The 57,671-nt window shown below is 56.6% G+C and carries 52 protein-coding genes and 1 pseudogene (1 of these 53 running past the window's edge); 26 read left to right on the forward strand and 27 right to left on the reverse strand.

All coding sequences use genetic code 11. The features are described from left to right. Positions 1–136 precede the first annotated feature (136 nt). The 4 genes and pseudogenes from J4D97_RS10455 to lipB all read right to left on the reverse strand — a co-directional run. The gene (locus J4D97_RS10455; protein ID WP_208307541.1) at positions 137–1,336 is read right to left on the reverse strand and encodes a DUF4271 domain-containing protein; all 1,200 of its coding nucleotides are present in this window, start codon (positions 1,334–1,336) and stop codon (positions 137–139) included. Positions 1,337–1,365: 29 nt separating this feature from the next. After that, positions 1,366–2,442 (reverse strand): MraY family glycosyltransferase, encoded by a 1,077-nt coding sequence (locus J4D97_RS10460; protein WP_243900257.1) that lies wholly within the window; start codon positions 2,440–2,442, stop codon positions 1,366–1,368. Positions 2,443–2,489: 47 nt separating this feature from the next. Further along, complete coding sequence (locus tag J4D97_RS10465) at positions 2,490–2,906, reverse strand: hypothetical protein (protein ID WP_208307542.1); 417 nt, start codon at positions 2,904–2,906, stop codon at positions 2,490–2,492. A gap of 36 nt (positions 2,907–2,942) precedes the next feature. Beyond that, a pseudogene (lipB, locus tag J4D97_RS10470) lies at positions 2,943–3,659 on the reverse strand (lipoyl(octanoyl) transferase LipB); the annotation flags it as partial. Between the two features lie 260 nt (positions 3,660–3,919). Between lipB and J4D97_RS10475 the strand changes: the two are divergent. Then, on the forward strand, positions 3,920–4,279 hold the full coding sequence (locus tag J4D97_RS10475) for a YraN family protein (protein ID WP_243900258.1): 360 nt from the start codon (positions 3,920–3,922) through the stop codon (positions 4,277–4,279). A 145-nt stretch (positions 4,280–4,424) separates the two neighbouring features. On the opposite strand, the gene J4D97_RS10480 is transcribed toward J4D97_RS10475, so the two are convergent. Next, the gene (locus J4D97_RS10480; RefSeq protein WP_208307544.1) at positions 4,425–5,414 is read right to left on the reverse strand and encodes a toxin-antitoxin system YwqK family antitoxin; all 990 of its coding nucleotides are present in this window, start codon (positions 5,412–5,414) and stop codon (positions 4,425–4,427) included. A 232-nt stretch (positions 5,415–5,646) separates the two neighbouring features. Then, positions 5,647–7,491 carry a molecular chaperone HtpG gene (gene htpG, locus J4D97_RS10485; RefSeq protein WP_208307545.1) on the reverse strand — a complete coding sequence of 615 codons (1,845 nt, stop codon included), beginning with the start codon at positions 7,489–7,491 and terminating at the stop codon, positions 5,647–5,649. Positions 7,492–7,741: 250 nt separating this feature from the next. On the opposite strand from htpG, the gene J4D97_RS10490 reads away from it, so the two are divergent. Then, positions 7,742–7,906 (forward strand): hypothetical protein, encoded by a 165-nt coding sequence (locus tag J4D97_RS10490; RefSeq protein ID WP_208307546.1) that lies wholly within the window; start codon positions 7,742–7,744, stop codon positions 7,904–7,906. A gap of 192 nt (positions 7,907–8,098) precedes the next feature. Here J4D97_RS10490 and J4D97_RS10495 read toward each other — a convergent pair whose 3' ends face one another. Then, on the reverse strand, positions 8,099–8,401 hold the full coding sequence (locus J4D97_RS10495; RefSeq protein ID WP_185282223.1) for a hypothetical protein: 303 nt from the start codon (positions 8,399–8,401) through the stop codon (positions 8,099–8,101). Between the two features lie 587 nt (positions 8,402–8,988). On the opposite strand from J4D97_RS10495, the gene J4D97_RS10500 reads away from it, so the two are divergent. The 7 genes from J4D97_RS10500 (at position 8,989) to J4D97_RS10530 (ending at position 15,510) form a co-directional block, all read left to right on the forward strand. After that, positions 8,989–11,445, forward strand: coding sequence for a TonB-dependent receptor (locus J4D97_RS10500; RefSeq protein WP_208307547.1), 2,457 nt, complete (start codon positions 8,989–8,991; stop codon positions 11,443–11,445). A gap of 180 nt (positions 11,446–11,625) precedes the next feature. Beyond that, positions 11,626–12,603 carry a cation diffusion facilitator family transporter gene (locus tag J4D97_RS10505; protein WP_208307548.1) on the forward strand — a complete coding sequence of 326 codons (978 nt, stop codon included), beginning with the start codon at positions 11,626–11,628 and terminating at the stop codon, positions 12,601–12,603. Between the two features lie 55 nt (positions 12,604–12,658). Next, a complete protein-coding gene (locus tag J4D97_RS10510; protein ID WP_208307549.1) occupies positions 12,659–13,897 on the forward strand; it encodes an MFS transporter in 1,239 nt (412 codons plus the stop codon). 68 nt (positions 13,898–13,965) lie between these two features. Beyond that, a complete protein-coding gene (locus J4D97_RS10515) occupies positions 13,966–14,334 on the forward strand; it encodes a hypothetical protein (RefSeq protein ID WP_208307550.1) in 369 nt (122 codons plus the stop codon). Positions 14,335–14,432: 98 nt separating this feature from the next. Continuing rightward, a complete protein-coding gene (locus J4D97_RS10520) occupies positions 14,433–14,882 on the forward strand; it encodes a DUF6526 family protein (protein WP_208307551.1) in 450 nt (149 codons plus the stop codon). A gap of 17 nt (positions 14,883–14,899) precedes the next feature. Next, complete coding sequence (locus tag J4D97_RS10525) at positions 14,900–15,190, forward strand: YciI family protein (RefSeq protein ID WP_208307552.1); 291 nt, start codon at positions 14,900–14,902, stop codon at positions 15,188–15,190. 17 nt (positions 15,191–15,207) lie between these two features. Then, complete coding sequence (locus tag J4D97_RS10530) at positions 15,208–15,510, forward strand: DUF4286 family protein (RefSeq protein WP_208307553.1); 303 nt, start codon at positions 15,208–15,210, stop codon at positions 15,508–15,510. A 194-nt stretch (positions 15,511–15,704) separates the two neighbouring features. On the opposite strand, the gene J4D97_RS10535 is transcribed toward J4D97_RS10530, so the two are convergent. From J4D97_RS10535 to J4D97_RS10590, 12 genes are all read right to left on the reverse strand, one after another. After that, positions 15,705–16,190, reverse strand: coding sequence for a GNAT family N-acetyltransferase (locus tag J4D97_RS10535; RefSeq protein WP_185282215.1), 486 nt, complete (start codon positions 16,188–16,190; stop codon positions 15,705–15,707). 90 nt (positions 16,191–16,280) lie between these two features. Further along, entirely contained in the window at positions 16,281–16,514 is a 234-nt protein-coding gene (locus J4D97_RS10540) for a hypothetical protein (protein ID WP_185282214.1), read from the reverse strand. Between the two features lie 235 nt (positions 16,515–16,749). Beyond that, positions 16,750–18,939 carry a prolyl oligopeptidase family serine peptidase gene (locus J4D97_RS10545; protein ID WP_208307554.1) on the reverse strand — a complete coding sequence of 730 codons (2,190 nt, stop codon included), beginning with the start codon at positions 18,937–18,939 and terminating at the stop codon, positions 16,750–16,752. Between the two features lie 103 nt (positions 18,940–19,042). Continuing rightward, positions 19,043–19,720, reverse strand: coding sequence for a hypothetical protein (locus J4D97_RS10550; protein ID WP_208307555.1), 678 nt, complete (start codon positions 19,718–19,720; stop codon positions 19,043–19,045). 155 nt (positions 19,721–19,875) lie between these two features. Then, on the reverse strand, positions 19,876–21,336 hold the full coding sequence (locus J4D97_RS10555) for a hypothetical protein (RefSeq protein WP_208307556.1): 1,461 nt from the start codon (positions 21,334–21,336) through the stop codon (positions 19,876–19,878). A gap of 175 nt (positions 21,337–21,511) precedes the next feature. Next, positions 21,512–23,101: a hypothetical protein gene (locus J4D97_RS10560; protein ID WP_208307557.1), complete on the reverse strand. Its 1,590-nt coding sequence runs from the start codon at positions 23,099–23,101 to the stop codon at positions 21,512–21,514. A gap of 52 nt (positions 23,102–23,153) precedes the next feature. Beyond that, positions 23,154–23,588: a hypothetical protein gene (locus J4D97_RS10565; RefSeq protein ID WP_208307558.1), complete on the reverse strand. Its 435-nt coding sequence runs from the start codon at positions 23,586–23,588 to the stop codon at positions 23,154–23,156. A gap of 62 nt (positions 23,589–23,650) precedes the next feature. Beyond that, on the reverse strand, positions 23,651–27,121 hold the full coding sequence (locus tag J4D97_RS10570) for a hypothetical protein (RefSeq protein WP_208307559.1): 3,471 nt from the start codon (positions 27,119–27,121) through the stop codon (positions 23,651–23,653). Between the two features lie 391 nt (positions 27,122–27,512). Then, on the reverse strand, positions 27,513–28,958 hold the full coding sequence (locus J4D97_RS10575) for a hypothetical protein (protein WP_208307560.1): 1,446 nt from the start codon (positions 28,956–28,958) through the stop codon (positions 27,513–27,515). A 294-nt stretch (positions 28,959–29,252) separates the two neighbouring features. Continuing rightward, on the reverse strand, positions 29,253–29,645 hold the full coding sequence (locus J4D97_RS10580) for a hypothetical protein (protein ID WP_208307561.1): 393 nt from the start codon (positions 29,643–29,645) through the stop codon (positions 29,253–29,255). Positions 29,646–29,740: 95 nt separating this feature from the next. Continuing rightward, positions 29,741–31,108, reverse strand: a complete 1,368-nt coding sequence (locus J4D97_RS10585; RefSeq protein ID WP_208307562.1) for a hypothetical protein — start codon at positions 31,106–31,108, stop codon at positions 29,741–29,743. A gap of 121 nt (positions 31,109–31,229) precedes the next feature. Next, positions 31,230–32,231, reverse strand: coding sequence for a sugar phosphate nucleotidyltransferase (locus J4D97_RS10590; protein WP_208307563.1), 1,002 nt, complete (start codon positions 32,229–32,231; stop codon positions 31,230–31,232). Positions 32,232–32,415: 184 nt separating this feature from the next. Here J4D97_RS10590 and J4D97_RS10595 point away from each other — a divergent pair, with 184 nt between their 5' ends. The 3 genes from J4D97_RS10595 (at position 32,416) to J4D97_RS10605 (ending at position 34,354) form a co-directional block, all read left to right on the forward strand. Next, complete coding sequence (locus J4D97_RS10595; RefSeq protein WP_185282201.1) at positions 32,416–32,994, forward strand: LemA family protein; 579 nt, start codon at positions 32,416–32,418, stop codon at positions 32,992–32,994. Positions 32,995–33,077: 83 nt separating this feature from the next. Further along, a complete protein-coding gene (locus J4D97_RS10600; protein ID WP_185282200.1) occupies positions 33,078–33,536 on the forward strand; it encodes a TPM domain-containing protein in 459 nt (152 codons plus the stop codon). 32 nt (positions 33,537–33,568) lie between these two features. After that, positions 33,569–34,354, forward strand: a complete 786-nt coding sequence (locus tag J4D97_RS10605; protein WP_243900259.1) for a TPM domain-containing protein — start codon at positions 33,569–33,571, stop codon at positions 34,352–34,354. A 180-nt stretch (positions 34,355–34,534) separates the two neighbouring features. On the opposite strand, the gene J4D97_RS10610 is transcribed toward J4D97_RS10605, so the two are convergent. After that, positions 34,535–35,110, reverse strand: a complete 576-nt coding sequence (locus tag J4D97_RS10610; RefSeq protein WP_208307565.1) for a hypothetical protein — start codon at positions 35,108–35,110, stop codon at positions 34,535–34,537. A 41-nt stretch (positions 35,111–35,151) separates the two neighbouring features. Next, a complete protein-coding gene (locus J4D97_RS10615; protein ID WP_243900260.1) occupies positions 35,152–35,775 on the reverse strand; it encodes a DUF1684 domain-containing protein in 624 nt (207 codons plus the stop codon). A gap of 129 nt (positions 35,776–35,904) precedes the next feature. On the opposite strand from J4D97_RS10615, the gene polA reads away from it, so the two are divergent. Further along, entirely contained in the window at positions 35,905–38,763 is a 2,859-nt protein-coding gene (gene polA, locus J4D97_RS10620) for a DNA polymerase I (RefSeq protein WP_208307566.1), read from the forward strand. A 134-nt stretch (positions 38,764–38,897) separates the two neighbouring features. After that, positions 38,898–39,920 (forward strand): YpdA family putative bacillithiol disulfide reductase, encoded by a 1,023-nt coding sequence (locus tag J4D97_RS10625; protein ID WP_208307567.1) that lies wholly within the window; start codon positions 38,898–38,900, stop codon positions 39,918–39,920. A 71-nt stretch (positions 39,921–39,991) separates the two neighbouring features. Here J4D97_RS10625 and J4D97_RS10630 read toward each other — a convergent pair whose 3' ends face one another. From J4D97_RS10630 to J4D97_RS10640, 3 genes are all read right to left on the reverse strand, one after another. Then, on the reverse strand, positions 39,992–41,425 hold the full coding sequence (locus tag J4D97_RS10630) for an SGNH/GDSL hydrolase family protein (protein WP_208307568.1): 1,434 nt from the start codon (positions 41,423–41,425) through the stop codon (positions 39,992–39,994). A gap of 24 nt (positions 41,426–41,449) precedes the next feature. Then, a complete protein-coding gene (locus J4D97_RS10635; RefSeq protein WP_208307569.1) occupies positions 41,450–42,703 on the reverse strand; it encodes an OmpP1/FadL family transporter in 1,254 nt (417 codons plus the stop codon). Positions 42,704–42,859: 156 nt separating this feature from the next. Beyond that, on the reverse strand, positions 42,860–43,672 hold the full coding sequence (locus J4D97_RS10640; RefSeq protein WP_208307570.1) for a cyanophycinase: 813 nt from the start codon (positions 43,670–43,672) through the stop codon (positions 42,860–42,862). Between the two features lie 272 nt (positions 43,673–43,944). Here J4D97_RS10640 and mgtE point away from each other — a divergent pair, with 272 nt between their 5' ends. From mgtE to J4D97_RS10690, 10 genes are all read left to right on the forward strand, one after another. Continuing rightward, complete coding sequence (gene mgtE, locus J4D97_RS10645; RefSeq protein ID WP_185282191.1) at positions 43,945–45,327, forward strand: magnesium transporter; 1,383 nt, start codon at positions 43,945–43,947, stop codon at positions 45,325–45,327. Positions 45,328–45,459: 132 nt separating this feature from the next. After that, complete coding sequence (locus J4D97_RS10650; protein ID WP_208307571.1) at positions 45,460–46,134, forward strand: hypothetical protein; 675 nt, start codon at positions 45,460–45,462, stop codon at positions 46,132–46,134. Positions 46,135–46,370: 236 nt separating this feature from the next. Next, the gene (locus J4D97_RS10655; protein WP_208307572.1) at positions 46,371–46,946 is read left to right on the forward strand and encodes an RNA polymerase sigma factor; all 576 of its coding nucleotides are present in this window, start codon (positions 46,371–46,373) and stop codon (positions 46,944–46,946) included. Next, complete coding sequence (locus J4D97_RS10660; protein ID WP_208307573.1) at positions 46,915–48,357, forward strand: hypothetical protein; 1,443 nt, start codon at positions 46,915–46,917, stop codon at positions 48,355–48,357. Before J4D97_RS10655 ends, J4D97_RS10660 begins: the two co-directional genes overlap by 32 nt. Before the next feature lie 141 nt (positions 48,358–48,498). Next, positions 48,499–49,356, forward strand: coding sequence for a hypothetical protein (locus tag J4D97_RS10665; protein ID WP_208307574.1), 858 nt, complete (start codon positions 48,499–48,501; stop codon positions 49,354–49,356). Positions 49,357–49,383: 27 nt separating this feature from the next. Next, positions 49,384–49,749, forward strand: coding sequence for a c-type cytochrome (locus J4D97_RS10670; protein WP_208307575.1), 366 nt, complete (start codon positions 49,384–49,386; stop codon positions 49,747–49,749). A gap of 25 nt (positions 49,750–49,774) precedes the next feature. Beyond that, positions 49,775–50,320 carry a YceI family protein gene (locus J4D97_RS10675; protein ID WP_208307755.1) on the forward strand — a complete coding sequence of 182 codons (546 nt, stop codon included), beginning with the start codon at positions 49,775–49,777 and terminating at the stop codon, positions 50,318–50,320. 145 nt (positions 50,321–50,465) lie between these two features. Beyond that, entirely contained in the window at positions 50,466–51,359 is an 894-nt protein-coding gene (locus J4D97_RS10680) for a DUF5777 family beta-barrel protein (RefSeq protein WP_208307576.1), read from the forward strand. 66 nt (positions 51,360–51,425) lie between these two features. After that, positions 51,426–52,151, forward strand: a complete 726-nt coding sequence (locus J4D97_RS10685) for a hypothetical protein (protein ID WP_208307577.1) — start codon at positions 51,426–51,428, stop codon at positions 52,149–52,151. Positions 52,152–52,246: 95 nt separating this feature from the next. Further along, positions 52,247–52,609, forward strand: coding sequence for a hypothetical protein (locus tag J4D97_RS10690; RefSeq protein WP_185282188.1), 363 nt, complete (start codon positions 52,247–52,249; stop codon positions 52,607–52,609). 39 nt (positions 52,610–52,648) lie between these two features. On the opposite strand, the gene arfB is transcribed toward J4D97_RS10690, so the two are convergent. Next, complete coding sequence (gene arfB, locus J4D97_RS10695) at positions 52,649–53,056, reverse strand: alternative ribosome rescue aminoacyl-tRNA hydrolase ArfB (protein WP_185282187.1); 408 nt, start codon at positions 53,054–53,056, stop codon at positions 52,649–52,651. Positions 53,057–53,178: 122 nt separating this feature from the next. Further along, entirely contained in the window at positions 53,179–53,946 is a 768-nt protein-coding gene (locus J4D97_RS10700) for a septal ring lytic transglycosylase RlpA family protein (RefSeq protein ID WP_208307578.1), read from the reverse strand. 416 nt (positions 53,947–54,362) lie between these two features. On the opposite strand from J4D97_RS10700, the gene J4D97_RS10705 reads away from it, so the two are divergent. After that, positions 54,363–55,274 carry a DUF72 domain-containing protein gene (locus tag J4D97_RS10705; protein WP_208307579.1) on the forward strand — a complete coding sequence of 304 codons (912 nt, stop codon included), beginning with the start codon at positions 54,363–54,365 and terminating at the stop codon, positions 55,272–55,274. A gap of 66 nt (positions 55,275–55,340) precedes the next feature. Here the strand turns inward: J4D97_RS10705 and J4D97_RS10710 are convergent, their stop codons facing one another. Further along, positions 55,341–56,030: a hypothetical protein gene (locus J4D97_RS10710; protein WP_208307580.1), complete on the reverse strand. Its 690-nt coding sequence runs from the start codon at positions 56,028–56,030 to the stop codon at positions 55,341–55,343. A 148-nt stretch (positions 56,031–56,178) separates the two neighbouring features. Between J4D97_RS10710 and J4D97_RS10715 the strand changes: the two genes are divergently transcribed. Continuing rightward, a protein-coding gene (locus tag J4D97_RS10715) for a T9SS type A sorting domain-containing protein (RefSeq protein ID WP_208307581.1) crosses the window boundary here: on the forward strand, positions 56,179–57,671 show its 5' portion. The gene runs 625 nt beyond the window's last position; the window shows 1,493 of its 2,118 coding nt (coding positions 1–1,493); its start codon is at positions 56,179–56,181; its stop codon lies off the right edge, out of view.

Raw genomic sequence — 57,671 nt, forward strand, 5'->3', positions numbered from 1 at the left:
GCATTTACCAGTTCCAAGGCCTCGGGGGTAGCAGTGCCGTTGTTTTTGCGCATCAACGCTTCGGCCATAGGTAATCGAGTAAATCTAGCGCAAAAGGAGGGTTATGAATATGCTTCACACCCGCAACAGCGCGGTATTAGTAAGTAAAAACGATTATTTTAAGCAGAATGATGAGTGGAATCACTTCCGTGGCGCAAAGGTACGAAAACAAATGCAGATTCAGTAATGACGCCCGCCGATGTAACGTGCGGGCTATACGAAATACAGAGCCTAGTAACAGTAAGGAAACCACACCATTAGACACCCATAGTACTGTCTCGGGCAGGGTCTGATTGAGGCCTAAATAGAGTAGCATAACAAGGGGCAGGAATAATCCCGTAAAGAGAATTGTGCGGATAAATTCCCGATACTGGACTATTACCAAGGACGTGACATCAAAGATGTAGCCCATCAACTCAAGAAAAAGGTACTTTCCTAATACGAAGGCCGCAATGAGGCTGGTGTAGAACAACACCCGCAGTACAATAGCTGACTCAGGCACGGCAAATAAGCGCCGTAGAATGACGATGCTCTGGATGTTGGTATGGATGGCAACAAGCAGCAGCGCAAAGGAGAGCGAGAAAATCAGAACGAGTAGGATATTGAGCCAGGTGATGGTAGGCTTCACCAAAAAGTCGGGCTCGTTGTTACCGCGGCGCCATAGCTGCTCAAACTGATAGATACGAGCAAAACCTGGTTGGTAGGAAGCTCGCAGGCCACCGTACAGCAGCCCGATCAGCAGCAAAAAGCCGATAAACACGGTCTGCCCCTGATGGCCACGAGGACGCGGAAGCGCCCTAGCTACAGTAGAGGCCGGCTTGCCAGAAGCCGCTGCTACCTCCGGAATAGCATTCGCAAACGATGATAGATTGGGCACCGCATCGGCGTGCCAGACACAGAGTAGATGTTGACCAGCCGGCGCAGAAGCTGGTAGGAAGGTAGCCAGATCCAGCGTGTAGGAGGCGGCGGCCGGTGAGGTGAAAATTAACTGGTTGTCCAGAAATAAGCACTCATTCTGACGAGCCACAAACGTGATGGGTAGGGGTCGGCTAGGACGCAGATTCACCCACTGATAATACGCATGCGCCGGCGCGTGGTAGCCGGGTAGGTACAGCGTCAGCCGGTTGCGAGACGCATTGTAAATCAGCCAATCGTTTGACAAGCCGCTTTTGGCAGATGGGGGCAATGGCCGATACTCAGCTGCACGGACGCCGCTGGGTAGGGTCAGCCAGCAGAGCAGCCATACCAACACCCAGCGCCAGTGGTGGCGTGTAGCAATTGAGTGGTTGGTCATCATAATCTCTGGCGAACTTGCTTGCTGTACTACTACGACGCTACTCGACGCTGTACACCCCGCCGGCTGTGGTATACGCCCAGAAAAACGCTCAACAATACCGAGAAAGCCACTAATGCCAGTATTAATAGAGTATTGCCTAGAGCGGAGAAGTTGATGACAAACAGAATCACTACTAGATTAAGCAGCCCTAGCAGTAGCACTGTACTTATCTGCTGAAAGCCCATAGCCAGAATACGGTGATGCACGTGGTTCTTATCGGGTGAGAAGGGTGAACGGCCCGCCAGCATCCGAATAATAAAGACGCGCAGAGTATCGAACAACGGTACAAACAAAATTCCTACCGCTACCGATGGCGACGAAGCGCCAAATGGCTGTCCCGTGGTAGCGCCCATCTCAACAAACTGAATGGTGAGTACCGACACGATAAATCCACACACCAAGGAACCAGTATCGCCCATGAAAATACTGGCGCGGTGGAAGTTATAACGTAGGAAACCGATAATACCACCTATCAGGCAGATAGCAACATAAGCGTAGTTTCCGTAAGAAGGGCCACCATAGCGTAGAAAGTAGTAACCAAACGTAGCGGAGATGATGCTTACAATGGTACCCGCCAGGCCATCGAGTCCATCAATCAGGTTGATGGCATTGGTGATGCCTACAATGGCCACGAATGTGATGGCATAGCTGACACCCATAGGTAGCTCGTGAATACCAAAGATGCCCTGGAAGCTGGTAATGCGGATTTCTATATCAGGCATCACCATAATGATACCAGTGGCCAATAGCTGCCCGATAAATTTTTTAGTGACAGAAATCGTCACCAAGTCATCCTTCAGTCCTACAAAAAACAGCACGATGCAACCCGCTAGCAGTTGTTGAATACCATTTTCCAGAGGCGCAAAAATGGTAAGCGCCGACATAAAGCCTGCGAAGATGGCTACCCCGCCCAAACGGGGGGTAAGTGACTCATGCACGGTACGCACGTTGGGCGTGTCGAGCATGTTTTTTAGGTGGGCGATGTAGATAATGGACGGCACGGCAAACAGCGCCACCAAAAACGACCACAGAGCCGACAGGACCAGTTTTACTCCGAGAACGGGCATCGTAACGTCAAGATCAAAGGGGGTGGGTGGAATCGGGCAGGATCGGATTAACTGTGCAGCACGCCTTCCTGCTCGAGCAGCGCAATGTGCGTCAGGTTGGCGGGCACAATAGAATCGGGAACGAAAATGAACTTCTTGTCGAAAATCTGTGCCCCGCGGTAGTAGCTGAGCCAGTATTGATTGTTGAGGTGAAACAGGGCCGGGTCGATGGGTTCGATGGGAACGGCGCTGCGGGGCTCTACCTCTGGCAAGGCATGACGCAGGGTGGAGGTGCGCACTGGCTCGCCCTGCGCATCAGTACCGTAGCCATTAGAACTTACGATAACGTTGCTGAGCGGAAAGGAATTGTAGTTCAACAAGTAGACCAGCCAACCGGGTTTGCCGTCTTCCACAACCGCGTCTTGGCTGGGCACTATGGCAATAGAAACGCCTTCTACCGGATCAAAGGAAATATCTTCTTTCATAGGTAATCAGTGGATAAAATGGACGCTCTATCGCAGCTATTCTTGCGTCAGCGTAGCTCCCAACAAGGTTGCCAAATGTGGTACCAAGCGGTCCGCAACCTCAGCCAAAGGCACAGCATGGCCCAACTCCTGCTCCATCGAGGTTACAGCTTTGTCGTCGATGCCGCAGGGGATGATATGACCAAAATAATCAAGGTCAGTATTGACGTTGAGCGCGAAGCCATGCATCGTTACCCAACGGCTGCACTTGACGCCCATTGCACAAATCTTGCGCGGGTTGGGGGCGCCTTCCTCCCAGTCGAGCCAGACGCCGGTGAGGCCGGCAATGCGCCCGGCGGAGATGTCAAAGTCGGCTAGGGTGAGGATAACGGCTTCTTCCAGCACGCGCAGGTAGCGGTGAATGTCGGTGAAGAAATTATCGAGGTCGAGGATGGGGTAGCCTACCAGCTGGCCGGGGCCGTGGTAGGTGATATCGCCGCCGCGGTTGATGCGGTGAAACGTGGCACCGTGGTGCGCTAGGCCTACTTCATCCAGTAACAGGTGCTCAGGTTTGCCGCTCTTACCCAGCGTATACACGTGCGGATGCTCGCAGAGCAACAGGTAGTTGGGGGTAGGCGCAGGGGCTTCCCCTCGCTCGACGGCGTCGCGGTTCTGCTTTTTGCGCTCCAAGGTATCGGCTAGTAGGCTTTCCTGATAGGCCCAAGCCTCTTCATAGGGTTGCACGCCCAAATGACGCACATGTAGCGCACGATTTTGGTGGGGCGTAGCAGTAGGCGTAGCACTGAATACCGAACTAGTCGGAGCCGATGTACTGCAAGAAGTAAGCAATGTGTCCATCCTAATTGAAAACTGCGGTGTACAAAAAGTAAGCCGCGCTGGCTAGTAATTACATCCTCTCGGCCTGCCAATAATGGCTACCTACAATCCCGGTGACGGGTCGGTGCACAAACCACTTCAAAGGTACTAGATTTAGCACCAACCCCATTCGTGCTGCTCCCCTACCCTACCCCCGTATGATGACTCCCGCGCACCAACTCGGCCAAGCCGGCGAAGATGCCGCCGCCGCGCACCTCACGGCGCAAGGGTATACCGTTGTGCAACGCAACTACCGTTACCGCCGTGCCGAAATCGACTTAATTGCCACGCTGGACGACGAGTTGCTGGTATTCGTGGAGGTGAAGGCGCGCTCTACCTCACAGTTCGGCTACCCCGAGGCGTTCGTGACGGAGCGCAAACGGCAATTGTTTCGCCTGGCCGCCGAGCAGGTACAGGAAGAACTGAACTGGCACGGCGACATTCGCTTCGACGTTTTGGCCGTAACGCCCGTAGCTGCTGGCTTCCGGGTAGAGCACTTTGAGGATGCGTTTTATTGAGACCAGGGACTTCACAATAGTGTGTCATCCTGAGCTTGCGAAGGACCTTATGTCTATTGAACGAGTCGTTATGACGTCATTCGTTTTGGCATCATAAGATCCTTCGCAGGCTCAGGATGACAGAAAAATTCACTCACCCCTACCCCTACTTCCGGCGGGTGTTGCCCGGCCGACGGCGGTCTACAGGGTCTGCGTCAGCAGTGCCGCGCTTGTCGTAGCCTTTCTCTTTGTCGAAGACCAGCACGCCGTTGCGGTTATATTCCATCACCAGTTCGGGTGTGGCTACCTCTGGCTCGTAGCCCGATTCGCCGTAGGCGTATACATAGTGGCGGCGGTCTTTCAGATTACGGAAACCCCAGTAGTTGATCCACTGTCCTACCTTCTTGCCATTCTCAAACTGGCCATCCCACTCGCGCTGGCCGTTTTCGTTGTAGCGCACATAGTCGCCTTCCAGCTCGCCATTCACGTAGGGAATCACTTCTTTTAGCTGCTTGTGTTCAGCGTCGTAATAGGAAATGACGGCGTCGCGGGGGAAGCCCATTTCATAATGCACTTTGTCTTGCAGGATGTTGTCGGGCGTGGTTACCTCCCAACGGAGGTGACGAGTGCCCACGGCGTAGAAGCCGGTTTCTACTACTTTGCCACCTTTTAAGCGCTTATAAGGGCCATGCAGTACGAGGCTTTTGGGATCTAACTCACCAGGCCCAGCTTTATACACACGATGCTTACCAGCATCGTAGATGTAGCGCCCAGGTGCGTAAAGGTTAGGCTGCTGAAAGTTTTTGAGGTAGTAGAATATCTCAACCTGCTGATTCTTTCCCTTTGGCCCAGACTTAGCATAGCCCTTCTTTATAGGCTGGCCCATGAAGATATTTTTCTTCTTTTTAGGTTTGCGCTGCTCTGCTTTGGCCTTTGCTTTCGCTGCTTTTTCCTGCTCTTTGGTCAGGGTCACGCGCTTGTTGGTGAGCGAGGGCGCCTTGGCCGTGTCGCTGGCGGTGGTCAGAGAATCGATGGTAGCCAGCAGGGTAGCCGCGTCGGGCTGACTGCTGAACGACACGGTTTTGCGGGTACAGGCCTCCGTCAGCGGCAGCAACAGGGCCAAAAGTCCGACAAGGGGTAAACGGGTACTACGCATGCAAACAGAGTAGGGAAGGCAGACAAATGGTATTCCAGCCAAACGTAAAGATACACCGCTTTGGTGCCCAATAGTAAGTGGTGAGATAGTGAAATGGCGAGGTACTACCTGCTACAATTTCAACGCAAACCACTTTTCTTCAACAAACAAAAAGCCCGCCGACCTCATTATAGGCCGCGGGCTTTTGTACTGTTTAAGACTTCTCAGACTTTCTTGTACTGAGCAGTCAGCCTTATTCGGCCGTTAGGAGGTCAGCACTGCGTTTTACGAAAGCTGTTAGTGCCTCACCCTTCAGCATGCCCTGGCTGAGCAAGGCCAAGTCGAAGGCTTGCTTAGCTAGCTTCTGGCCAGCTTCACCTTCTTGAGCCAGCACGCGCTGGGCTACCGGGTGGTTGGCATTCACGCTCACGGTGTAGCTGTCGGGTAGAGAGCCGAACATTTGCATGCCGCCACCGCCGCCCACGCGCTGCATATCCTTCATGCGGCGCATAAACTCAGGTACCGTCACAATCACCGGCGCATCCTGCGGCGACAGGGCTTCTACCTGCACCTGCATATGCTCGTTGTTGATGGCGGCTTTGTAGACCTCCGTCAGCTTAGTTTTGTCGTCGTCGCTGAGTACGCTTTCGGTGGTTTCGTCCTTCTCAATGAGCTTGCCCACCGTGTCGGCATCCACGCGCTTGAAGGTCACTTTCTCCAGCTTCTGCTCCAGCTGCCCAATGAAGTGCGGGTCGAGCACAGCGTTCAGCTTCAGCACCGAGTAGCCCCGATCCAAAGCAGCTTGCACGTAGCCGTGCTGGGCCTCTGGGTCGGTGGTATATAGGATAACCGTCTGCTCGTTCTTGTCCTTCTGGTTGGCCTGAATATGCTCCTGATATTCGTTCAGGGTGTAGTACTTATCGGTGGTGTCTTGCACCAACACGATGTCCTTGGCGCGGTCGTAGAACTTGTCGTCCGACAGCATGCCGTACTTCACAAACAAACCGATATCCGACCACTTCTGCTCGTAGCCTTCGCGGTCTTTGCGGAACAGCTCGGCCAGCTTGTCGGCTACCTTTTTGGTGATGTAGGTGTTGATCTTCTTCACCGCCGCATCGGCTTGCAGGAAGGAGCGCGACACGTTCAGCGGAATATCCGGCGAGTCGATTACGCCGTGCAGCAGCATCAGGAACTCGGGCACTACGTCCTTCACCTCGTCGGTAATGAACACCTGGCGCGAGTAGAGCTGAATTTTGTTGCGCTGCAATTGCAGCTCGTCCTTGATTTTGGGGAAGTACAGGATACCCGTCAGGTTGAAGGGGTAGTCCACGTTCAGGTGAATCCAGAACAGCGGCGGCTCCGAGAACGGGTACAGCTCCTGGTAGAACTTGGTGTAGTCCTCGTCCGTTAGCTCCGAAGGCTGCTTGGTCCAGATGGGCGCCGTCTGGTTGATGACCTCACCCTCAAACTCAATCGGGATGGGTAGGAACTTGCAGTACTTGCTGAGGATGCTTTTCAGCCGCGCTTCTTCCAGAAATTCATCCGAGTCGTCGGCCACGTGCAGCACTACATCGGTGCCGCGCTCGGCTTTCTCATGCTCTCCGGCGGGCTCGTCCAGGGTAAACTCGGTGCTGCCGTCGCAGGTCCAGTGGGCCGTCAGGGTATCGTCTTTATACGACTTCGACCAGATTTCCACCTCCTTGGCTACCATGAAAGCCGAGTAGAAGCCCAGGCCGAACTGCCCAATGATCTGGTCTTTGGTAGCGGCGTCCTTCTCCTTGTATTGCTCCACAAACTCGGTGGCGCCGGAGAAGGCAATCTGGTTGATATATTTCTTAATCTCCTCGGCCGTCATGCCAATGCCGCGGTCGGAGATGGTGATTTTGCGGGCTTCCTTGTCCACCGTCACGCGTACTTTCAGCTCGCCCAACTCGCCCTTGAACTCGCCCAATTGGGCCAGGCTCTTGAGCTTCTGAGTGGCGTCCACGGCGTTGCTCACCAGCTCACGCAGGAAGATTTCGTGGTCGGAGTACAGGAACTTCTTAATGATGGGGAAGATATTCTCGGTGTGAATCGAGATGCTACCTTTCTCTTGCATAACAGGAATATTAGGGTGAACAGACAATTTCAGGCGCCAGCCGGCGCAGTGCGTTGTTCCCTTCAAAAGATATTCCATGCAGCCCGGAGCTGCCAGTTTGACAGCGCATTAGCCTGCCCTACCCTCGAAACCGGCTTATACGTCGGCCAAGCACTGCCGCTGCAACTGCGCCGCGCAGTCTTCATCCATGAGCGACAGCCAGTCTAACGCCGACAGCATCTCAGAGAAATACTGCATATCGCAACGGACAGTGGGTAGTACCGACTACCACATTTTCCAGCACCAACTGATTGTGCACCGTGGAAGGGAGCAGTATGGCCAACGCCTGAATATGCAACTGCTGGTAGCGGGGCAACTAGCTTTCACTCAGCCAGGCTGGTGCACGGGGCTCACGGCTAGCAGGCTACTCACCTAGCCAATAAGCCATTATAGCCGTTGGCGCCTATAAGTACTATACGAATAGCATTTCCGGCGTATCGCTGGCAGCAGTAGGAAGCGGACTCGCTGGGCGCAGTATTCCTGATAGTAAGCGCAGCATCTTTTTCATAGCAGTAAAACGTAAACAGGTTGACTACTACAAAATTGCGGCGCTACTACTACCTTATTATTATGAGTAGGTTACGCTTACATAATGTTTGTCGGGCGCTGCCGAGGGTAACGCACTGGAGCAGTGCCATTCCTGCTGTAGCACCGAGGGCAGTGGCGAGTCTCCGGTAATCCATTCGAGTGCATCTTCTACCTCGGAAAAAAACTGAATGTCAAAATGAATAAGCGCCTGCCCCATCCATAGGATACTCTCCACTACCATCTGGTTGTAGAGGCTGCGGGGCGGCATCACCAATGCCACTTGCTGTAGCGGCTGACCGGCCATTTTCGGAAACCACGTCAGGCTGATCCACGCCTGCTCCATTATACAAATATCCGGCAAGTCGTGCAGATCCAGCACTACACGTGTAACTACGTGTTGTTCTGTTAGTTCTAGTACACGTGATAAGCCCTGTTTGAAATGCTGTATGGAGTGTCCAGCTCTCCATTGAGTGCGCAGCAGCTGTTGCTCATCAGCACACTGAATAATCATATAATCTAAGTTATATAGCATGATGAATGCAAAGGTATATTATTTTGTATTTATATGTGAATTATGCAAAAAATATTTACTCCATTCTATCATATAGATTTATAGTCTCTATGATAGAATGGCTATAAAAACTTGTATAACCCTCTAAATCAATGAAAATACGCTTATACTCGATATGTCATATGTACTATAATCACCCGCACCTTTGATTATATCCCGAAATTAGGAATAAGCTTTTCTGTAAATAGTTCAATTATGATAGTTAATTTATTAAATTGAATTATTTTTATACAACACGATTCAATGGCAGCCTACGAGCCATTGTACGACTTTCTATTACTTTTGAAACGACAAGACGCTGCTATACGGAGGCCGACTGCAATGGTTACCACTTGGCGCCTTATCTCATGCAGCCGCTTATGACTCGTTATCTGATTTTTGTTGGTCTGCTCGCTCAGAGTGCCTTCGCCCAAACGACTACTCCAGCGGCGTCTGTAGCACGCGCCACAGCGTCTCCGCCCGTTACGGGCCGCGTGACAGATGCCGATACACACGAGGCGCTGCCGGGAGTTACCGTCTTATTTCAGGATTTGCGCCAAGCCACTGCTACTGGTTCTGATGGGAGGTTTAGCTTCTCCAATTTGCCGCGCGGGCGGTTTTTGGTGCAGGTACGCTCCTTGGGTTATACTACCTTGGTGCGCACCGTAGACACGGGCAGCGGGCAGCCGTTGGAACTGGCTCTCATGCCGGCCACCACCGAAATCGGACAGGTAGTGGTAACGGGGGTGTCGGCGGCTACGGAAATGCGCCGCTCGCCTATCCCTACCACCATCATCAGTAACAAGGAGCTGAGCCAACGGGCCAGCACCAACGCGGTGGATGCGCTGGCCCACACGCCCGGCGTGGCTCAGATTACCACCGGACCGGCCATCAGCAAACCCATCATCCGGGGGCTGGGGGCTAACCGCGTCATCACTTTGAACAATGGCGCCAAGCAGGAAGGCCAGCAGTGGGGCGACGAGCACGGCATCGAAATCGACCAATACTCTGTGGACCGGGTAGAGATTATCAAAGGTCCCGGCTCGCTGCTCTACGGTTCCGATGGCATGGCCGGCGTCATCAACTTCCTACCCGCCGACCCGGTGGAAGAGGGCAAGGTAATGGGGTCGATATCGGCCAACTATCAGACGAATAACCATTTGCAAGGCTACTCGCTGATGAATGCTGGCAACCGCAATGGGCTGAATTGGCTGGTACGTGGCACTGGCAAAGTGGCCGGCCCCTACCGTAACCCCTACGACGGCCGCGTCTTCAACTCGGGCTTTCGGGAGTTGGATGCCAACGGCTACGTGGGACTGAATAAAAGCTGGGGGTTTTCGCACCTCACGTTCAACTCCTTCAACCAAGAGCTGGGCCTAACTGAAGGTGACCGGGACGAGGAAACTGGCCGCTTCCTAAAAGACGTGGGGGTAGGCAGCGACGCCGTGGCGGCCGTGCCCGTTAGCAGCAGCGACTTGCGCGGCTATGGTCTGTCGGTGCCGCGCCAGCAAGTGAACCACCTGCGCATTGGCACCGACAACAACTTCATTTTGGGCCAGAGCCGCCTGACGCTGAACGTGGGCTGGCAGCAAAACCTGCGCCGCGAGTTTGGCGACGTGCTGGCGCCCAACGAGCCCGAACTGTACTTTCAACTGCATACCGTAGACTACGCCGCCCGCTACTTCCTGCCCGAAACGAACGGCTGGAACACCACCTTGGGGGTGAGTGGGCAAGTACAGCAAAACCGCAACAAAGGCGTGGAATTCTTGATTCCAGCCTACCGTCTGTTTGATGGGGGTGTATTTGGCGTCACCAAGAAAACCATTGGCAAGCTCGACCTAAGCGGTGGTTTGCGCTACGACATTCGGCGCATCAAGGCCGAGGCGCTCTACCTGGGCGCCGATGAACAGCCCGTACCCGCCGATACGCCTGGTGCCGAGACTAAGTTTGGGAGCTTCACCAGCACCTTCCGCAACGTGTCGGGTAGTGCAGGCGGGGCCTTCAACGCCACCGACGACCTAACGCTGAAGGCCAACGTGTCACGCGGATTCCGGGCGCCCAATATTGCTGAGTTAGGTTCCAATGGGCAGCACGAGGGCACTATTCGCTACGAGATAGGAGAGCCGAATTTGCGGGCCGAGGTGAGCACGCAGCTGGATGCCGGCGTGAGCTACACCACGCAGCACATCAGCCTGAACGTGGATGCGTTTCACAACCGCATCAATCACTACATCTTCCCCAGCCGCCTAGCCACCGCCTCGGGCGCCGATTCTATTGCCGCCACCGGCGACCCAGTGTTTCGGTACGGGCAGGGCGATGCCCGGCTGGTGGGCGGCGAGGTCAGCCTCGATATTCACCCGCACCCGCTGGACTGGCTGCACTTTGAAAACACCTTCTCGATGGTGCGGGCCACCCAGCTCAACCAGCCCGATAGCACCCACTACCTGCCTTTTATTCCAGCCAATCGGTTTCAGTCGGAGCTGCGGGTGAACTTCCGCAAGGTAGGGCAGAGCCAGCATTTGGCTAATCTGTATGCCAGCTTTCTGGTAGAGCACACCTTTGCGCAAGACCGGTTTTACTCGGCCTACTCCACCGAAACCCGCACGCCGGGCTACACCCTCTGCAACGCTGGCTTGGGCGCCGATGTGCGCAACGCCAAAGCACAACCGCTATTTAGCCTCTACCTGGCCGCCAACAATCTATTCGATGTGGGCTACCAAAGCCACCTGAGCCGCCTGAAATACGCCGACGTAAACAACGTGACCGGCCGGCGCGGCGTATTCAACATGGGCCGCAACGTGAGCGTGAAGCTGGTAGTACCGCTGGCGTTCAATTGAGTGGCTGCGTAATTCCTACCTAGTCTGTCATCCCTCATCTGGCGTCCGCTTACGAAGGACCTTGTGTCAGTTGAACGAACATTGTACTAACGACTCGTTCCAGCGTGAGAAGGTCTTTCGACACTGGCTTGATGCGCTATATGTTCGGGATGACAGACGGTTTCCCCTCCCTCCTCCCGCATGGCACACCACCACAACCACTCGCACGACCACAACCATAGTCATGGCGGCCACAGCCACGGCATACCGGCTGACGGAAATTTTGGGAAGGCCTTTGGGTGGGGCATTGGACTAAACCTGGTGTTTGTAGTGGCGGAGGCGGCTAGCGGCTTCTGGGGCAACTCGGCGGCCCTACTTTCTGATGCCGGCCACAACCTCTCCGATGTGCTCAGCCTGGCCCTAGCCTGGGGCGCGGCGCTGCTGGCCAAACGGCAGGCCTCGGCTCGTTATACCTATGGGTACAAGAGTGCTACCATTCAGGCGGCGCTGGTGAATGCTGCTTTGCTGTATGCGGCGCTAGGCTTCATCTTATGGGAAACCATTGACCACCTGCGCCACCCCGAGCCGGTGAATGGCAAGCTGGTGATGCTGATGGCCGGCGCGGGCATTGCCGTTAATGGCTTCACGGCCTGGCTGTTCAGCAGCGGGCAAAAAGGCGACGTGAACGTGCGCGGCGCTTACCTACACATGCTCACCGATGCGCTGGTATCGGTAGGGGTAGTGGTGGGCGGAGCACTGGTGTACTTCACCAACTGGTTGTGGCTCGACCCGGTTATCAGCTTCCTGATTCTAAGCATCATTGCTTACGGTTCGTGGGGGCTGCTGCGCGAAACCGTGCAGCTCAGCCTGCAAGCCGTGCCCGACGGCATTGAGCTACCCGAGGTGCGCCAGTTTTTGCTGGATCAGCCCGGCGTGACGCAGGTGCACGATCTGCACGTGTGGCCCCTCAGCACCCAGGAAACCGCCCTAACGGTGCACCTAGTGCGCCCGGCCACCAGCGAGGACAATCAGTTTCTGAATCATTTGCAGGTGGAAATGCGGGAGCATTTCAACATTGGCCACATCACGGTACAGCTGGAAGATACCACGTCCGTGCCGCACGAAGACGGCTGCCACGGCTGCGAGGCAGCGCAGCAATCGGTAGCGGCGGCTAGCTAAGTTGCGGCGGGTAGGAGGAACTGCTTACATTGTTGCGGTCAACCTTTTCCTACCCATGCGCTCCCCTACCCCCTCTCCTAAAACAGCCTCCTTGCTCAGCGCCGTTGTGATTGTGGCCTCGCTGGGCTACTTCGTAGACATCTACGACTTGGTGCTTTTCAGCATTATTCGAGTGCAAAGCCTGAACGGCATCGGCATTACCGATGCCAACGCCGTGACGGAGCAAGGCCAGTACCTGCTGAGTATGCAGATGGGCGGCATGCTGCTGGGCGGCATTTTGTGGGGTGTGCTGGGCGATAAACGGGGGCGGCTGTCGGTGCTGTTTGGCTCCATCCTTCTGTATTCACTGGCCAACATTGCCAACGGCTTCGTGCAGACTATTGACCAATATGCCTGGCTGCGCCTGATTGCGGGGGTAGGGCTGGCCGGAGAACTAGGCGCCGGCATCACGCTGGTAGCTGAAAGCCTACCCAAAGAGAAACGCGGCTACGGCACCATGATTGTGGCCTCGGTGGGCGTATCGGGGGCTATGGTGGCGTATTGGATAGGCGCGGCGTTTGGCTGGCGCAACGCCTATTTTATTGGCGGCGGACTAGGGCTGGCGTTGCTGGCCTTGCGGGTAGGCGTGTTTGAGTCGGGTATGTTTGAGCAGGCCAAGCGCGAGGGCGTGGAGCGCGGCAACTTCCTGGCGTTGTTCAGCAACGGGGAGCGGTTTGGACGTTACTTGCGCTGCCTATTTTTGGGTGTACCCTTCTGGTTTCTGGTGGGCATTCTTATCACGCTGGCGCCGGAGTTTGGGCGAGAGTTTGGGCTGACTGGCCCCGTCACGGGTGGCCTGAGCATATTCTGGTGCTACTTCGGCCTCACGCTGGGCGATTTCACCAGCGGTGGCCTCAGCCAATTGCTGCGGAGCCGCAACCGTACCTTGCTGGCCTTCATTGTGGCTAGCGCCGTGATGGTGGGCGTGTATTTGTTTGGCCTGCGTGGTGCTTCGCCTACCCTCTTCTATGGAGTGTGCTTTCTGATTGGCTTTGCGGGCGGTTTTTGGGCGCTATTTGTGACGGTGGCAGCCGAGCAGTTCGGCACCAACCTGCGCTCCACGGTAGCCACCACGGCTCCCAACTTTGCGCGCGGTGCCATTGTGCTCATCAATCCGGCCTTTCTAGCCTTACGACCAAGTTTGGGCATGGTGGGCGCGGCCTTGGTTATCGGCGTCGTTACGCTAGCGTTGGCATTTTTTGGGGCTGCTACCCTTCCCGAGAGCTATGGTAAAGACCTCGACTATGTGGAATAAATAACTTGCGCCCCGTTCAACTGGGCACCGCCAATACCGTATACGGCAGTATCAACATCCCTCTGACAATGAAAAAGATACTGGGCCTTTTGGCCGTTGCTGGTGCCGCGTTTTTCGCCGCCCCCGCACAAGCGCAGACTACCACTACCGATATGCAAAGCCAGCAGCAACGCTCGGCCGATGCCAAAGCAGCGCTACGTGAGCAGAAGCAACAATCAGCCGCTAGCCGCGATGCCGTGCGTGAGAGCAAACGCGAGGTGAAAGATCAGCGCAATGCCATGAAAGCGCAAAAAGCGCAAATGAAAGAACAGAAGATGGTGGCCAAGCAAGCCAAGCAGCAAGAGAAAATGGCCCGTCAGCAAGCACAAGCTGAAAAACAAGCCTTGAGCGCGCAGAAAAAAGCAGCCCGCGCCGAAAAGAAAGCGGCAAGTATGTAGTTGGTGCCACGGAGGCGACTTTTTCCCTACTTCTTCGTAAAGACAGCTCCGGCCTCATGGTCGGAGCTTTTTTTGTACCTCTACCTCTGCCTGCTCCCATGGCCTCTTCCCCGACTAAAAACACCGTCATGTACTACCCCTGGCACCACTTCGTGCTGTTTCCGGCGGCTTTCATTTTGGCTGCTTATGGCGTACGGCGCTACGTGGATGTAGCTGGCAACGACTCGGAGGACTCGCGGTTGTGGTTTACGGTGGCGGCGTTGGCCGTGGTAGGGCTAGGCGTATTATTGATGCTCCGGCAGCACTATGCCCTCACGTTGCAGGACCGCATCATCCGGCTAGAATTGCGCCAGCAGTATTTTGAAGCCACAGGCCAGAGCCTGCGCCCCTTGGAAGGTCAGCTTACCCTACCCCAGATCCTCAGCCTGCGTTTTGCTGGCGACGCCGAGTTGCCCGCACTCGTGCAAGCAGCTATTCGGGAGAAACTGTCGGCCAAAGACATTCAGGCCCGTATTCAGGATTTCCACTTCGACCACATGCGGGTTTGAGTGGTAGCTTTGCCACTATGTTTTTGCTTTCCCTTACCTATCTGGTCCCCCTTGAGGAGATAGAGCCGCTGATGGCGCCGCACATGACGTGGGTAGACACGCACTACCAAACGGGCACCTTGCTGCTCTCGGGCCGCAAAGTACCGCGTACCGGAGGCGTACTCCTGGCCCGCGCCGAGAGCCGGGAAGCCATAGAGGCCATCGTAGCCGCCGACCCATTTACGCAGGCCGGTGCCGTGCGCTACGATATCATCGAATTTACGCCTACCCGCATAGCGCCCGGCGCTGGCGAGGCCTGGCTTGATTAATCTTTTACTTTTCCCGAATGATTTTATACAACGTAACCAGCAGTATTGACCCAGAAGTAGCTGAAGCATGGATGGAATACGTCCGCGACGTGCACATGCCGGAAGTAATGGCCACGGGCTTCTTTGTGAAACACCAGCTCTGCCGCCTGCTCAACGAAGAAAACGACGGCTATACCTACGCTGCCCAGTACTACGCCCTCGGCCTAGAACAACTCGAAACCTTTCAAAACGCCTTCGAACCTGGCCTCAACGCCACGCTGGAAACCCGGTTTCCCGGCCAGTTTATCTCCTTCCGCACGGTACTGGAGATTATTGAGTAAAAGGTGAAATTGTGAGGTGGTGAAGTGGTGAATAACAGAGTGCCTGTCTTCCTGAGCGCAGCGAAGGACCTTTTCACGTGTGAACGATTGTTGAAACAACGACTTGTTCTCGCGTAAAAAGGTCCTTCGCTGCGCTCAGGATGACAGGCACTTTGTTATTCACAACTTCACCACCTCACACCCTCACAACTTCACTATTTCCACTCCCGCAGTTGATCGGCTGACAGGTTGCCGTTGAGCCATTCGGGGTCGAGTTGGGCGCCTAGCTTTTGGTAGAAGCCGATGGCGGGCTCGTTCCAGTTGAGTACCTGCCACTTCATACGCTGAGCACCGGTGTCGCGGGCTTCGGCTACTACTGCCCCAAACAGCGCCCGGCCCAGACCGGTACCGCGGGCGGCTTCTGTTACCACTAAATCTTCCAGGAAAAGCATCTTACCCTTCCAGGTGGAGTAGGCAGTGTAATAAAGCGCAATGCCGATAATCTCGTGGGCGGTGTTTTCGGCCACAAAGAATTTGAAAATTGGCTCCGGACCAAAGCCGTCGCGCTGCATATCGGCCAGGGTATTGGTGACTTCCTGCGGGGCGCGCTCGTACTCGGCCAACTCCTGAATCAGGGCCAATACTTGCGGCAAATCGGCTTCCACGCCCCGCCGGACGGTGATAGAGGACGGAATAGACATCAGCAAAAAAGTAAACAGGTGGAAAACAATGACGCCCGGTTGCGGCGAAAGGGCCGTAACCGGGCGTTGGCACAGGCCAAATGGCCCATATTACATCTGCGGCTGCATCTTTTTGATGTCTTCCGTCGCATTCACCGCGTTGATTTCGCGGGTTGCAGGGTTTTCGGGGGCCGTTTTGCCGCCAGTAGTGTCGGGCTCGGGTGGCAGCGGGGGTAGGGGCTCCACAGCCACCTCATCTTGTCTCTTGTAGTCGGGGTTGCTGCACGAAGCAATCGACAGCAGCGAAGCACCGGCCAGCAGACCGATCAGAAGCGTATTTTTCATATAAAACCGAAATGACACGGGCATTGACGTTTGGAAGCGCAAGATACGGTGAGATAGTGAGATGGTGAAATGACGAGCTTACGAAGAGGTGAATGAACAAACCACCTGTCATCCTGAGCTTGCGAAGGACCTTCTCACGTGAGAACGAATCGTTGGTGCGCCTGTCGTGCAGATGTTATAAGGTCCTTCGCAAGCTCAGGATGACAGACGCTTTTCACTTCACAAACTCACTACCTCACTTCCCATACGGATTCACGCCCATGTTCTGGTAGGCGAAGGTCCAAATGTCGGTCCATTCGTCTATCTGGAGCTGGGTGCTTTTGCCCGCGCCGTGGCCGGCGTTGGTGTCTACCCGGATGAGCTGCGGGTTGGAACCGGCGTCGGCGGCTTGCAGGGCGGCGGCAAACTTGAAGGAGTGCGCAGGCACTACCCGGTCGTCGTGGTCGGCGGTGGTAATGAGGGTAGCGGGATAGTTGGTGCCGGCCTTCAGGTTGTGCAGGGGCGAGAACTTATAGAGATTCTGAAACTGGTTGTAGTTGTCGGAGGTGCCGTACTCGGGTATCCAGTTCCAGCCAATCGTAAACTTCTGGTAGCGCAGCATATCCATTACGCCCACTGCCGGAAACGCCACGCGGGCCACGTCGGGGCGCTGCGTCATGGTGGCGCCTACCAACAGGCCACCATTCGAGCCGCCCGCTATAGCAAGATGCGCCGGATTGGTATAGCCCTGAATGGTTAGGTATTCGGCAGCGGCAATGAAGTCGTCGAATACGTTTTGCTTATTAGGCGTCATGCCCGCTTGGTGCCACTCCTCGCCATACTCGCCCCCGCCGCGCAGATTTACCACGGCCAGAATGCCGCCGTTTTCCAGCCACAGCATCCGGGCCATGCTGAAGGAAGGTGTGAGGGAGACGTTGAAGCCGCCGTAGCCATAGAGGTAGGTAGGCACCTGCCCATTCAGCTTCACGCCTTTCTTGTGCACAATAAACATCGGAATCTTGGTGCCGTCCTTAGATGCGTAAAACACCTGCGTGGTCACGTAATCGGCTGGGTCCACCTTGGCCGTTGGCGCCTGATACACGGTGCTGGTATTGGTGGTCAGATCGTACTGGTAGATGGTAGTGGGGTGGGCAAAGGACGTGAAGGCATAGTACACCACCTTGTCGGTGCGGTGGCCCTCGAAGCCGGTGGCGGTACCCAGCGCAGGCAGCTCTACATTGTGCAAGGGTTTGCCCTGCTCGTCGAATACCTTCACGGCGCTGCTGGCATCTTGCAGGTAGGTGGCAATCAAGCGGCCACCGGCCTGGCTCACGCCCTCTAGCTTCTGCTCGGCTTCGGGCAGCACATTTTTCCAGTTGGCCGCCTGGGGCCGTTTGGGGTCTACCAGCACTAGGCGGTAGTGTGGTGCCTTGTAGTTGGTGCGCACCAGCAGCTTGCCGTTGGTGGTGCCTACCACATTGTTTTTATAGGAATAGCTGGTAACGAAGGAGGTGAACTTGGTAGCCCGCTTTGGGTCGGTGAGGTCGCGCACGAGTAGGCGGTTGCCGTCGGATTTACCATTGGTGAGGTGCAGCACGGCAAAGCGCCCGTCGTCGGTGGTGGTGAGGTAGCGGAAGCCCAGCGGCATCCGGCGGTCCTCGTACACCAGCTTATCCTGGCTCTGCTTGCTCCCCAGCTTGTGGTAGTACACTTTCTGAAACTGGTTCAGGCCCGCCAAACGGTTGTCATCGCCTTTGGGTGCGTCGTAGCGGCTGTAGTAAAAGCCATCCTTAGCCCAGGCCGCCCCCGATACCTTCACCCAATTGATTTCATCGGATAGGATTTTGCGCGTTTTCAGGTCAATCACGCGGATTTTGCGCCAATCGGACCCGCCCCCAGAGGTAGCGTAGGCCAGGTAGCGGTGGTCGGGTGAGAAGTAGGTGCCGGCCAGCGCGGTGGTGCCGTCGTCGGAGAGCTTGTTGGGGTCGAGTAGCACTTTAGGCTCGCCGCCCTGCACGGGCTGCACATAGAGCACGGCCTGATTTTGCAGGCCGTCGTTTTTAGTGAAATACAGGTGGTCGCCCTCGCGCTGCGGCACGCCGTAGCGCTCATAATTCCACATGCTCGTGAGCCGCTCTTTAATTTGCCCCCGAAACGCAATCTTACTGAAATATTCCGCCGTTACCTGGTTTTCAGCCGCTACCCACTTCTTGGTTTCAGGCGCGTCTGGGTCTTCCAGCCAGCGGTAAGGGTCGGGCACGGGCGTACCGTGGTAGTCGTCTACCCGCTCGCCTTGCGGGGCGGTAGGATATTGTACCGGAATGCGCGGCGCTTGCTTGGCACTAGTAGCCTTCGGACTAGCCGCCGTAAAGCCTCCCTGCGGCCCCGCCGAGCGGCAAGAGGTCACGGCCAGCAACGTGAGGAGCGGGAGAGTAAATTTATTCATGCAGATATAGTTGGGAGCAGGGCAATGAATATACCAACCAAGTGCATTTCAATCTTGTTATAGTGAAATCACTATTCACAAAATCTTATACAATACGCCGGCATTACTGAGCGCTCCGCATTCTTCCTACCTTCGGAATCACCTGAATTAGAAAGCGTTTGTTGTCGCCCTCGCGGCGCCCGGCGTAGCGACCAGTGCCATAGAAACCGCTGCCGCTGATGACCAGTTCAATGCTTTTGTCCTGGGTGAAATCGAGGCCATTCTGCTTCCAGAAGTTCAGTAAGCTGAGGGCACGGCGGTAGCTGAGCTGATAGGTAAGCTGCTCTTCGCGGGCGTTACGCGGGTCGCCCCGGGGGTAGCGGGCGGCCATGCCTTCCACAATCACGAGGTAGCGCACGGGCTGGTCAGTCTTGATGCTCTTGAGCACCTTACGCAACGTGCGCCCCGCCTGAAGTAGAGCTGGCTTATAGCGCTCCTCAATTACGTCTTGTCCTGATTTAAACTGCACTGGCACGAGCAGCTCGTGACGCTCATTCGCAGGGTCGTACTTGAAGTATTTGCCTTCCAGCTGCTGCAAGGAGCGTTTGATCTTGTTGATTTGCTCCAGCTCCTGCGCTTTGGCCTTTAACTCACCGTTGGCCTGCTTCAGCTCTCCTTCGCGGTCTTTGAACAGCTTGAAGCTGTAGACAAATAGCACCAGCATCACCACAAACAACGACGTCATCAGGTCCACGTAGCTGGGCCAGAAGAAGTCGGAAGATTGTTGGCGGTTATCGTTCATGTAGTGGACCCCTCCCCCCCGGCCCCCTCCCCTCCGGGAGAGGGGGAGCCTGACGGGTGAAATATTAAATATTGATTGTCAAACGTTTGTTGGCCGATATTCATAATTTTCTCTCGGCTCCCCCTCTCCCGGAGGGGAGGGGGCAGGGGGTGGGGTCATACCGGCCGCACGCCCCCAAACAACTTATCCATAAACCGCTGCCAACGGTTCTTGGACGTGGCTTTTACCAACACCGTATTCAGCGCCGAAAGCTCCGCGAGTAGCTTGGCGTCTACCTGCGAGTCGATTTCTATTTTGCGCAATAGCTCGCGTTGAGTGGCCGTCACGTCGCGGAAGAGGGCTTGCTGGTTGGCTTGCACATCTTTCAGCGGGTCGAGCTGCTTGAGGATACGCTCGAAGACGTTGTCCTGGTTGAGGCGACGGAAGTAGTCGCCCCACTTTTCGTAGGCTTGCTGGGCGTCGCGCTCGTGCTGGTTGAGGCGCTGCTGCATGAGGTCGGTGAGGCGCAGGGTAGCCGTGTCGAAGTACTGCTCGGTGCGGGCGGCCAGGTTGTCCATCTCCGTTTGGTGGCGCTGGAAAAACGACAACTGGTGCTGCACAATGTTGCTCTGCTGCCCAATGTACTGCCCTACATTGTTGATGCCACGCTCAAAACCGCTGAGGCGGTCCAGGATGCTGTGTACCGCCTGCGCTACCTGCGCGCCCTCGGCCAGCATCTGGTTCAACTGCTGCTGGTAGCCCGTAAACTGCCCAAACAGCTCCGCCGACTCGCGTACCTTATCGAACACGGCAATGTTGGCCTTTGCCATTTGGTCGTACCCAATTTTATCCAGCGCCTCCAGAAAGCGGCTTTGCACCTGAATATTGTTGGTGAGCTTGTCCATAATCGGCTCAAACAGCGTCACCTTGCCCACAAAATCCTGATTAAAAGCGTCCAGCACACCCTTTAGCGTGCTCAGGCTGCTCGACATATCATCGTGCAGAATGGGTAGCAGCCGCGCTTGCAAGAAGGTATAGTATTGGTTCTGGTGCTGGTCGAGGAGCTGGCGGGCGCGACGCACCACATTGTTGCCAAGCAGTGTTAGCAACAGCCCCACGAAAGAACCCGTCATGGCAATGAGCACGCCAGTCAGGAAAGGCGTCAGCGCATTTTCATCCGATACGCCGTTGCGCGCGATGCCCACAAGGCCCAGAATTACGCCTAGGAATGTGCCGAGCAAGCCGAGGTAAAGCGGCGTGGCCACGTTGGCCTGGGTGGCATTGTCGAGCACTTGGGCTTGGCGGGCGGCAATGTCTTTGAGAATATCGAAGTTGGATGCGGCGCCTTTGTTGTGGTAGAGGTAGGCGTTGGTGTCGCGCAGGATGTCGGTAAACTCCGGGGAGGCCGCGTCCGCCTTAATCATGTCGACAGGGTAGGCGCCCTCGGGCGCATCGGCAGCATAGTCGGGTAGGTCGCGGCCGTCGGGCAGCAGTAGGCGGCGCTCCAGGCGTAACGTGTGGCGCTCGGGGTAGAGCTGCCCGAGCCGTAGGGCCTGGGCTTTGGTTTGCAGAAACGTGCGGATTTGCAAGCCCACCACCACCAGCACCACCGCTATTTCAAGGATAATTTCGAGCATGAGGAAGTGAAAAAGCAACGAATAGCTAAAGCTATAAACAATCTGTCATCCTGAGCGCAACGCAGTGGAGCGAAGGACCTTCTCCCGTCCAACGAGTCGTTCCTACGACAGTCGTTTCAGCGTGAGAAGGTCCTTCGCTCCACTGCGTTGCGCTCAGGATGACAGCCGGGTGTGTTTACTCAAAATGCACCACGGCTTTTTGCTCGATATGCCAGGCACCACCTTGTTTGCGTAGCGTGCCCGGCTCATCGTTGATGATATACGACACCGGTCCGCTGGGCTGCGGGTAGCGGCAAGCGTCGCGCAGGGAGTACTGCGCACTCTGGATAGCGTAGGCATGTACGCTCGGGTCAGGGTTCACCTGGAAGGTAGCCGTATCCGGCTTGTTGGAATCAAGCGTGATTTCGTAGATGCTGTCGTGTTGCGCCTCCTCTAGAAAGTCGTATTCACTGAAAATGCCATTTACCGGTACCTTGGCATACACGTAGCGCACCGAAGCCGGTGCCGCCGCCACCGAAGCATACGACTCGGGCGCTGGTAGCTGCACGGGTGGCACCAAGCTGTCGAACTCATCCCGCGGCGAGGCCGAAGGCGGGCCCGCCGGAATGGGCATTTCCAGATGTGGCGCAGCAGGCGGAGCGTAAGCCGAAGGCGCGGCAGCGATATTGTCAAACGCCGGGGTAGCAGGCTGTGGCGTTTCGACAGGCGCCGATGCTACTGGAGCAGGTTGCTGGGTAGCAGGCTTAGCGGGAGCAGGTGGTGTAACTGGGGTAGATGGCGCAGGCTTTTCAGTTGACCCAGCGTTGAAACCCTGGGCTACAGAGCGGCTGTCTGTAGTTGGCTGGCGCTCGATTGGTGCTGGCGTTTTTTGGGGTGCCGCTACGTAGCCTAGCCCTTCATCCTCAGAACTATCAAAGTCTTGCCCTAGCTCCTCCGCTACGCGCTGTTGCACTATCTTCTCAATCTCGGCGCGCAACTCCGGCGTGAGGCGCTTCGAGGAAAAAGTACCGCCGGGTGCCGTCGACACATTCTGCCCGGCCGATTTCAGCTTCTCCAGCTCGTCACGATGCCGGTCCATGCGGACGTTTAGATTGCGCATGCTGCTGCGCAACAACCAAAACAGCACGAGGCTCAACAGAGCCAAAATGAACGCAATGGGTGCAAACAAACTGCTCATAACACCTTCTTTATTGCCGGCGGGTGCGGGCGTTGCATAATTAGGGTTTTCCTCGGGGCCGGCATCGGCGGGCGCGGCGGCGGTGGCTTCGTCGGTGCTGGTGTCGGGGGTAGCTTCGGCGTTGAGGCTGCTGCTCACATCGGCGGGCGGCGTGCCGTTTTCCACGTAGTTGTTCAGCGAAGCGGCCAGCGCATCTACGGCCTGTATGCGGGCGGGGCTACCCTTTCGGCTGGGTGAGGCCTTCAGTTTGTTGATGATTTCCGTTGTCAGCTTTTGTAGGCGCGACTTATCTGAACCCAAGCCCTTGTACATAGCGCCCCTACCCTCCAGCGGCTGATAAAGCAGGCTATATACCTTTTGACTATCGGCCTTGATGCTGTTTTCCAGTTGCTTCAAGGAACCACCACAGTTTACGCCGTTCTTCAAGTTGGGCCGCCCGGTGTCGTCATACACAAACTTTATCGCCGCACACCAGATCTGCGCCTTCTGCTCATCCAGAGTAGGCTGGCCGAGTTGAGTTTGGGCGTGGGTGAGGGTAGTGGAAAGGAGTAAGCAGGCAGGTAATACTAGGTAACGAAGAACCTTCATAAGGAAAGTTGAGAATTTTCGGCAAAAAGTTTATTAATAATAATACAGCCACTCACATATCCCACACGATATTTAATTTTCCTTTTTTCACTCCACATGGAACATAACAGATATATCCAGGCGCATTTTGATAAAAATCGAAGAACATCTTCGGCTTGCTAACCTCTCCTCTATTTATATTAAAGTATGTTATGGTATCACTTCTACTACAGGCTCTACTTTTATCAAGTAATCCCGCTTTAGTTGGCTCTTTCTCCGTTACATATATTAATGCATTATCATCTATTTCGCCTTCAACTTTCAACCTAACATTGACAGGACTAGAAATATCTTTGTGTTCAAATTTATACACGTGAATACGCGAGACGTCTTTAATTTCTATGGTTCTATTGCCTGTATACAGACTATCAAATCCGAAGAAAAAGAAAATAAATATTCCTATTACCCCTGCTAATAGCAGCCATATTACGGCTGAAAAACGAATCATATCTTTCTACATGAATATATTGTATTTGAATGGCCTAGGACTGAAGCCCTAGGCCATTCACCCTACCCTGGATTCTGCAACTCCCGGCTTAGGTTATACAACGCCTGCTTCAACGGGTAGAAGAACAGCGTTTCCGGAAGTGTCTCGTCCTGGCTGAGCTGGCGGTCTAGCTGGTGCAGGCCCAGGCTGAGACTGTCGTCAATTTCGCGCAGGAGCAGATCTTCTACCCGCTTGCGGTCCACATCCACGCCTACCTCGCGCATCAGCGGGGCTACCTCGTCGCCTTCCAATACCAACTTCAGGAACTTGCGCACGTTGTCGAGCACGTGTTGCTTGAGGTCGGCGTCTACCTGGGGCAACTTCAGACGTTGCTCGTCAATGTCGGCACTTTGCTCAGCGCCGGTGAGCTTCACGGTGCGCACCGCGTCAAAGTCGGCGCGGCTGGAGCTGCTTTCCTCGAACAGCACACCGCCATTGGTAGTGGCCTCCTTGGGATTATCGGCCAGAATGACGCGGAAGTTGTGCGGCGGTTCCTGGCCGGTTACGCCTTTGAAAACGGCTTTCGTAATCTTCTCAATAGACGTCAGGCTGCTGCCACCGGCTAACAAACGCAAGTAGAGGCTACCCTTGCCGGAGAAACAGATGTAGCGCGGCGTTTTGAGGTTGAGTTGCTGCGTGAGCTGCGCCACGTGGTAGATGATGGCCGTGTAGTGCAGGTAGAACAGCACCCGCAGCTGCCGCCCCTTGCCTAAGCCCAGGCTCTGCGAAAAGCGCAGCTTGTCGTCGTACGTGAACAGCAGGCTGGTCACGTCGGCCGAGCCGAAATCAGGGTTTTGCAGGGCGGCGCGGAGGTAGCCTTTGTACTCCTGGTTTTCCTCCGAGTCGGGTAGGCTTTCCACATGCTGCACACCCAGGCGGAGCAGGCCGTTTTGCTTAGGCGCGCCCTGCACGCGGGCGTAGCCGTCGCCCCACAGGTCGTCGCCAGCAAAGCGGAACGACGAACTGAACGCCGGGCGCTGATCAGCAAACACCAGCAAATCGGTGGTACCGCCGCCGATGTCGATGTTCACCACGTTCTCGTCGCGGTTGGGCACTACCTGGTTGGTAGCCGTGAGGTAGTAGTAGGGCGCCACCGATTCGGAAACAAACTGCGTGTTGCGCCGACTGTGGAAAACTTGTTGAAAAGCCTCGTCCCACACTTGCTGGAACTGGTTGCGCAGGAAGGCATCAAAGCTCAGCGGCGCAAACCACACCACCCGCGTATCTTCCAAAATACCGCCGTGCAGCGCCGCTTTATGACGCATCAAAAGCAGAATTTCCTTGAAAAACGCCGCAATGCGCGACACGCCCTGTGGGTCCAGCTCCGCCGACCACTTCAGATTCGTCACAAAACGGTTTTGCGGCGGCTGGCCGGTTTCGGTATTGATGCTAAAGCCGATGTTGATGTTGCTCAGCACTTTGCTCGGCTCGTTGGCGTAGGTATTGGTTTCGCACACGGCCGTCCGAATCGGAAATTCATACACCGACTGCTGCTCCCCGATGATGCTGGGCACAAACTCGCGGTTCTGAATTAGCGGCACGTCGAACAGCTGACCGGGGCCACGCATGTAGCGCTGGTAAGCCGAGTAACCGGTGTCGGGGAGAGGGGCGTTCAGCAACTCTACCTGCACATCTTGCTCGCTGATGGTGAACGGTCGTGGGTGCGCCGACGGTCCATCGGCGTAGGCCACGTGCGTGTTGCTGGTGCCAAAGTCCACGGCGAAGGTGAAGCGGCGGGTGCCACGGTCTACCTCGCGCCAGCGCGGCACAATGAGGCCGCGGGCCGGCTCGCCGTTCAGCACGGCGGGCGGGCACATCAGCTCGGCCAGGTCGAAGTGCGTGCCGGTGATTTCGTAGTAGGTGCTGCCGGCCGTGGACACACTTTTCTGCGTCCGCTCGAAGCGGGTAGCGCGCTTGGAAGCGCCTTGTTCGCTGATGCCCGATCCGTCCACGAAGAACTTTAGGTCGTAGCGACGACTCACCATGGTAGGCGAGTTGTCGGCGTCTACCAGCATCACCTTGTAGAAGTCGTTGTACTCGGGCTGCGAGCGGTGCTTGTAAAACGGAAACACGCCCAGCCCGATGTTGGCCTTCACAATGCGGCCCTTCTCCAAAATCTCCCTACCCTGCGCGTCCTTGGGGTTTTGCGGGTTGGGGTAGTAGCTGCGCTCGAAGGTGATGAAGCGCCCTGCCTGCACCGGAATCCGCAGTTGCACGCGCACGTGGTTCAGGTCGATGGTGAAGGTGAGCAGCTCGGCTAGTTCGTTTTCGGTGAAGTACTCGAAGAACGTTTGCCGCAACGGCAGCAGGTACGGAAACCGCGCCCTACCCTGCGTATCGGCGCCGTACTGAAACGACACTTTGCCGGTGTGGAAACGCTGGGTGTTCAGCTCATAGGGCAGTTCCACCAGAGCGTCTTCCAGGAAGTCGCCCACCGTGAGGTAGGGGTATTTGAAGCCCTTGCCGGGCAGCACGCGGTTTTCCAACGCCAGCTCGTCGAGGTAGGGCACCACGGTGCGGTCGTCCCACGGCTGACCGTTGAGGTAGTTGGCGCCGGGCATGGTCAGATTGGGGCGCAGCACTAGCGGGCGCGGACCATTGCTCACAGCCGCCCGTGTGGGCTGAATAAACAAGTCAGAACTCGTCACAGCCGACTGGTCGGCGCGGCCGGGCAGCGGCACGTTCTTCACGCCCGCCGGATTGCCCTGAATATCAGCCAGCGACGGATACTTAGCCGCGAACTGCTGGGCCGTGTGCTCGCCCTGCATCTGCATCTGGTTGATACGACTACGGTCTAAGGCGGCATACACCGACCCGGCAAACTCGCGGCGTTGCAGCTGGGGGTAGGCCAGAAACAGCTCGTACACAAACTCCTGAAACTGCGGCGAGCGGTCAGCCAGCAGCACAATGTTGTGGTCAAAATAATGGCCGCGGGCCTGGGCGCGTTCCAGCTCCAGCGGCTGGGTATTGGGCGCCGTGAAGAACAACGTCAGCGGCGAAGTACCGCCCAGCAGCCGCGGCCCGCCCGCCAGCTCCGGCGACTCATAGAACACCAGGTACATATCCGAGAAGTCGCGAAACCGCTCGTCTTGCAGAAATAGCTGCAAGGTTTCGCCAAGTAGGCGTGTGCCCTCGTCGGCGCGCATGCGTTGCACTTCGGCCGCCGCATTCCAACGCCGCAACGTGATTTTGCGCCCGGCCTGGGTGTAGAGGTGGTAGTTATAGAGCAGCTCAAACAGGTCCCAGAAGTGCGTCACCAACTCGTGGTATACCGAGTTGGGGTTGCGCTGCCCTTCCCGGGCCACGAAATCAAATGCGGCCTCAAACAGGTGCATCCGCGCAAACGGAGTCGGGATGGACACAGCCACGTTGCGGGCTTTGCTCCCCGTGGGGTCCGTCACGGCGTTGATTTCAGTGCTGGTAATGGGCGCGGTTTTCTGCCAGCCTTGGATTTGCTGGGAACCATTGTTGTGCAGGCGAAGGACTTTGGGCATAGTAGGACCCCACCCCCCAGCCCCCTCCCCTCCGGGAGAGGGGGAGCCAGACGTATGTGGGTTTAGCTAGAATTAACAATTACTAGAAACTACGATTAGTGTCTAGAAAACTAGAAGCTAGTTCCCCTCCTTAGTTAAGGAGGGGCTAGGGGTGGTTGTGGTCATTGCTGCCTCTGCCATCCTGAGCTTGCGAAGGACCTTATCAAGTAAGAACGATTGTCGTTCGGTAGTAATCCAGATGTGATAAGGTCCTTCGTCTCCGCTTGATGCGCGGAATGCTCAGGATGACGGAGGAAACAAGTAAACAACGTCAGCAACGACGCCAACCACCCCAGCTTTGGCTAACGCCAAAACACCCCCTCCTTAGCTAAGGAGGGGAGTTTGCTCTGGCTTACACCACCTTCACCTTCTCCTCAAACCCCTTCTCCGTCACATCATAAAACAGCGCCAGCAGTTTGCGGAAGTTATCCGGCTCGGCGTTGCCCTTGGAGGCGTCGTTGAGTTTGTTGAGGAAATAGTTGTGACTGAGGCCTTTGTTAAAGAACTCGTTCCACTTTTTCTCTACCGGCTTGCCGAGAATCATGGCGTTGAAGTCGTCAGTGCTGAGGTCGAAGGGGCGGAAGGCGCGGCGGTTTTGGGCCAGTTCCTTTAGCCACTCGTCTACCCCGAACTCGGGACTGTGCAGGAAGGTGTTCAGTTCCTTGAAGATGGGCTCGTTGCGCAGGGCGTAGTCCAAGTTCAGGGTGTCGAAGTAGGGCGCCTTATCGGTGGGCAGGTGCTGCTTGTGGTAGCGCGTGAAGTAGAGCAGCTGCGTGAGGCGCTCGGCCACGATTTCGCGGGTTTCGGTAGGCAGGTGCGCAAACTGGATTTCCGGCGCATCGCTTTCCAGGCCGTACTCGTGGAAGTGCGGACCGGAGCGTAGCTCGGCCGTGGGGTAGCGCATGAAGTCCACGATACTCAGGGCTGCCAATAGCTCAATAAGGTGCGCTTTGTTGCGCTGCTGTGTGCCGCCAGGCTGGTTTTCGTAGGGCGTGTCGGGCGTGTCGGCGAGGTAGTAGAGGGCGTCGAGGCCTTGCAGGTTGTGCTCGTAGTAGCTGAGCGCCGCCTTGGTCTTCGTCAGGAAGTTGTTCGACTCGATGATGGCATTGTCCTCCGATTGCAGGGCGAAGTAGGGCATCACCGTTACGGCGCCGGTGGGCGCGTCGCGCAGGTAGCGGGCGTTGCTGAGGCGCGTGTTGTTGTCTTTCAGATTTTTGAGTAACAGTGGGAAGCCCGCCGCGCCCGTACCGCCAAAGATGCTCGACACAAAAAACACCCGGTCGCCCTCCTGGAAGTTGTCGGCGAAGTAGCGCAGTTCCTGCGACTCCACCACCTTGTTCAGCACCACCGAGCCCACGTTGGGCGAGCCGCGGAAGCCAATGGTAAGCGGGCTTTCCAGGTTGTCCTGCGTAAACAACAGCTCCACCAGCGCCTTCGAATCAACGGAAAGCTGGTCGTAGTGCAGATACTGCCGGAAGCTTTGGTTGATGCCGCCAAAGTCGAACACAAACGTATCCTTTACCGACCCGTTCACATCCTGCGAAATGCTGCTCAGCGTGCTGATGTTGGTGCGGAAAAAGCCCTCGTCACGCTGACCCAGGTTATTGTAAATCTGCTGGTAGCTCTTGAGTAGGGCCACCGTACGGTTCATGTCGCCGTTGTGCGCGTCGGGGTCGATGATGATGGGTACCACCCGGTCGCAGTTGGGAAGCTCTACGCCCGCCGCCAGCAACATCGTGAGCGAGCGAATGACGCGGGAGCCCGTGCCGCCAATACCGAATAAAAAGAGTTTAGCCATAAGGATGAAAGTCGTTGAACGAAGCTCCCCTCCTTCGCTAAGGAGGGGATGTTGCCGCGTCGGCGGCAAATGGGGTGGTTGGCGTCGTTGCCGATATTGTTTAGTTGTTTCCTCTGTCATCCTGAGCTTGCGAAGGACCTTCTCACGTCAGGTTTATCAGTGAACGACAATCGTTCTTACTTGAAAAGGTCCTTCGCAAGCTCAGGATGACAGAGGAAACAACGATTGAACTACCCCAAACCCTTCCTTAAAAAAAGGAGGAGAGCTAGTTTGCTAGCTTTTCAGTTTTTAGCTCTAAAACGGCGTCGTACTCGCATTACGCGAGCCGCCTTTCAGAATGAGGGAGAACAGGAAAAACCACAGCAGCCCGTAGAACGCGTTGAATGTGGCCAACCAGTATACATAAGAGTGCGAGGCCACTGCCTGCGCATTGGTTTGCCAGATGACTACTCCAAACGCAATCAGCGCATTCAGGATGAGGAACAGTGCCCAATTGCCGGTTTTGTTGAACGTGGCTACACCTATCGCACGGTTGATGAGGTAATAGAAAATCAGCACCAGCGCTAAGGATACGCCGATAGTGACCAGACCAACGTTAGGGAAAATTACGTCGCGGTAGACAGGGATTTCCGAGGGCGGCTGCGGCGTGCCGATAAGCTCGTAGAGAAAGCGGAAGAGACTTTTCATAGGGTAGCGCGAAACGGATACCGCGCGTTTTGTTAGGCTATGTACGGATAAAAGCGGCGCAAGCGATGCACGAAGCTAGCGCTTCAGGCTATGTGCTACTCGCCCGGTTGCAAGGTGAACGGAATCGTGAAGACGGGCGCTTCGTCTTGCTCGTCGCTCGTCACGGCGGCTACGCCGTCGAGGAGGCTGCTGAGGGCGAAGGTTTTAGCGCCTACCTGGTTGATATTGCTGTCGTTGCGGGTAGTCCACTGCCCTACCCAAGCTGGGCGGCGGTGGTTGAGCAGGAGCTGCAACGGCCGGGCGGCACGGGGCTGCCGCGTGAGGCGCACCTTCACGAAGTGCGAGTATTGGCTTTCCGGGCCGCTACTGTTTTGCGTCTGCGCGTTGGCGGCAAATACATCGGCAACTTTCGCATCGGTGTCCTGACCTGTGAGTTGCAGGTTTTGCTTGAGGTAGGCCACATCGCGGTAGGCGGCGGGTAGGGTTTTCAAGTCTAAGCCCACCACAAACTCCACGGGCTGCGTGGCCGAGGCTTCCTGCACGGCCACCGTGTGGTAGGTAGCGCCAGCGGCGCGCTTGCTGGCGCCCGCATCACCATAGTACCAAGCGCCTTTATTCTGGAAGCGGCTGAGTAGGGACGACGACGGCGTAGGGTACGTCACCCCGAAATGCGCTTGCTGCCCCGGCTGCTTTGTAAGCAGCGCCGCATCAAACTGCCGCACGGCATCGGCCGGACCCATCACCCAGATGTAGTACGGAATCGGCGTGTCGCAGCAATTATTGATGCGCTTAGCACCGGTTTTCAGCGCGGGGTAGAATGCCCCTTTGAAATCAGAAGTGAAACCGTAGACCGATACGGCTAGGTCTGGGCGGCCGGTGCTGTTCAGGGCATCGGTGATGTCAGTTTTGACGTAGGCCTGGTCGCCGGTGCGGGGCGGAGCATAGATGAAGTCCGAAATCAGCACACTCACGGCGCCGGGCTGGTAGTAGTGGCTTACCAGCGTATCCAGAATGGCCGGGATGCTGGTGCTGCTAGCGGCCTCCCGAATGCCGCCACGCACGGTCTGGGAAAGCTGCTGGTAGGAGTCGCGGTAGGGCTTCTCCTTAATGCGATAAAACGTCTTCTGCCGCACCGCCGAGCTGCGGTTCAAGTCCGATAAAAACTGCGCCACATGCTGCTGAAACTGCGTATTCTGCGCATCGGCGCCGGTTTTGGGCATGAAGCCTTCCATTGAGCCCGATACTTCCAGAAACACGTTGGCTTGCGTCAGCGGCTGGGTAGGGGCCGCTGCTGCTGTTTCCGCCGCAGCCGGTGTTTTGGTAGTAGCAGGCTTTTCAACAGCCGCGGCCGTTTCGGCGGTGCCGGTTTCGCCTTTCATGTCCTCGCGGGAGTAGCAACCCGAAAGCAGTACGGTGGCGGCCACTAGTGCCGGTAGAAAGCGGGAGGAGAGAGTCAGGTGCATCGAACCAAGGTAAAGACTGTCGGCCGAAGCCGCAACCTTGCGTACTGTCGCGCAAGGCGGCAGGTTGTGTAGGAACGATGGGATATTAGGAAAATTTTATACTCGAAGCGAAATTAACAGACTAACTATAGTCTATTTCCGTGTTATCCCCGATGTTCAAACTGTGGTTCACGCCCCGAAATGATGAGTCGCTGCCCACGATGCAGTCGTGCATTACGGCTTGACGCAACTCGCTGTAGGAGCCGATAATGGAGTCGCTGAGGACGGTGTGCTGGATGATGGTTTTGTCGCCAATAGCCACGTTGGGGCCGATGATGGAGTTGGAAATCTGGCAGTCCTTGCCAATGCTGACAGGCGGAATGATGATGGTATTGGCAAACTCGGGATACTCGCGGCGGCGCATGGCATCGGGGCGACGCAGCAGGCGGGCGTTGGCTTCGAGCAGGGTTTCCTTGCGGCCGCAGTCAAACCAGCTGTCTACCGTAACGGTCATCATCTCTTCGCCCTGTCGAATCATCAGCATGAGTGCGTCGGTGAGCTGAAATTCATCGTAGGTGCGCAGGTTTTCGTCGATCAGGCGCTCTAGGGCCCCGGCCAACACTTCGGGGTGCGCCAGTTTGTAGAGCCCTACCATGGCGTAGTTCGATTTTGGGATGCGGGGCTTTTCCACCACCTTCAGCACGCGGCCGCCGGGACCGGTTTCTACCAGGCCAAACATGGAGGGCGTTTTCACTTCCTGCACGGCCAGGATAGAGCCGGATGTTTCCAAAATCGCCTTTAGGTCGACGTCTACAATGGTGTCGCCAAGCAGAATCAGCACGCCATCTTCATCGTGGCGGAACTGCTCGCGGGCCAGCCAGAGAGCATGCGCAATGCCTTCGCGGGGGTCTTGCACCACAAACTCGGCGCGCAGTGCGGGATAGTGGCGGCGCACGTAGCGCTTTATTTTTTCGCCCAGGTAGCCAATCACAAACACAAACTCTTCGACGCCGGCGGCCACTACTCGGTCAATAATATGCCCCAGAATGGGCGTACCGGCCACGGGTACCAGCGACTTAGGCTGGGTGTGCGTGTGCGGACGGAGGCGCGAACCAATACCAGCAACAGGAATTATGGCTTTCATGCAAAGGGGAAAAAGCGTACGATTTGCAAAGTAGCAAACCCAGCGGTAGCACGATGCGGCAACTGCTATGGGCCGAATGCGTACGTTGCACCAACTTATGGCTCGTTAGGCAAACCGCCACCCCTAGCCTCAGGTTTTACGTTTCAGTCTTCTCTCCTTTTTTCATCCTTACTCCCTACTCTCTATGAAACGCCTTTTAGTTTACTTTTTTGGCTTGGTCGTGCTGCTCTCACAGTCGTCGTGCGGCTACAACTCTATGGTTGAGAAAGACCAGGCCGTGAAAACACAGTGGGCCCAGGTACAGAACAGCTACCAGCGCCGCGCCGACCTGATTCCGAACCTGGTGAACACCGTGAAAGGTGCCGCCAACTTCGAGAAATCGACCCTGACTGATGTGATAAACGCCCGCGCCAAGGCCACCAGCGTGCAAGTATCGGCTGATAATCTCACTCCTGAGAAGATAAAGCAGTTCCAAGAGGCCCAAAGCCAGGTAAGCGCCGGACTGGGCCGCCTGCTGGCTGTATCGGAAAACTACCCCGATCTGAAAGCCAACGCCAACTTCCAGGAGCTACAAGCGCAGATTGAGGGTACTGAAAACCGCATCAACGTGGAGCGCAACAAGTTCAATACTGTGACGCAGGACTACAACACCTACATCCGCTCCTTCCCGCAGAACCTGTTTGCGGGGCTATTTAAGTTCAGCGAGAAGCCGTACTTTGAGGCAGATGCTGCTTCGCAGAAAGCGCCTACCGTTCAGTTTTAAAAGTAAGCTGATGGCTGTTGGGTGTTAGCTTTCCCAATCGGAATTAGGCTAACACCCAACACCCATCAGCTAACAGCTTATTTATGACTACCCCACTCACCGCGGAGCAGGAAGCCAGCCTGATTGCCGCCATTCAACAGGCCGAGCGTACTACCTCGGGCGAAATTCGGGTACATCTGGAAGACACCTGCCCTACCCCCGAGCCACTGGATCGGGCCGCGCAGGTGTTTGCCGAGCTGGGCATGCACAAAACGGCTCAGCGCAACGGCGTACTGTTTTATCTGGCCTGGCAAACCCGGCAGTTTGCCGTTATCGGCGATGCCGGCATCAATGCCACGGTACCCGACGATTTTTGGGAAACCACCAAAGAGGCCGTTCTAGAGCAATTTCGGGGCAAGCAACTAGCCGCAGGCCTGGCCCGCGGCATTCAGCTGGTAGGCGAGCAACTGCACCGCTATTTCCCCTACGACGCCGCCACCGACCAAAACGAGCTGGACGACTCCATTTCGTACGGTCCTTCTACTTCGCCGCCGCGCCCATGACCTACCCTACCCCTACGCTACCCTTTTCACGTTTGCCAGCCTTTGTTGCCCTGCTGCTGCTGATTCTGAGCAGTTGGCTGCCAGCTACGGCCCAGTCTATCCCGCCGCGGCCCAATCCGCCGCGCTTGGTGAATGACTTGGCAGGCATGATGAGCGCCGACGAGGTAGCCCAACTGGAGCGCAAACTGGTAGCCTACGACGATAGCACCTCCTCCCAGATTGCCGTCGTCACGGTGCCTACCCTCGGTGGCGACGACATTGCCAACTACGCTCAGCAGCTCTACGAAAGCTGGGGCATTGGCCGCAAAGGCGACAACAACGGCATCCTAGTATTGGTGGCCGAGCAGGAACACCGTGCCCGCATCCAAACAGGCTACGGCCTAGAAGGTGCCGTACCCGACGCCTTGGCTAAGCGCATTATCAGCAACACCATTGTGCCTGCCTTCAAGCAGGAGCGCTACTACGAAGGCCTTAACACCGCCACCGACGAGCTCATTGCCCTAGCCAAAGGCGAGTACAAAGCCGACCCCGAGGACCAGCGCCGCAACCGCGACTCGTCGGGTTCGGGCTTTCCATTTTGGCTGATTATCCTAGCCCTGGTGTTGTTCTGGTTCTTGAGCCGGCGCGGTGGGGGCGGTAGAGGCGGCCGCCGTAACCGGGGCAGCGGCGGCATGTTTATCCCACCCGTCATCTTCGGCGACTTTTCCGGCGGCCGCGGCACCTTTGGTGGCGGCGGTGGTGGTTTTGGAGGGGGCGGTGGCTTCGGCGGTTTCGGTGGCGGCAGCTCCGGCGGCGGCGGCGCCAGCGGCAGCTGGTAAGTGGTGGTTTTATAAAGTTGTAAACGCAAAAGCGCCTGTCATCCTGAGCTTGCGAAGGACCTTATCACGCTAGAACGATGCTCGTAGCAACGACTCGTTCAACTAGCAGAAGGTTCTTCGCAAGCTCAGGATGACAGGCGCTTTCGCGTTTATAACTTTATAAAACCACTACTCCCTATCTTACCTTTCATAAAACGGCCTCAGCAAACGCACTACGTCTAAGGCATCAGCAAGCGCCTCATGCGCCACAGTATCATCCTCGAATTTTGCCCGCGCCTTGCAGGTTTGCATAGTGGGTAGGCGCATGTCTTTGTGCCAGTTGAGGTAGAAGGCAGCTGGATCGAGGGTAGCGGGTTCCGTGCGCACCAGCGTGCCATAGCCGGGTAGGCGGCGCAGAAACGGCACATCAAATACCGCCACGTTCTTGCCAGCAATGGTGAACGTGACGCAGTTTTTCTTATCGGTTTTGAAGCCTTGCACCAGAAGAAACTCCCGTAGCTGCGGCAGCAGTTCGTCGGGTGTGCACAGCTCGCGGTTGGGTCCCTTGTGGGCCAGCTCCTCCAGCAGACGTGCATTCAGGGCCAGCGCCCCAGCCGAGCCCACGTATTCGGGGTGGCGCACCACGCGCCGGAAGCCAGGAAGCTCGTGTAGGGGTAGCGGGTGTTTGGAATCTTCCACCACGGCGGCCAGCTCCAGAATCTGGTGCCGCTCGAAGTTGCCGCCGGTGGTTTCGAGGTCGAGGGAGACGTAGCGCATGGTAGGCGCTTACGCAGCCCTACCCCTCTTGGGTGCGGCCGTCAATGATCGTTGCCCATCACCCCGGCCCGGATAGCCACTGACAACTGATTTTCGGCCGGCGGAATCGGGCAGGAGTAGCCAGTGCTGTACGCGCAGTAAGGATTGTATGCTTTGTTGAAATCGAGTAGCACCTTTCCGGTTTTCACGTCGGCAAAGCGCAAATCGATGTACCGCCCGCCACCGTAGCTACCAAAGCCGTTGGTGAGGTCCGTGAAAGGCACCATGAGGTAATCGGCATACGTTGGCACTTTCAGCAAGGCCAGGCTTTGGTACACCGAAAGCCGCTGTGGCTTGCCATGCAGCAGAAACCGCAGCTCCCCGTATTTTCGATACGGCCGCGGCTGATTTGTGCTGGTGCGTATCAAGAACGGTTGTGCCGTTGAGTCGCGCACAAAAGTGGCTGTTACCAACAGGCTGTCGTTGACTGGAAAGAAAGGTAGCCCCTGAAAGGATTTTCGCGCCGCTGCCGGTAGCGGCGAGCGTTGCGGATCGCGGTACTCGGCATTCAACTCTTGTTGAAAAGCGGCTATAGTTTGCGCGTGCGTAAGTGGTTGCTGCCCCTGACTATGGCCCACACTATGGAAGAACAGCATGAAGCCCAAAGCAGAAATAATTCGTAGCATCGATTGAATGAAGTTCGTTATTGAGACTGCAACATAACGAATCAGCGGTAGTCATTTGCGCAAGGCAAAGCACCTGTTTCTGGGTTCCTCGCCAACTGCCACTGTCTACCTACGTACCTTTGCTTTACTATGACCGACACCGCTGCTCCCGCTAAAAAACTCTTCCTGCTCGACGCCTTTGCCCTGATTTATCGCGCCCACTTTGCGTTCAGCAAAAATCCACGCGTGAACTCCAAGGGCCTGAATACGGGTGCTATTCTGGGCTTCACCAACACCCTGGTGGAGGTGCTGCAAAAGGAGCGCCCTACCCACATTGGGGTAGCATTTGATGCGGCCAAAAAGACCTTCCGGCATGAGCAGTTTGCCGATTACAAAGCCCAGCGCCAAGCCATGCCCGAGGATATCGGCCTGGCCATTCCTTATATCAAACAGATTATCAAAGCCTTCCACATTCCCATCCTGATGGTGGAAGGGTTTGAGGCCGACGACGTGATTGGCACCCTGGCCCAACGCGCCGAGGCCCAGGGCTTTGGCGAGGTGTACATGATGACGCCCGACAAAGACTACTGCCAACTCGTAACGGAGTGCGTCAAAATTTATCGCCCTGCTTTTATGGGCAACGCCGCCGAGGTGCTCGATGTAGCCCATGTGCTGCAACGCTTCGAGATTGAGCGGGTAGAGCAGGTGATTGATATTCTGGGCTTGCAGGGCGACGCGTCGGACAATATTCCGGGTATTCCGGGCATTGGCGAGAAGACGGCCAAGAAGCTGGTGCAGGAGTTTGGCTCGGTGGAAAACCTGATTGCCAATGTGGATAAGCTCAAAGGCAAGCAGCAGGAAAACGTGCGCAACTTCGCCGAGCAGGGCTTGATGTCGAAGGAACTGGCCACCATCCACGTAAACGCGCCCATCGAGTTTGAGGCCGAAAAGCTGGTGCTGGACCAGCCCGACGAAGACGAGTTGCGCCGTTTGTTCGATGAGCTGGAGTTCCGGCAGCTGGCTGCCCGCGTGCTGAGTGGCCCGACCGCGCCTACCTCCACGCCTCCGCCCAGCCGCGGTGCCCGCCGCCCTTCTGTACCGGCCTCGCAACAATCGTTGTTTGATGGGCCCGGCATCACAGCCAGCAGCGCCGAGTTGGCCGAGCTAGAGCCCAACGGCCCACGCCGTACCCTGGCCGACGTGCCTCACCAGTACCACCTCATTGATACGCCCGAGGCGCGCCAATCTCTACTCAAACACTTGCTGAAGCAGAAAGAAGTTAGCTTCGACACCGAAACCACCGGCCTCGACACCATGACGGCGCGACTGGTAGGGCTGTCGTTCTCCTGGCTTCCCGGCGAGGCCTACTACGTGCCCGTGCCCCAGGACGATGCGGACGCCGCACAAGCCCTGGTAGATGAGTTTTGCCCGTTTTTCGAGGCCGAAAACATTCTGAAAATTGGTCAGAATATCAAGTACGACCTCACCATCCTCAAGCACTACGGTGTCGAGATTCGCGGGGAGCTGTTTGATACCATGCTGGCCCACTACCTGCTGGAGCCCGACATGCGCCACAACATGGACGTGCTGGCTGAAACCTACCTGCACTACACGCCTGTCAGCATCACAGAGTTAATTGGCCCCAAAGGCAAGAACCAGAAAACTATGGCCGATCTGCCACCCGCCGAGGTGTCGGACTACGCTTGCGAAGACGCCGACGTGACTTTGCAGCTTAAGCATGTATTCGAGCCCAAGCTGAAAGCCCTCAACCAGCTCGACCTGCTGAACGAGGTAGAAAACCCGCTGGTGCCCGTGCTGGCCGCCATCGAGTACGAGGGTGTAAAGATTGATTCTGTGGCGATGGGCGAGTATTCGGCCGAGCTGCAAGGCTATATCACGGAGCTGGAACAGCAGATTTTTGCCGCCGCCGGCGAGGAGTTTAACATTGGTTCGCCCAAGCAGTTGGGCGAGGTCTTGTTTGACCGCATGGGTTTGGGCGGTAACAAAATCAAGAAAACTAAAACCGGCCAATATGCCACCGGCGAGGAGATACTGAGTCAGCTAGCCTCCGAAGCGCCTATTGCCGGCCTTATTCTGGATCATCGCCAACTCACCAAGCTGCGCTCCACCTACGTGGAGGCCCTACCCCAGCTGGTGTGCGAGCTGGACGGGCGCGTGCACACCTCTTTCAACCAGGCCGTAACGGCCACCGGCCGCCTGAGCAGCACCAACCCCAACCTGCAAAACATTCCCATCCGTACCGAGAAGGGTAGGGAAATCCGTAAGGCCTTCGTGCCTCGCGATGCCGACCACGTGCTGCTCGCCGCCGACTACTCGCAGATCGAACTGCGCATTATGGCCGATTTTTCGGGCGACGCCACGATGATTGAGGCTTTTCGTCTGGGGCAGGATATCCACGCCAGCACCGCCAGTAAGGTATTTGGGGTAGGGCTGAACGAGGTAGATGGCGAAATGCGCCGCAAAGCCAAAACCGTCAATTTCGGTATCATCTACGGCATCTCGGCTTTCGGATTAGCCCAACGCCTGAATATTTCGCGTAAGGAGGCCGTCGACATTATCGATGCGTACTTCCAGGAGTTTTCGGCTGTGAAGCAGTTCATGGACGACAGTATCAACAAAGCCCGCGAGCTAGAATATGCCGAAACCCTCCTCGGCCGCCGCCGCTACCTGCGCGACATCAATTCCCGTAATGCGACTTTGCGCGGCTACACCGAGCGCAATGCCATCAACGCCCCTATCCAAGGCACCGCGGCCGACATCATCAAGAAGGCCATGATTGACATTCACCATTGGATAGTGGACCAGAAGCTCGGCACGCGCATGATCCTGCAAGTACACGACGAATTGGTTTTCGATGTACCAAAGGAGGAATTAGAATTGGTAACGCCAAAAATCAAAGAATTGATGGCCAATGCCTTGCTCCTACCCCACGGCGTGCCCTTAGAAGTGGAAGCCGGGACAGGCAGCAACTGGTTACAGGCGCACTAGATTGACTTGTCATTCCGAGCGAAGCGAAGAGTCTGGGCAGTAATCGTCAAGCGTTTTTCCTCCAATGCTTCGCTCCGCTCGGAATAACAATAAAAGCGCAACCCTGCGGTGACTTCGTGTGTTACTTTGCTATCATGCACGAATCAACTTCTTCCTTCGATACAGTCGTTATAGGTGCCGGCCCGGTGGGCTTGGCTTGTGCCCTTGAAATCCAGCGCCGGGGCTTTACCGTGTGCGTGGTCGACAAGGGCGCACTCGTCAATTCCATAGTGGGCTACCCCAACCAGATGGAGTTTTTCTCTACTCCAGAGCTGCTAGAGATTGGGGGCTACCCCATGCCAACCAACCACTACAAACCGCTCCGCGAAGAGGCCCTCGACTATTATCGCCGGGTAGCGCAAGTGGAGAAGCTGCCCTTGCGGCTACACGAACGAGTGCTAGGGCTGGAAGGCGAGGAGAACCACTACGAGGTAGTGACTACCAAAGGCCGCATTGCTACCCGGTTTGTGGTAGTGGCTACAGGCTTCTTCGATGTGCCGGTGAAGATGAACGTGCCGGGCGAGGACTTGCCCAACGTGAGCCACTACTACAAGGAGCCTTACACGCACGTCGACCAGCAGGTGGTGGTGGTAGGGGCGCGAAATTCTTCGGCCAAAGCCGCGTTGCAGTTGCTGCGTGCTGGTGCACACGTTACCATGGTGGTGCGTAGCGCTGAGCTGTCGCCCGCGGTGAAATACTGGATTCGGCCGGACCTAGAGAACCGTATCAAAGAAGGTCGTATCAAAGCGTACTTCAACGCAACCATTCAGGCGATTCGACCAACTGAAATGGATATAGCCACCCCCGATGGCTTCCTTACGCTGCCCGTTGATTTCACCTACGCCCTTACCGGCTACCGTCCCGATTATTCGTTGCTGGACGCCTTAGGCATCACCTCTCAGGACGATGCAGCGCGTACGCCTACCCACGATCAGGAGACGTTTGAGACCAACCGGCCTGGCGTGTACATGGCAGGCACGGTGTGCGGCGGCCTAAATACCAGCCGCTGGTTTATTGAGAATGGCCGTTACCATGCAGCCGTTATTGCAGCCAACTTGGCCGGTGAGGCGGCACCAGCTACTCCACAGATTATTCAGCCGGTCCAGCTCTCGAAGTAGATAAGATTTGAATAAAAAAGACCGGCCTCAAATCTCTGGGGCCGGTCTTTTTTATGGCTTTCTACGACTACTTAAGGAAACTTAACGCCCCGATAATCCAGCGGATTTAGCTGGGGGACGTTTGCGTTGTACTTCGCGTTGATGGTTTTGATCATCTCATTGGCGATGATAGCGTATCCGCGGGGTGTGAGGTGCACGCCATCCAAAGAGAACAGGTTGCCGCTGATGAAGCCAGCATTGTTAGGTACGCCATTTACCACAACGCCGCTGGTTGCTACCCGAGCTAAGAAAGCGTTGGCATCGAAGTAAGCCAGCCCTTTGCGGTCGGCACTTGCCTTGATGATGTTATTGAGCGCCGTGGTGCGGTTGTTAACCGAAGCTACTTCGGTTGCATCCAGCACAAGGGCATTCGCCAACGGGTTGGCAGCAGCAGCTAACGCCGTCGCAATAGCAGCCGGTGCACCAGGAATTTCCAGGCCAATACCATTCGGGAATGGGCTAGTAGCACTAGGCGTATTGATAACTGAACGAGCTGGTAGCAGAATCAAGTCATTAGCGGTTGCCAAGCGGACGGGTGCCGTGGTGCTGCTGGTGCGCACATATAGCGCGAAGCGAGTGCCGGCCGGTAGCGCTGGCAAACCTAGCGCTTGCGCAATGAGCGGGGCCTGTGCAGCCGGGATAGGGGTAGCATTCACTTGCGCAATGACAGCTGCCGTTGAGATAGTCGTGAACAGTGGTGTGTTGACAACGCTTGGAATATTTGCTACAATACCCTTGGCCTCGTTCAGCGTCAGCGCATCAATTACTTGATTATACTTCGTAGTAAATTCCGCGTCTGGCGTGAGAGGAGCACCCGTACCACCCGAACTAGCGTATCCCAGCACATCGTTGTTGCCCAACCAGTTAGAAAAAAAGGTAGGTTTGATGGCAGTAACCCGTTCCTGCACATACTGCAAGTAGCTGGCAGGCGAGTTGTTCAGCAGACGCTCGAAATAAGGGTTGAAGCCCAGCGGGTTATTGAGACCATAGCCATTGGTGGTCACGTCAGCTACCCGAATGCCAGGCACGCCCAGGTTTTGGTTGGCAGCTGCATTGGTAGGCTTTGCGAGCAGTGGCGTTCTGGTATCGGCACCTGTTCCCACTACCGCTGCTGGCGCCATGTTGCCGATTTGTGGATTACCGCTGGCATCGATACCCGTCAGGAACAGATAGCCTGTGCCATTCGCCTGCGCTTCCGTAAACAACGGCTGCACAAAGTCGCCGCCGCCTACCGACCGGAACTGCTGGGCCAGCATGGAGGGATAGGAATTCTGCTGGCCTTCCAGGTACAGGCCATTATCAGCAAAACCCGCCGTAAGGGAGTTGCCTACGGCGATATAGCGGGAGAAATCGGCGGTACCAGCGCTGGATTTTACTTCATCTTCCAGATCGGGCTGACAGGCCGTGAGGCTGAGCCCCAGCAGCGCCAGAAACGGCACTACTTTGCGAAATGTAATCGTATACATGTGTTCAGAACGGGAGGTGGGAAATTAGAAAGCGTAGTTCAGGCCCAGGCCCGGAATCACAATATTGGTTTTGTAAGTACCTGCTACCCGGTCGGTGGTGCCGTTGTTGATCAGGTCGGCCTGGGTTTCAGTCCGCTTCTGAATGCGGATAAACTGCCCCGATAGGTCCAGGCTGAATTTGCCGAATGCGTAGGAAGCGCCCACAGTACCGCTTATGCGGTCGTTGTCGGGCGTTTCGGGGGTCACGTAGCCGTCGGGCACGGGCGTCATATCGTAGGAGCCGCCGGCGCGCACCGTTAGGCCGCTGGTGAGCTTGTACTGACCGCCCAGGCGGAACGTCAGGGCATCTTCGTAGTTGCGCTTGGAAACGCTGGTGTTCTGCCCGTTGATCGGCTGGTCGAAATCAAAACGCAGTTCGCGGTATTTGCTCCACTGCACAAAGTTGACATCAAAGCCAATGGTTAGATTTTCGTTGGGCATCACGCCAATACCCACCGAGGTGGTAGCAGGCAGCGGCAGGGTAGCATTAAACTTGGTAGCCTGAAAGCGGCTCCGGAATGATTCCGGAATGTTGGTGAACGTCACGTCGCCGTCATTGTCCACCACCGCATCAATTTTGGAGCGGTGGCTGATGCCAATGCTCAGCTTATCCGAAGGCTTGTAGTAAATACCGGCGTTGAAGCCCAGCTTGGTTTTGGCCTTGCCATCCAGCTCGATGTGGCCGTAAGAATCGGGTAGGGCGATGTCGCGCTGGAGGTTTACGGCGCCGTAGGCCAGCACCACCAGGCCAGCGCCCACGCTCAGCTCGTCGGTAATGGCGTAGCTGAAGGTAGGCTGCACAAAAACGGATTTCAAGTCGATATCCGTTAGAGAAGTGCGGCCTTCCCAACCGTTGGCATAGCCCAACTTGCTGCCAAAGGGCGTATACACGGCAATACCTGCCCGGAATTTACCCTCGGCCGGTCCAAAACCTGCGTACAGGCTGAAAGGCGTCACCACGCTGTTGCGCAGCTCCCGCTGTATGTTGCTACCCTCCGCCACGAAGGCATTGCGGGCCAACGTCACGTTGCCGCCCAACTGTACGCCGCGCTCCCGCACCATGGCCAGTGCACCAGGATTATAGAACATAGCGGCCTGGTCCAGCGACAGGCCTACCCCTACGCCCCCCATGCCGTTGTTTTTAATGCCAGCCAGTGTAACCTGGTAGCCACCGGCCACAGCACTGCCCGTACCAGCAAGCAGCGCACCACTCACAAGGAGTAAAGATTTTAACTTCATACAGGAAATAAAAGGTGAGATTTTAGAAGGTAAGAACGGAAAATCGACGCAACTAAATGTAGAAAGAAAACCCGAATAAAGTATGCTTGCCGAGTAGTTTACGTTCGTCCGAAATCGTTTTCGTTGCTAGGTTGCAAAGCAACAAAAAGCCTACCGTTATTCCTTCGAATTATTGACCTTGCCCGTGCGTATATCCAGCACGTGGCCTTGCACCAGCAAATGCAGGTGTAGGCCCTGCACGCTCACGGGCTCGCCCTGCCCAATGCGGCCCAGGTTATGGCTGTACAGCTGCCGGCCATCCAGCACCACCACCTGCCCGTAGCCGAACACTTCGGCCTGCTGCCCACCCCGAATAATCACACCCGTTTCCTCGCTCAAGCCCAGGCCCAGGCAATTGGTGTGCGTGAGTAGGGCATGCGCCAAGCGCCCAAACCGCGCCCGCTCCACAAAGTGCTGATCAATAAGCAAGGATGGTAGCAGTCCCAGCCCTGGCAACACCTGAATGCCGCCCTTGCGCAGCGCCCGCCACCCCTGACCGTCTACCAGCATGTAGGCGGGTAGGGCCGCCGCGCCGGCACTGGTTCCGGCCACTAAGAACGCGGCATCGGTCTGGAAGCGGTGGCGCAGCACCCGCAGAAACTCGGTACCGGTCAGAAAATCGGTGATGCGCTCCTGGTCGCCGCCCGTGAAGAACACCAGCGCGGCTTGGTGCAGGCGGCGCAGGGTAGCGGGATGGTCGGCGGGGTGGTGCTCGTCGATGGCCAAATGGCGGACCTCCTGGCAGCCCAAGTCGCGCAGCGCTTGCTGGTAGGCGGTGGCCGTGGCTGCTACCTCGCGCGAGGCCGTGGTAATGATTTCAACGGGTAGCTCCGGCAAAGGCAACAAAGCACACAGCCGGGCCAGGAGGGCATCATCATCGCCCCCACCAAAGGCGACGAGGGTTCCGAGCGGAAAGTCAGAGGGAAGCATTCAGGGCAGGTAGGAAAAGCCCAAAAATAGTGGGCAACAACATGAGGGAAGCGCTTAGCCAAACAGCGAAAAACGGGGTAAACCAACCCGAATTCATTTGGCAAGCTCCCGGCAAGTACGCTAAGCACAAGCCGAAGGACGCGCTATTCATAAAAAAATCGGCACTAGCTGCGGCAAACGCAACAGTTAACCGGCTGTATTCTTCTACTTTTGCGCGTTCAATTGTACCAAACGTCGTTGCCTAGCGAAAAACGCCTCCCTCTAGTTATTGTATGAATCAGCACCCGACCACCGAGTTCATCACGTCCCTGATTCAGGAGGGCGAGTTTTTTAAACTCAAGGAAGCATTAAAGAAGTTTGAACCGGGCGAGGTAGTAGAGCTGATTGAAGAGGAAGAAGAGCGCGAACAGCTGATTATCTTCCGCCTTCTGCCGTTGGAACTGGCCACGCAGGTGTTCGAGTATCTTGACTTAGATATTCAGCGGCACTTTTTAGCTAACCTGGCGCAGGATAAGATTACGGACATCCTCAACGAGATGTCGCCCGATGACCGCACAGCCCTGCTGGAGTTCCTACCCGACGAGTTGGTGCGGGAGCTGATTCAGACGCTCTCGGAGCCGGAGCGCAAGGTGACGCTGGAGCTGCTCGGCTACCCCGAGTACTCGGTGGGCCGCCTAATGACGCCCGACTATATTGCTATCCGCGAGAACTGGACCGTGCAGCAGGTGCTCGATTACATTCGCCGCCACGGTGGGCAGTCGGAAACGCTGAGCGTGCTGTACGTGACCGATAGCCGTGGCCGCCTCATCGATGATATTCGCATCCGGGAGTTTCTCCTGGCCGACCCGCAAACCCGTGTGAACGAGTTGATGGACAACCGTTTCGTGCACCTGCAAACCATGCAGGACCAGGAAGAGGCCATCGAGGTGTTTCGGCGCAACGACCGGGTGGCCCTACCCGTGGTCAACAGTGACGGCATCCTATATGGCATCGTGACTATCGATGACATTCTGGACATTCGGGAAGAGGAAGATACCGAGGATATCCAGAAGCTGGGTGGTTCGGAAGCCTTGGATGAGCCCTACCTCACTATTTCGCTCCCTAAGATGATTCAGAAGCGGGCCGGCTGGCTGGTAGTGCTGTTTCTGGGTGAGATGCTGACGGCCACGGCTATGGGCTTTTTTGAAGGCGAGATTGAGAAGGCGGTGGTGCTGGCGCTGTTTGTGCCGCTCATTATTTCCAGCGGTGGCAATGCCGGCTCGCAGGCTACCTCGCTTATCATCCGGGCCATGTCGCTGGGGGAGCTGACGGTAGGCGAATGGTGGAAGGTAATGCGCCGAGAACTGCTGTCGGGCGCATTGCTGGGCGGTATTCTGGGCGCAGTAGGCTTTCTGCGGATTCTGCTGTGGCAGCAAACCGGCTTTTATGACTATGGTCCGCATTGGTTCCTGGTAGGCTGCACGGTAGGGCTGTCGTTGGTGGGCATTGTGCTGTGGGGGTCGTTGTCGGGCTCCATGCTGCCGCTGCTGCTCAAGAAGCTGGGCTTCGACCCGGCCACGTCGTCGGCGCCGTTTGTGGCCACGCTGGTAGACGTAACGGGGTTGATTATCTACTTCTCGGTAGCCACGCTGTTCTTGAGCGGAACCTTGTTGTAAGGCAGTAAGGGCAGCTTGCAGCCGCCCCCCGTTGACAGACCATACGTTGCAAGGATTTCCCTACCTTGGCGTATTATGCGTATATCTCTGTCAATCTGCACTTTGCTGCTAGCAGGCTGTCACCCTTCCGGCATGCCTACCCACAACACGCAGGAAACCGGCTGGCATCCTATCCTCACCGAAAACCGCCCCTTTGTGTACGCGGCGCGCTGGTACGCACCGGGCGCTACCACGGCTACCTTGGACACGGTGGTGCTGACGGCGCTGGGGAAACCGTGGAAAATTGAGCCCTTAGTTCAAGTGGCTATTGAACGGACTTTTCACCCAGATATTATACCAAATTCTACACTAAAGCAAGAAGTTGGTGCTATCGAGAAGCCGGAGAAATTCTGGTTACATCCACCACGCAATGGACATTACGATATTTTAGAGTTAAATCCTTTTCCAGACATTGAACTACCGGCTATTATTGGTAGAACATGGAATGTTCACAACTTTGGAGTACCGGATTCTTATTCCAATCCAAAGTGGGCTATTTGGGAAGACAATTTATTTCTCCAGCAGCAATATCAACTCACAGACTTCACCCTCCTTTCTACCCTACTCGGCCGCCTACCCTGCCACCGCGTGCTAGCTACTAGCAACTGCAAATTGGGCACCACCGCGCTGGAGTCATACTTCAACCCTACCTACGGCTTCGTGCGCCTGCACTACCGCAACATCGACCGCAGCCGGTTGGAGTTAGAGCTAGTGTCCGTGACGTCGCGTCCTAGTCTGGATAAGGCTATGTTTTCGCGCTATTTATAAGGAGTTTCAAGCGCTCCGTCAGCTAGGCTAGTTTGCCACACATCTGCTCAGGCGTAGAAAGCAGGCGCGTTTCGCTTACCTTTCTTGTACGCTACCAAAGCACGCAACCCCCTACCTATTACTCTTTTGCCAAGCGGTAAAATTTTTCTTTTGCCGCAGGCAACCATTTCGGGCACGTGGCCGAGTAGGCGAGTATAAACCTGGTAACCGTGGCGCAGTTCGACCCTGAACCTCAGATGCTCTTGGCTCTCCTGGCTGGCTGCCGCCGTGCCGATCGGGAATGCCAGCACCAGCTGTACCTGCGGTACTACAGCTACTGCATGAGCATTGCGCTGCGCTACACCCGCACCCGCGACGAAGCCATGGAAGCCGTGAACGATGGCTTCATGAAGGTTTTTCAGGACATCGGGCGCTTCGACCCGGCCTTGCACGAGCTGGCGGGCTCGTTTCGGGGCTGGCTGCGCAAGGTGATGGTGCACACAGCCATCGACCACTACCGGCGCACGGCAAAGCACACGCACACCCAGGAGCTGGACACGGTGGCCTACGCTCTACCCGACGATGGTAGCAACGCCCTCGACCAGCTCTCCTACCAGGATTTGCTGGCCCTTATTTGCCAACTCTCGCCGGCTTATCGCACGGTGTTCAACCTCTACGTCATCGACGGCTTCTCGCACGAAGAAATTGCTGGTCAGCTGGGCATCTCGGTAGGGGCTTCCAAGTCCAATCTGTCGAAAGCACGGGCACATTTAAAGCATTTTTTACAACCTAGTACTTCTCATGTCTACGCCGGACGACCTATCGGACAATGAACTCGACGCGCTTTTCCAGCGCAGCGCGGCGTCCTATCCGGAGCTAGACGGGCAGGAGGGCTGGCAACGCATGGCTGCACGCCTCGACACAGAAACGCACTTCCAGCGCGAGCGAACCAGCATCATGCGCCTGTTTGGCGCCGAAACGCTTTCGTTGCTGATCTTGCTGCTAGGTGGCTTTTATATGGTAGACGCTTTTTCAGGTAGCAACGACCCGCGCACTACTGCTACCCCAGCGGCTTCCAGCATCAATACTTCTAAACGCAAACACACTACTGCCTCCCGCTCCTTCAATGCTGCTCTCCCTACCTCCTCCGCTAATACGGCAGCTTCGGTCACTGCTGTACCGCTTGTAGCACCTACCACGCCCGCCCCCTTGCCTGTCGCCGCTGCTCCTACCCTAGCAGAGCCAACTACCTCTATACCAGCAGGACAGTCAGGCAGCGCAGCCGGTGTGGTTATCCCGCCCCGCCAGCAGCGAGCCCTATCTCTTGTAGCGAATCGCAAGAAGTATAAACGCATTGCTTCGGCCGCACTGCTTCACAACGTGCACCCGCAGTTGGTTGCCACTAATTCTGCTCCCCACGCGCCGGACGCAACAAGCCAGCCTGAGGCTTTTACGCCAGCGGCCGAAGCACCTACCCCTTCTTCGGTTGCCGCAGCCGCGGCCCCGAGTTCCACACCCGCACCTACGGCAGCAGGACCCGACTCGCTGGTGGCGCCTGCAACGCCGTTGGCTATTGCGGAGGCTGATTCGGTAGCTACCCCAACGCAGCCCGAAAAGCCTAGCAAGCCATCCTACCGCTTTGGTGTAGGCTTGATGTATGCGCCCGAGGTGAGCACCGTGCGGTTTGCCCAAGCCACACGGCCAGGCAGCAACGTAGGCATGCTGCTGGAATACAGGGCCACGGCCCGCTGGCGCATTACCACGGGCCTGATTCGCTCGGTGAAACTGTACGAAGCCCGCGGCTCGGACTACCACGCTCCCGCCGGCTTCTGGACCACCCGCTACGACATCGACGAGGTGTACGCCAACTGCCGCATCCTGGACATTCCCGTGAATGTGCGCTTTGATGCCCTGGTGCGGCCGCGCTACTCCGTATTTGCCAGCGCTGGCCTTTCTACCCTGCTCATGCGGCGCGAAACCTACGATTACGACTACTACCTCCAAGGCCAGAGTGTCAGCCGTGAGTGGACGCTGAGGAATGGCTCCAACCATCCGCTTAGCGTGCTGAACCTGTCGGCGGGGTATGAGCGCACCTTTGGCGGCCGATGGTCGGGCCAGGCCGAGCCATTTGTGAAGCTGCCGCTGGGTGGCGTGGGCTTTGGCAAAGTGAAGCTCAGCAGCGCCGGCGTTTTCTTCTCGCTCAAATACCAATTGCTTCCCACAGCCACGCAACCCGTGCGCTAAGGTTCTTTCCCCTGCTTCTTCGGCCTACCCAAGGCTCCTGCTCCGGTGCGCGCACTGCCCCGGCCGAGCCTCTGCGTGCCTACTTTTTTACGCTCACATACACTATTTCTCTCTTCACCAATCACTTAACCAATCATCACCATGAAAAACGTAGCCGTATTTTCTTCCGTACGCCGCCTGCTGGGGGTAGTGTACCTGCTGTTGCTCACCAGCTTGCTCGTAGGTGCCGTGAGCTGCGGCAAGGACGATAACACGCCCCCCGACCTCGACGCCCAAGCCACCGTGAAGCTGGCCACTACCCCTACCCTGGGCAGCTTTCTGGTCGATAAGCAAGGCAACACGCTCTACTACTTCACCCGCGACGTAGACGGCGCCAACGTGTGTACCGGCGGCTGCGCGGCAGTGTGGCCCATTTTTTACGAGGCCGATCTTAAGGTAGGCAACGGCCTAAACGCCACCGACTTCACCACCAAGAACACAGCCGGCGGTCAGCCCCAGACCTATTACAAGGGGTGGCCTTTGTACTACTACGCGCCGGCCGTAAACGGGCAAAACGTGCGCGAGCAACCCGGTGCCACCACTGGCGAAGGAGTAGGCAATGTGTGGTTTGTGGTGAAGCCCGACTACTCCCTGATGCTGGCTACCAAATCCGTTACTAACAAATCCACAGGGCAGGCGGCTACTGCCAACTTCCTGATTGACGCACAGGGCCGCACGCTCTACTTATTCGGGAAAGATGCGCGGCTACCCAACTCCATGACTACCAACTGCCAGGATGGTTGCCTGTCGGCGTGGCCAGCCTTTTATACGGCTGCCACTACCCTACCCTCTACTCTGAAAAGCAGCGACTTCAGCGTGCTGAACCGCAGCACCGGGCAGCAACTGCTCTACAAAGGCCGGCCCCTCTACGTCTACAGCGGCGACAACGGTGCCCGCGGCCACGCCGACGGCCACGGCCTGCGCAACGGCGACGACACCTGGACCGTGGCGAATCCCTAATCAGTGCCTCCCCTTACTATGCGCCATATGCTACGCTATCTGTCCTACCTCCTGAGCGGCTTGCTGCTGGCAAGCTGCGTGTACGACCACGCCGACGAGCCGGTAGCGCCCACCCCTCCTACCTGCGACACCGCTACCGCCACTTACGCCTTGTTCGTGTCGCCGCTGCTGGATCAGCGGTGCCGCTCCTGCCACAATGCCCAGTTCCCGCAGGGCGGCGCCAACCTCACCGATCTGGCTCAGGTGCAGCGCTATGCCCGCAACGGCACCTTGCTGGGCGTGGTCAGCCACGCGGCGGGCTACCCAGCTATGCCCAAAAATGGCTCCAAGCTGTCGGATTGCGAAATCACTCGCCTGAAAAAGTGGATCGACGACGGCGCGCCCAACAATTAATTCTCACCCTCACTGCTTGTCTGCTATGAATGTGTTGCTGATGCTCTTGGTGGCGCTGCCGGCCTGGATAGTGGCGCCCCTGAAATACACCACACGTACTGCTTCTATTTCTTTTTTCTCCAGTACGCCACTTGAAGACATCGACGCCCACAACCGCCAGGCGGGCGCCGCCTTCGATGTCGCTACCGGGCAGTTGGCTTTCACGGCTGCCATGAAGGATTTTCAGTTTAAGCGCAGCCTGATGCAGGAGCACTTCAACGAAAACTACGTGGAATCGGAGCGCTACCCAAAGGCCACGTTTGCAGGCCGCGTGCTGAACTACACGCCGGAGCTGCTGCAACAGGCCGGCCCGCAAACCGTGCAGGTAGAAGGTGACCTAGCCCTACACGGCGTAACGCGCCGCGTGCGAATACCCGGCACGCTAGAGCTGCGCGGCACGCAGCTGCTCATGCAGTCGAAATTCACTGTGGCCCCTGCCGATTTCAAGATTGAAATACCAGCCCTAGTGCGCGCCCACATTGCCAAAACCGTGGAGGTGACGGTGGAAGCCACCTGTGTACCTGCCACTTAAAAATCTGCTTCAACAGCTCGTCCTGCTGAGCGCAGCCGATACCTCTCGCCCATGCCTTTCGAGGTACTAAAGCGGTAGAGGTGCTCGGCTCCGCGTAGCAGGGCGGCCTGGTTGGAGTGTTCCTGATGCTTACTTCCTATTACTTATGACCAGACCCTTTCTCTTCTTCCGATGCATTGTGCTGCTACTCTTGCTGACGGGCGCCACCCGCGCCCACTGCCAAGACGATTTGCTGAGCTCTCTGGAAAAGCAAACCAACGACAGCCTGCGCCCTATCTACACCACGGCCACCTTCAAAGGCACGCGCGTCATCAACGGGCAGTCGGTGGAGACGCCGGGGGCGCATACGCTGCTGTTTCTGATTTCGCACCGATTTGGGCAGCTCAACAGCGGTGCCTACAATTTCTTCGGCCTCGACCAAGCCACCATCCGGCTGGGGCTGGAGTACGGCCTCACCGACCGGTTGGCCGTGGGGGTAGGGCGCAGCTCGCTGGAAAAAACCTTCGATGGCTTTCTGAAATATAAGCTGCTGCGGCAGGGTAGCGGCCCGGGGGCCATGCCCCTCTCGGCTACCCTGCTGGCTACCTCAGCCCTTTCTACCCTGAAGTTTGGCGACGAGCGAACCGGTGTGCGTCGTCTCACCTATACCTACCAGGTGCTGCTGGCCCGTAAAATAAGCCCTAGCCTCTCGGTGCAGCTAATGCCGACGCTTATCCACCGCAACTACGTAGCCACCAGCGAAGATCAGAACGACGTGTATGCTGTGGGCGTGGCGGCCCGGCAGAAGCTCACCAAGCGCTTCGCCCTCACGGGCGAGTACTACTACCTGCTGCCCGGCGCCACCGCCGACCAGTTTCGCAATTCCATGGCCCTGGGTTTTGATATTGAAACTGGTGGGCACGTGTTTCAGCTGCACGTCACCAACTCGCAGGGCATGATTGAGAAGTTCTTCATTCCCCAAACCACCGGCCGCTGGTGGCAGGGTGACTTGTACTTCGGCTTCAACGTGTCGAGGGCGTTTACGCTAGGCGGACGGTAACTCGCCCCAACCTGCCGGCTATCGGATCGTAGCAAGGGAGCTGTACCCTACCTTCCCTGCTTCCTTATGCCTACTGCCTTTATTCGGTTAGCTATTTGCGCTGGTGCCTGTGTGGCGCTGCTGGGGCTTGGCGGGTGTGCGGCCGTAGGGCGCTTAGCGCAGCTCGACGACGGCTGGTATCACGTAGAGCACCTGGGCGGCAACGACTCGCTGGCAACCCAGCTGCGGCAGGCCACGCGCTACCGCGTGTACGTACAGCAACGCACCGATACGCTGCGGCTCTCGCCCTATACCGACCAGCCCCAGCCCACCACCTACACGTACGAGCTGCAAAGCAACCACCACGCCCTGCTTTCCAGCCGCTCCTTCGATGTGGATGTGTTTACCCTACCTGTAAAGGCCCGTCTGCCCCGCGAGGGGGTACCGGTGCAGCTTAATACTACGTTCAGCGCCGCCGTGTACCTAGGGCGCCGCCTCGACTACTACTACCTACACAAGCACACGCTGGCTCCCTGGCAACACGAGCCGCGCATTCGGGCTACCGGGCTGGGCTACGGGGTATTCTTCGGCATGGGATCTACCAACGTAACAAACGACGTGACGCGCCAGCACGCTGGCCCCGAGTACGAGGGGTTCGTATTGCACGCCGGCATGGCTACTATCTACGATGCGCGCATTTTCAACGTGGGCCTAGCAGTGGGTTTCGATAACCTGCTAGGCCCCGACCGTGCGTACTGGATTTACCAACGGCGGCCCTGGTTTGGTCTGCTGTTCGGTCTGGATTTGAATTAACAGTAATTTATTTACTAATATATTTAGCAATAAATAACGCCAACCTTCTTTATCCTATTTTCGTTAGCAGCATATATCTCCTAAATGCTGAACTCATGAAAATTCCTGTTGAAAAAGGTCAAGACAAAGGCTTCCTGCCCGATGGCCGTTATACTGTTGAAATCACCGACATTGAAGAAGGCACCAGTGAGCACCAGAACGTGCCCTACTTTGCCGCCCGCCTGGAAAATGAGCAGGGCTTCGTTACCCAGCGCTTCTACACCTCGCCGGCCGGCATGCCCATTTTGCTGAGCTTCTGCGAGGCAGCTGGCGTGCATCCCGAAGAAGGCAAGGACATCGATACCAAACAACTGATCGGTAAAAAGCTGTCAGTAGAGGTATCCGACCACTCCTACGCCGACCCCGCTACCGGCAACGAGCGCACCATTAAGCAGGCTACCGGTTTCCGGACGGCCTAAGCTGCTCCTCAACTCAACCCACAAAAGCCAACGGCTGCCTCAGAAATCGAGGCGGCGGTTGGCTTTTTTGTCGCTGTGGCGTTTCTTCTCTTCTAGCCGTTTGCGCACGGCACCCGCACTGGGGCGCGAGGCTTTGCGAGCTTTGGGCTGCTGCAAATTTTCCTTGAGCAACGCGTAGAACTTACGCAGCGCGTGTTCCTTGTTGCGCAGTTGGCTGCGGTCTTCCTGAGCTACCACTAACAGGTAGCCATCGGTGGTGATGCGGCTGGCCAGCTTTTCCTGCAAGCGCAGCTTCTGCTCATCGGTGAGCAGGTGCGAGGTAGCTAGGTGAAACCGCAGTTCCACCCGCGACTCTACCTTATTCACATTCTGGCCGCCTGGGCCACTGCTACGGCTGGTTTGTACCTGAAGCTCGGGCCAGAAATAGTCGGCGGGGGGTAGGGCCATAACAGGAAAACGGTGAGATGAGGGTAGGGAATGAGGTTAGAGTTCTAAAGCAGCGTTTACGCAAAAATACCCTGCCAGCTACAAGCCAGCAGGGTATTTTTGTAATGAGATTTAGCGGAATGCTAGCGTGTGGCTGCGGCAGGCACTTTGCGTACCAACCCGGTGATACCGCCACGTTGCAGGCGCTTGCGTACGGCATCGGCAGTAGCCCAGTCAGCAAACCCGCCTACCACTACCCGGTTGAGCGAGCGGCTGGCTACCGTTTCGGTGGCTACCGTTACGGAGAGTTGCTGATCTACGGCCAGAATTTTGGCTTGCATAGCGGCCGCGTTGCGGGCATCACCAAATGTGCCGGCTTGCACCACGTAAGTAGGATTCAGCACAACTGGGGCGGCGGCGGCGGGCACCTCTACGGCTACCTCCGTCGTTTCCAGAGGCGTGCCCAAGGCCAGCGCCTCATCTTCTACCAGGGCGGCTAGGTCGGCGGGGGCAGCAATAGGGCCCAGAGGAGTAGTTTCGGGTACTACCTCAGCCACCACATCAGCCGAGCCATCAGCGACGATGCCCAGTGGGCGGGCTGCTATTTCGGAAAGGTCTAGGATGCGGGCGTGGCGAAATGGACCGCGGTCGGCTACGCGCACCACCACAGCCTTGCCGTTATCGGGGTTTGTCACGCGCAAACGGGTGCCGAAGGGTAGGGTTTTGTGGGCGCAGGTGTATTTATGACGGTCGAACCGCTCGCCGCTGCTGGTGCGGCGTCCTTGGTGCTCCCGGCCATACCAGGAAGCGCGGCCCCGTAGCACGGCGGTGCGGTGAGAGGTAGCAGTCAGAGCTTTTTCGTCGTCGCTGAGGCGGGCGGCTCGGGTGGTCTGTGGCAGCGCCAAAAGCACGGCAAAAAGCACTGCGATGAGAGAACCAGAAACACGCTGTCGGAGAGGCAACTTCATTCAAACACGAATTGGTGAATCCGACAAATCTAGAGGCCCACAACTAAACCGGTCCTGCATCGTCCTATTTTCGCACCTACAAGCTTTCTATATAATTGTACTTTTTATATAAAATTTGCATTAAAATAATTTGATGTTTGCATAGTTAAACCACGCCTAAATCAGCATTTGTGTTTAGTTAAGACTACTTTTGCCGTATTATAGGACAAAACAAAGACAAGGGCAGAAATAAGATTATCCGGCCTCTAAAAAAATTATGTCCTTCGTCTGATTCCTCCCGTATAGCCTAGGTTGGAAAAGTCCGAATTATTCCGTATGACCTGTAGTACGGTAAACTACTGCATCTTCTCTTTTACGCTATGGATTTTGGTCGCCTTTCTGATCTGCGCTACGTCGATTTTTCGTTGCCTTCCGACCACCCTGTTACAGCCACTGTGCTGGCCCGCGCCGCGGCTACCCCATCGGCGCCCGCCGTGTACGTGGGCTGCCCCATCTGGACCAACAAAGCGTGGTTGGGCTCCTACTTCCCGGCTGGCATCAAAGATGCGGATTACCTACACTACTACGCCCGGCAGTTCAACAGCATCGAGCTAAATACCACGCACTACCGCATTCCTGATGCGCCCACCGTGCGGCGCTGGCGCGACGCGGTGCCGCCAAGTTTCCGTTTCTGCCCCAAGCTTCCCCAAAGCATCAGCCACGACCGTGCGCTGTACAATGCCGACGACCTCACGCTGTCGTTTTGCCGCAGCATAGGCGAACTGGGCGAACGGCTGGGGCGGGCGTTTCTGCAACTGCCACCCCACTTCGGCCCCGAGCACCTACCCCGCCTGGAACGCTACCTGCTCGATTTTCCGGCGGAAATTCCGCTGGCCGTAGAGTTACGCCATCCGGCGTGGTTTGCCAATCCAGAGCTGTTTGCTACCGTATCGGCCATGCTGGAGGCGCTGGACAAAACGTTAGTGCTAAGTGATGTAGCCGGCCGCCGCGACGTGCTGCATATGCGCTTGACGACGCCTACCGCCTTCATCCGCCTCAACGGCCACGGTCTGGTCCCCAGCGACTACCAGCGCGCCGACGCTTGGGCCGAGCGCTTGGCCACGTGGTTTGGCGCCGGCCTGCAAACGGCCTACGTGTTCATCCACCAGAAAGACATCATGCACTCGCCTCTCTGGACACAGCATTTCTTGCAGCGCTTACAGCAGCTTACGGGCATAGTGGTAGAGCCGCCCCGTGTGATTCCGCAGCCGGTGCAGGGGAGTTTGTTTTAGGAAACGGTGCAAAACCCTGACGGGGCTTGAAGCCCCGTCAGGGTTTTGTAAGAAAGCAACCTCTAGCTAATGCGCTAAGCTAAGGCGAATGTTCAGCTCTGCTATAGGACTTAGCGGACGTTTTATCTCTCCCGTATTCGTAGCATAGTTGTAGGTGTATTTTGAATGATTTCCTACACCTAGGCCTACGTTACCATCAAATAGTCCCCACTTGCCTATCCGGCGCTGCATACCCCATAGTACTGTCACACCTGAATAGTCGTACCCATACTGACGCCGCATATCTGTCGCATAGTATGGCTTGTAGCTATACCAATCATTGCTGAGTTGCAAAGCCAAATAGTTACCTATAAACGGGCCGTGTGCACGGCCGCGCTGCTCTCGCTTTATCTGATTGTAGTAATAACGCGCTCCAAGGTCTGTGTTGATCCGTGCTAATTGTACAAATGATCTATCATTCGTTCGATAACGGCCACCCGTTTGTAGCATTGGTGATATATTACCGTAGACAGAAAACTTCGGCGTAAGCTGGCGCTCTACACCGAGCGTAATCGGCAGCAGCAAACCGGAATAGCTTCCATATCCCGAATCGCGGGTTAAACCCGTCCCTAGCTTGAATAGCGTATTGGGTAACCATGTGGTGGATGGGGTAGACGTAGCGGCCGCCGGGTTGTCAATCTCTTTCTCGGTTTGCCCAAACGAAATGCTCGGTAGTAGCAGAACGGCTGCAACGGCCGACACTAGAATGGTTTTCATGATACACTATGTAGAATAAATGGAAAGGCATCGATAAGTAGCAGAGCATCAAGAATACGAATAGGTTGGCTGGGGTCCTAAAAAAAATTCAACTCGGCTGATACGAAAATCCGTACTTGTGCGTGATAAACTGTCTACGCCACTCTTTATGCTTTTCTCCCGCGCTACCCAGCTCCTACTGGGCGTTGCCTTTTGCAGCTTCGCGCTGCCTACCCGTGCTCAGCTAATTGCCCCTACCCCCACCGATGAATTGCACTGCCTGATGCAGCCCCTCGACCCCGCACGCCGGGCCGGGCAGGCCAGTTTGGTGATAGAAGGTGAAGTACTAGACTCGAAGGGCTTTTGGGATGCAGCCCACCAGCACATCTATACATCTCACCGGGTACGGGTGTATCAGGTATTCAAAGGCACGGCGGCCACCGAAATTACCGTCGTGACGGAAGGCGGCACCGTTGATTTGGACCAGCAGCACCTAACCAACACCTTGACGCTCAGCGCTGGCCAGCAGGGTGTGTTGTTCTTGTACCCAGCGCCGTTTGCGGGGCTGGATGCCGTTGGGGGAGCAGCTTGGGCGGCGTATGGCAGCGAGCAGGGCTTCATTCAATACGACCTAGCCACGGCCACGGCCAAGGAATCGTTTCGCTCCTACCCTACCCTCGGCGATACATTCTACGCTTCCCTGACCAACCTCACGGGTCAGGCGCGGCGCGTGGTGCAGGCCAACCCGGCCCTGACTACCGCCCAACGACGTGCGGGCACCGCAGCCCGCGGACAAGCGCCGGTGATTGCGGCGCTGTCTCCACTGACGACCACCGCCGGCACCGAGTCGGTGCTGACGATTACGGGCACGGGCTTTGGTGCTACGCGGGGCACGGGCTTCGTGGAGTTTCGGAATGCTGATGATGGCGGCGCTACCTTCACACGGCCACTGGATACAGATTACGTTTCCTGGACGAACACAAGCATTCAGGTACGGGTGCCCTCGTATAGTGCCGATGCCCACCCGGCCGGCACCGGCCAAGTGCGTGTGACCAGCAGCGACCAAGTGACTGCTACCAGCGCCCAGGTGCTTACGGTGGTATACGCCATCAGCAACGTGCAGGAAACCACTGGCAAGCTCACCTACCGCCCCGGCCACATCAACCAAAATGACAACGGCGGCTACACATTTCGCTTCGATCAGAACTTTGCGGCCAATGCGGCTGCGTCGGCGGCCTGGCAACGGGCGCTGGAAAACTGGCGTTGCTCCTCGGGCATCAACTGGCAGGTAGGCGATACCCGCACCACCAACGGCGTGGCCGACGACGGACAAAACTCCGTGGGCTTCGACCAGACCAGCGGCTCTACTGCCGGCGCTACCCTACCCGTCAACGTGCTGGGGCGCACCACCAGCTATTACAGCGGCTGCCGCAACGCCAATGGCAGTATTGTGTTTTACGTGCGCGAGATTGATATGCTGTTTTCCAGTGCGGCGGCCTGGCAGTTTGGCCCTAGCGCACCCGCGCCTCAACAGCTTGACTTTGAAACGGTAGCCGTGCACGAACTAGGGCACGCCCAGCAGCTTTCTCACCTGATTCGGCCTTCTGCCGTGATGCACTACGCCGTATCGCGCGGGCAGGTGAGCCGCACTCTCAGCCCCGT

Origin of the sequence: Hymenobacter defluvii (assembly GCF_017589435.1) — a bacterium.
Lineage (GTDB): Bacteria > Bacteroidota > Bacteroidia > Cytophagales > Hymenobacteraceae > Hymenobacter > Hymenobacter profundi.

Coding starts and splice junctions, on each gene's coding strand:
- J4D97_RS10675 (WP_208307755.1), top strand. CDS start 49,775: ATGAATGTGTTGCTGATGCTCTTGGTGGCGCTGCCGGCCTGGATAGTG.
- J4D97_RS10595 (WP_185282201.1), top strand. CDS start 32,416: ATGAAACGCCTTTTAGTTTACTTTTTTGGCTTGGTCGTGCTGCTCTCA.
- J4D97_RS10520 (WP_208307551.1), top strand. CDS start 14,433: ATGGCCTCTTCCCCGACTAAAAACACCGTCATGTACTACCCCTGGCAC.
- J4D97_RS10460 (WP_243900257.1), bottom strand. CDS start 2,442: ATGCCCGTTCTCGGAGTAAAACTGGTCCTGTCGGCTCTGTGGTCGTTT.
- J4D97_RS10535 (WP_185282215.1), bottom strand. CDS start 16,190: ATGTCTATTCCGTCCTCTATCACCGTCCGGCGGGGCGTGGAAGCCGAT.
- J4D97_RS10545 (WP_208307554.1), bottom strand. CDS start 18,939: ATGAATAAATTTACTCTCCCGCTCCTCACGTTGCTGGCCGTGACCTCT.
- htpG (WP_208307545.1), bottom strand. CDS start 7,491: ATGCAAGAGAAAGGTAGCATCTCGATTCACACCGAGAATATCTTCCCC.
- J4D97_RS10635 (WP_208307569.1), bottom strand. CDS start 42,703: ATGAAGTTAAAATCTTTACTCCTTGTGAGTGGTGCGCTGCTTGCTGGT.
- J4D97_RS10550 (WP_208307555.1), bottom strand. CDS start 19,720: ATGAACGATAACCGCCAACAATCTTCCGACTTCTTCTGGCCCAGCTAC.
- J4D97_RS10495 (WP_185282223.1), bottom strand. CDS start 8,401: ATGGAGCAGGCGTGGATCAGCCTGACGTGGTTTCCGAAAATGGCCGGT.
- J4D97_RS10685 (WP_208307577.1), top strand. CDS start 51,426: ATGCCTACTGCCTTTATTCGGTTAGCTATTTGCGCTGGTGCCTGTGTG.
- J4D97_RS10630 (WP_208307568.1), bottom strand. CDS start 41,425: ATGTATACGATTACATTTCGCAAAGTAGTGCCGTTTCTGGCGCTGCTG.
- J4D97_RS10705 (WP_208307579.1), top strand. CDS start 54,363: ATGGATTTTGGTCGCCTTTCTGATCTGCGCTACGTCGATTTTTCGTTG.
- J4D97_RS10455 (WP_208307541.1), bottom strand. CDS start 1,336: ATGATGACCAACCACTCAATTGCTACACGCCACCACTGGCGCTGGGTG.
- J4D97_RS10585 (WP_208307562.1), bottom strand. CDS start 31,108: ATGCACCTGACTCTCTCCTCCCGCTTTCTACCGGCACTAGTGGCCGCC.
- J4D97_RS10565 (WP_208307558.1), bottom strand. CDS start 23,588: ATGATTCGTTTTTCAGCCGTAATATGGCTGCTATTAGCAGGGGTAATA.
- arfB (WP_185282187.1), bottom strand. CDS start 53,056: ATGGCCCTACCCCCCGCCGACTATTTCTGGCCCGAGCTTCAGGTACAA.
- mgtE (WP_185282191.1), top strand. CDS start 43,945: ATGAATCAGCACCCGACCACCGAGTTCATCACGTCCCTGATTCAGGAG.
- J4D97_RS10615 (WP_243900260.1), bottom strand. CDS start 35,775: ATGCTACGAATTATTTCTGCTTTGGGCTTCATGCTGTTCTTCCATAGT.
- J4D97_RS10540 (WP_185282214.1), bottom strand. CDS start 16,514: ATGAAAAATACGCTTCTGATCGGTCTGCTGGCCGGTGCTTCGCTGCTG.
- J4D97_RS10580 (WP_208307561.1), bottom strand. CDS start 29,645: ATGAAAAGTCTCTTCCGCTTTCTCTACGAGCTTATCGGCACGCCGCAG.
- J4D97_RS10660 (WP_208307573.1), top strand. CDS start 46,915: ATGTCTACGCCGGACGACCTATCGGACAATGAACTCGACGCGCTTTTC.
- J4D97_RS10500 (WP_208307547.1), top strand. CDS start 8,989: ATGACTCGTTATCTGATTTTTGTTGGTCTGCTCGCTCAGAGTGCCTTC.
- J4D97_RS10465 (WP_208307542.1), bottom strand. CDS start 2,906: ATGAAAGAAGATATTTCCTTTGATCCGGTAGAAGGCGTTTCTATTGCC.
- J4D97_RS10570 (WP_208307559.1), bottom strand. CDS start 27,121: ATGCCCAAAGTCCTTCGCCTGCACAACAATGGTTCCCAGCAAATCCAA.
- J4D97_RS10515 (WP_208307550.1), top strand. CDS start 13,966: ATGAAAAAGATACTGGGCCTTTTGGCCGTTGCTGGTGCCGCGTTTTTC.
- J4D97_RS10690 (WP_185282188.1), top strand. CDS start 52,247: ATGAAAATTCCTGTTGAAAAAGGTCAAGACAAAGGCTTCCTGCCCGAT.
- J4D97_RS10525 (WP_208307552.1), top strand. CDS start 14,900: ATGTTTTTGCTTTCCCTTACCTATCTGGTCCCCCTTGAGGAGATAGAG.
- J4D97_RS10670 (WP_208307575.1), top strand. CDS start 49,384: ATGCTACGCTATCTGTCCTACCTCCTGAGCGGCTTGCTGCTGGCAAGC.
- J4D97_RS10650 (WP_208307571.1), top strand. CDS start 45,460: ATGCCTACCCACAACACGCAGGAAACCGGCTGGCATCCTATCCTCACC.
- J4D97_RS10665 (WP_208307574.1), top strand. CDS start 48,499: ATGAAAAACGTAGCCGTATTTTCTTCCGTACGCCGCCTGCTGGGGGTA.
- J4D97_RS10680 (WP_208307576.1), top strand. CDS start 50,466: ATGACCAGACCCTTTCTCTTCTTCCGATGCATTGTGCTGCTACTCTTG.
- polA (WP_208307566.1), top strand. CDS start 35,905: ATGACCGACACCGCTGCTCCCGCTAAAAAACTCTTCCTGCTCGACGCC.
- J4D97_RS10625 (WP_208307567.1), top strand. CDS start 38,898: ATGCACGAATCAACTTCTTCCTTCGATACAGTCGTTATAGGTGCCGGC.
- J4D97_RS10505 (WP_208307548.1), top strand. CDS start 11,626: ATGGCACACCACCACAACCACTCGCACGACCACAACCATAGTCATGGC.
- J4D97_RS10655 (WP_208307572.1), top strand. CDS start 46,371: ATGCTCTTGGCTCTCCTGGCTGGCTGCCGCCGTGCCGATCGGGAATGC.
- J4D97_RS10555 (WP_208307556.1), bottom strand. CDS start 21,336: ATGCTCGAAATTATCCTTGAAATAGCGGTGGTGCTGGTGGTGGTGGGC.
- J4D97_RS10710 (WP_208307580.1), bottom strand. CDS start 56,030: ATGAAAACCATTCTAGTGTCGGCCGTTGCAGCCGTTCTGCTACTACCG.
- J4D97_RS10530 (WP_208307553.1), top strand. CDS start 15,208: ATGATTTTATACAACGTAACCAGCAGTATTGACCCAGAAGTAGCTGAA.
- J4D97_RS10560 (WP_208307557.1), bottom strand. CDS start 23,101: ATGAAGGTTCTTCGTTACCTAGTATTACCTGCCTGCTTACTCCTTTCC.
- J4D97_RS10475 (WP_243900258.1), top strand. CDS start 3,920: ATGATGACTCCCGCGCACCAACTCGGCCAAGCCGGCGAAGATGCCGCC.
- J4D97_RS10510 (WP_208307549.1), top strand. CDS start 12,659: ATGCGCTCCCCTACCCCCTCTCCTAAAACAGCCTCCTTGCTCAGCGCC.
- J4D97_RS10575 (WP_208307560.1), bottom strand. CDS start 28,958: ATGGCTAAACTCTTTTTATTCGGTATTGGCGGCACGGGCTCCCGCGTC.
- J4D97_RS10600 (WP_185282200.1), top strand. CDS start 33,078: ATGACTACCCCACTCACCGCGGAGCAGGAAGCCAGCCTGATTGCCGCC.
- J4D97_RS10610 (WP_208307565.1), bottom strand. CDS start 35,110: ATGCGCTACGTCTCCCTCGACCTCGAAACCACCGGCGGCAACTTCGAG.
- J4D97_RS10590 (WP_208307563.1), bottom strand. CDS start 32,231: ATGAAAGCCATAATTCCTGTTGCTGGTATTGGTTCGCGCCTCCGTCCG.
- J4D97_RS10640 (WP_208307570.1), bottom strand. CDS start 43,672: ATGCTTCCCTCTGACTTTCCGCTCGGAACCCTCGTCGCCTTTGGTGGG.
- J4D97_RS10480 (WP_208307544.1), bottom strand. CDS start 5,414: ATGCGTAGTACCCGTTTACCCCTTGTCGGACTTTTGGCCCTGTTGCTG.